The sequence below is a fragment of the Lysinibacillus sp. SGAir0095 genome, from assembly GCF_005491425.1.
Taxonomy (GTDB): domain Bacteria; phylum Bacillota; class Bacilli; order Bacillales_A; family Planococcaceae; genus Ureibacillus.
Window position 1 is genome coordinate 3,497,672 of sequence record NZ_CP028083.1, and the last position, 57,671, is coordinate 3,555,342.

56 protein-coding genes and 1 riboswitch (2 of these 57 running past the window's edge) are annotated in these 57,671 nt (G+C 36.5%); of the genes, 22 read left to right on the forward strand and 34 right to left on the reverse strand.

The annotated features are described in order from the left end of the window. From C1N55_RS17305 to C1N55_RS17370, 14 genes are all read right to left on the reverse strand, one after another. Positions 1 to 233 carry the 5' end (the start) of an exonuclease SbcCD subunit D gene (locus tag C1N55_RS17305; RefSeq protein ID WP_137729956.1) on the reverse strand. It extends 937 nt beyond the left edge of the window, so the window shows 233 of its 1,170 coding nt (coding positions 1–233); its start codon is at positions 231 to 233; its stop codon lies off the left edge, out of view. 147 nt (positions 234 to 380) lie between these two features. Next, the gene (locus C1N55_RS17310; protein WP_137729957.1) at positions 381 to 1,610 is read right to left on the reverse strand and encodes an aminopeptidase; all 1,230 of its coding nucleotides are present in this window, start codon (positions 1,608 to 1,610) and stop codon (positions 381 to 383) included. 1 nt (position 1,611) lies between these two features. Then, positions 1,612 to 2,760: a DEAD/DEAH box helicase gene (locus C1N55_RS17315; RefSeq protein WP_137729958.1), complete on the reverse strand. Its 1,149-nt coding sequence runs from the start codon at positions 2,758 to 2,760 to the stop codon at positions 1,612 to 1,614. A gap of 378 nt (positions 2,761 to 3,138) precedes the next feature. Then, the gene (locus C1N55_RS17320) at positions 3,139 to 3,849 is read right to left on the reverse strand and encodes a cysteate racemase (protein ID WP_137729959.1); all 711 of its coding nucleotides are present in this window, start codon (positions 3,847 to 3,849) and stop codon (positions 3,139 to 3,141) included. Beyond that, positions 3,846 to 5,066, reverse strand: a complete 1,221-nt coding sequence (locus tag C1N55_RS17325; RefSeq protein ID WP_137729960.1) for a carboxylate--amine ligase — start codon at positions 5,064 to 5,066, stop codon at positions 3,846 to 3,848. Before C1N55_RS17325 ends, C1N55_RS17320 begins: the two co-directional genes overlap by 4 nt. Before the next feature lie 392 nt (positions 5,067 to 5,458). Continuing rightward, positions 5,459 to 6,640: an acetyl-CoA C-acetyltransferase gene (locus C1N55_RS17330; RefSeq protein ID WP_137729961.1), complete on the reverse strand. Its 1,182-nt coding sequence runs from the start codon at positions 6,638 to 6,640 to the stop codon at positions 5,459 to 5,461. Between the two features lie 16 nt (positions 6,641 to 6,656). Beyond that, positions 6,657 to 8,159, reverse strand: a complete 1,503-nt coding sequence (locus C1N55_RS17335; RefSeq protein ID WP_137729962.1) for a class I adenylate-forming enzyme family protein — start codon at positions 8,157 to 8,159, stop codon at positions 6,657 to 6,659. 52 nt (positions 8,160 to 8,211) lie between these two features. Continuing rightward, the gene (locus tag C1N55_RS17340; protein ID WP_137729963.1) at positions 8,212 to 9,360 is read right to left on the reverse strand and encodes an acyl-CoA dehydrogenase family protein; all 1,149 of its coding nucleotides are present in this window, start codon (positions 9,358 to 9,360) and stop codon (positions 8,212 to 8,214) included. A gap of 749 nt (positions 9,361 to 10,109) precedes the next feature. Then, a complete protein-coding gene (locus tag C1N55_RS17345) occupies positions 10,110 to 11,276 on the reverse strand; it encodes an IS256 family transposase (RefSeq protein ID WP_137727068.1) in 1,167 nt (388 codons plus the stop codon). Positions 11,277 to 11,941: 665 nt separating this feature from the next. After that, the gene (locus tag C1N55_RS17350) at positions 11,942 to 12,181 is read right to left on the reverse strand and encodes a hypothetical protein (RefSeq protein ID WP_137729964.1); all 240 of its coding nucleotides are present in this window, start codon (positions 12,179 to 12,181) and stop codon (positions 11,942 to 11,944) included. Positions 12,182 to 12,265: 84 nt separating this feature from the next. Then, positions 12,266 to 12,769 (reverse strand): GNAT family N-acetyltransferase, encoded by a 504-nt coding sequence (locus C1N55_RS17355; protein WP_137729965.1) that lies wholly within the window; start codon positions 12,767 to 12,769, stop codon positions 12,266 to 12,268. A gap of 21 nt (positions 12,770 to 12,790) precedes the next feature. Next, positions 12,791 to 13,792: a glutathione S-transferase family protein gene (locus C1N55_RS17360; RefSeq protein WP_137729966.1), complete on the reverse strand. Its 1,002-nt coding sequence runs from the start codon at positions 13,790 to 13,792 to the stop codon at positions 12,791 to 12,793. A 126-nt stretch (positions 13,793 to 13,918) separates the two neighbouring features. Beyond that, entirely contained in the window at positions 13,919 to 14,107 is a 189-nt protein-coding gene (locus tag C1N55_RS17365) for a gamma-type small acid-soluble spore protein (protein WP_137729967.1), read from the reverse strand. A gap of 107 nt (positions 14,108 to 14,214) precedes the next feature. Further along, entirely contained in the window at positions 14,215 to 14,808 is a 594-nt protein-coding gene (locus C1N55_RS17370; protein ID WP_137729968.1) for a gamma-type small acid-soluble spore protein, read from the reverse strand. A 189-nt stretch (positions 14,809 to 14,997) separates the two neighbouring features. On the opposite strand from C1N55_RS17370, the gene C1N55_RS17375 reads away from it, so the two are divergent. Both C1N55_RS17375 and C1N55_RS17380 read left to right on the forward strand, forming a co-directional pair. Beyond that, on the forward strand, positions 14,998 to 15,594 hold the full coding sequence (locus C1N55_RS17375) for a metallophosphoesterase family protein (RefSeq protein WP_137729969.1): 597 nt from the start codon (positions 14,998 to 15,000) through the stop codon (positions 15,592 to 15,594). 201 nt (positions 15,595 to 15,795) lie between these two features. Then, complete coding sequence (locus C1N55_RS17380; protein WP_137729970.1) at positions 15,796 to 16,368, forward strand: YitT family protein; 573 nt, start codon at positions 15,796 to 15,798, stop codon at positions 16,366 to 16,368. A gap of 52 nt (positions 16,369 to 16,420) precedes the next feature. Here the strand turns inward: C1N55_RS17380 and C1N55_RS17385 are convergent, their stop codons facing one another. Then, on the reverse strand, positions 16,421 to 17,302 hold the full coding sequence (locus C1N55_RS17385) for a DMT family transporter (RefSeq protein ID WP_137729971.1): 882 nt from the start codon (positions 17,300 to 17,302) through the stop codon (positions 16,421 to 16,423). A gap of 197 nt (positions 17,303 to 17,499) precedes the next feature. Between C1N55_RS17385 and C1N55_RS17390 the strand changes: the two genes are divergently transcribed. Continuing rightward, positions 17,500 to 17,994, forward strand: coding sequence for a L,D-transpeptidase family protein (locus C1N55_RS17390; protein ID WP_137729972.1), 495 nt, complete (start codon positions 17,500 to 17,502; stop codon positions 17,992 to 17,994). Between the two features lie 49 nt (positions 17,995 to 18,043). Here the strand turns inward: C1N55_RS17390 and C1N55_RS17395 are convergent, their stop codons facing one another. Beyond that, positions 18,044 to 18,760 (reverse strand): MBL fold metallo-hydrolase, encoded by a 717-nt coding sequence (locus C1N55_RS17395; protein WP_137729973.1) that lies wholly within the window; start codon positions 18,758 to 18,760, stop codon positions 18,044 to 18,046. Between the two features lie 101 nt (positions 18,761 to 18,861). Further along, positions 18,862 to 19,557, reverse strand: coding sequence for a hypothetical protein (locus C1N55_RS17400; protein ID WP_137729974.1), 696 nt, complete (start codon positions 19,555 to 19,557; stop codon positions 18,862 to 18,864). Positions 19,558 to 19,763: 206 nt separating this feature from the next. On the opposite strand from C1N55_RS17400, the gene C1N55_RS17405 reads away from it, so the two are divergent. Together C1N55_RS17405 and C1N55_RS17410 are read left to right on the forward strand one after the other, a co-directional pair. Further along, positions 19,764 to 21,428 carry a ribonuclease J gene (locus C1N55_RS17405; RefSeq protein ID WP_137729975.1) on the forward strand — a complete coding sequence of 555 codons (1,665 nt, stop codon included), beginning with the start codon at positions 19,764 to 19,766 and terminating at the stop codon, positions 21,426 to 21,428. 216 nt (positions 21,429 to 21,644) lie between these two features. Then, positions 21,645 to 23,267 (forward strand): catalase, encoded by a 1,623-nt coding sequence (locus tag C1N55_RS17410; protein ID WP_137729976.1) that lies wholly within the window; start codon positions 21,645 to 21,647, stop codon positions 23,265 to 23,267. A 66-nt stretch (positions 23,268 to 23,333) separates the two neighbouring features. Here C1N55_RS17410 and C1N55_RS17415 read toward each other — a convergent pair whose 3' ends face one another. From C1N55_RS17415 to C1N55_RS17425, 3 genes are all read right to left on the reverse strand, one after another. Continuing rightward, positions 23,334 to 24,734, reverse strand: coding sequence for a SpoVR family protein (locus C1N55_RS17415; protein WP_137729977.1), 1,401 nt, complete (start codon positions 24,732 to 24,734; stop codon positions 23,334 to 23,336). Positions 24,735 to 24,840: 106 nt separating this feature from the next. Further along, entirely contained in the window at positions 24,841 to 26,010 is a 1,170-nt protein-coding gene (yhbH, locus tag C1N55_RS17420; RefSeq protein ID WP_137729978.1) for a sporulation protein YhbH, read from the reverse strand. Positions 26,011 to 26,470: 460 nt separating this feature from the next. Further along, positions 26,471 to 28,381 (reverse strand): PrkA family serine protein kinase, encoded by a 1,911-nt coding sequence (locus C1N55_RS17425; protein ID WP_370452543.1) that lies wholly within the window; start codon positions 28,379 to 28,381, stop codon positions 26,471 to 26,473. Positions 28,382 to 28,731: 350 nt separating this feature from the next. Here C1N55_RS17425 and C1N55_RS17430 point away from each other — a divergent pair, with 350 nt between their 5' ends. The 4 genes from C1N55_RS17430 (at position 28,732) to C1N55_RS17445 (ending at position 31,397) form a co-directional block, all read left to right on the forward strand. Continuing rightward, on the forward strand, positions 28,732 to 28,956 hold the full coding sequence (locus C1N55_RS17430; RefSeq protein WP_137729979.1) for a spore coat associated protein CotJA: 225 nt from the start codon (positions 28,732 to 28,734) through the stop codon (positions 28,954 to 28,956). Then, a complete protein-coding gene (locus C1N55_RS17435) occupies positions 28,949 to 29,212 on the forward strand; it encodes a spore coat protein CotJB (RefSeq protein WP_137729980.1) in 264 nt (87 codons plus the stop codon). Before C1N55_RS17430 ends, C1N55_RS17435 begins: the two co-directional genes overlap by 8 nt. A 561-nt stretch (positions 29,213 to 29,773) precedes the next feature. After that, positions 29,774 to 30,343 (forward strand): manganese catalase family protein, encoded by a 570-nt coding sequence (locus C1N55_RS17440; protein WP_137729981.1) that lies wholly within the window; start codon positions 29,774 to 29,776, stop codon positions 30,341 to 30,343. 106 nt (positions 30,344 to 30,449) lie between these two features. Then, the gene (locus C1N55_RS17445) at positions 30,450 to 31,397 is read left to right on the forward strand and encodes a DMT family transporter (RefSeq protein ID WP_370452544.1); all 948 of its coding nucleotides are present in this window, start codon (positions 30,450 to 30,452) and stop codon (positions 31,395 to 31,397) included. A gap of 124 nt (positions 31,398 to 31,521) precedes the next feature. Here C1N55_RS17445 and C1N55_RS17450 read toward each other — a convergent pair whose 3' ends face one another. Next, the gene (locus C1N55_RS17450; protein WP_137729982.1) at positions 31,522 to 33,882 is read right to left on the reverse strand and encodes a polyprenyl synthetase family protein; all 2,361 of its coding nucleotides are present in this window, start codon (positions 33,880 to 33,882) and stop codon (positions 31,522 to 31,524) included. Between the two features lie 224 nt (positions 33,883 to 34,106). Between C1N55_RS17450 and C1N55_RS17455 the strand changes: the two genes are divergently transcribed. Then, positions 34,107 to 34,280: a DUF1540 domain-containing protein gene (locus C1N55_RS17455; RefSeq protein WP_137729983.1), complete on the forward strand. Its 174-nt coding sequence runs from the start codon at positions 34,107 to 34,109 to the stop codon at positions 34,278 to 34,280. A gap of 157 nt (positions 34,281 to 34,437) precedes the next feature. On the opposite strand, the gene C1N55_RS17460 is transcribed toward C1N55_RS17455, so the two are convergent. Beyond that, positions 34,438 to 35,208, reverse strand: a complete 771-nt coding sequence (locus C1N55_RS17460) for a DUF4097 family beta strand repeat-containing protein (RefSeq protein WP_137729984.1) — start codon at positions 35,206 to 35,208, stop codon at positions 34,438 to 34,440. A 201-nt stretch (positions 35,209 to 35,409) separates the two neighbouring features. Between C1N55_RS17460 and C1N55_RS17465 the strand changes: the two genes are divergently transcribed. Beyond that, complete coding sequence (locus C1N55_RS17465; RefSeq protein ID WP_137729985.1) at positions 35,410 to 36,066, forward strand: hypothetical protein; 657 nt, start codon at positions 35,410 to 35,412, stop codon at positions 36,064 to 36,066. Between the two features lie 190 nt (positions 36,067 to 36,256). Here the strand turns inward: C1N55_RS17465 and C1N55_RS17470 are convergent, their stop codons facing one another. The 3 genes from C1N55_RS17470 to C1N55_RS17480 all read right to left on the reverse strand — a co-directional run bounded on the left by C1N55_RS17470 (position 36,257) and on the right by C1N55_RS17480 (position 38,941). Then, positions 36,257 to 37,315: an LLM class flavin-dependent oxidoreductase gene (locus C1N55_RS17470; RefSeq protein ID WP_137729986.1), complete on the reverse strand. Its 1,059-nt coding sequence runs from the start codon at positions 37,313 to 37,315 to the stop codon at positions 36,257 to 36,259. Positions 37,316 to 37,471: 156 nt separating this feature from the next. Then, entirely contained in the window at positions 37,472 to 37,600 is a 129-nt protein-coding gene (locus C1N55_RS21060) for a hypothetical protein (RefSeq protein ID WP_205758485.1), read from the reverse strand. 165 nt (positions 37,601 to 37,765) lie between these two features. Continuing rightward, positions 37,766 to 38,941 (reverse strand): DHH family phosphoesterase, encoded by a 1,176-nt coding sequence (locus C1N55_RS17480; RefSeq protein ID WP_137729988.1) that lies wholly within the window; start codon positions 38,939 to 38,941, stop codon positions 37,766 to 37,768. A 144-nt stretch (positions 38,942 to 39,085) separates the two neighbouring features. Here C1N55_RS17480 and C1N55_RS17485 point away from each other — a divergent pair, with 144 nt between their 5' ends. Together C1N55_RS17485 and C1N55_RS17490 are read left to right on the forward strand one after the other, a co-directional pair. Further along, positions 39,086 to 39,367, forward strand: coding sequence for a hypothetical protein (locus tag C1N55_RS17485; RefSeq protein WP_137729989.1), 282 nt, complete (start codon positions 39,086 to 39,088; stop codon positions 39,365 to 39,367). Between the two features lie 137 nt (positions 39,368 to 39,504). Next, a complete protein-coding gene (locus C1N55_RS17490) occupies positions 39,505 to 39,843 on the forward strand; it encodes a hypothetical protein (protein WP_137729990.1) in 339 nt (112 codons plus the stop codon). A gap of 49 nt (positions 39,844 to 39,892) precedes the next feature. Here C1N55_RS17490 and C1N55_RS17495 read toward each other — a convergent pair whose 3' ends face one another. Together C1N55_RS17495 and C1N55_RS17500 are read right to left on the reverse strand one after the other, a co-directional pair. After that, on the reverse strand, positions 39,893 to 42,235 hold the full coding sequence (locus tag C1N55_RS17495; protein WP_137729991.1) for a bifunctional 2',3'-cyclic-nucleotide 2'-phosphodiesterase/3'-nucleotidase: 2,343 nt from the start codon (positions 42,233 to 42,235) through the stop codon (positions 39,893 to 39,895). Positions 42,236 to 42,446: 211 nt separating this feature from the next. Then, positions 42,447 to 42,653 carry an alpha/beta-type small acid-soluble spore protein gene (locus C1N55_RS17500; RefSeq protein ID WP_137729992.1) on the reverse strand — a complete coding sequence of 69 codons (207 nt, stop codon included), beginning with the start codon at positions 42,651 to 42,653 and terminating at the stop codon, positions 42,447 to 42,449. A 347-nt stretch (positions 42,654 to 43,000) separates the two neighbouring features. Then, a riboswitch (Lysine riboswitch) is annotated at positions 43,001 to 43,181 on the forward strand. Between the two features lie 196 nt (positions 43,182 to 43,377). On the opposite strand from C1N55_RS17500, the gene dapA reads away from it, so the two are divergent. Next, complete coding sequence (dapA, locus tag C1N55_RS17505; protein ID WP_137729993.1) at positions 43,378 to 44,262, forward strand: 4-hydroxy-tetrahydrodipicolinate synthase; 885 nt, start codon at positions 43,378 to 43,380, stop codon at positions 44,260 to 44,262. 183 nt (positions 44,263 to 44,445) lie between these two features. On the opposite strand, the gene C1N55_RS17510 is transcribed toward dapA, so the two are convergent. After that, the gene (locus tag C1N55_RS17510) at positions 44,446 to 45,639 is read right to left on the reverse strand and encodes an aminotransferase-like domain-containing protein (protein ID WP_168193892.1); all 1,194 of its coding nucleotides are present in this window, start codon (positions 45,637 to 45,639) and stop codon (positions 44,446 to 44,448) included. Between the two features lie 144 nt (positions 45,640 to 45,783). Between C1N55_RS17510 and C1N55_RS20630 the strand changes: the two genes are divergently transcribed. Then, positions 45,784 to 45,921 (forward strand): hypothetical protein, encoded by a 138-nt coding sequence (locus C1N55_RS20630; protein WP_168193893.1) that lies wholly within the window; start codon positions 45,784 to 45,786, stop codon positions 45,919 to 45,921. 105 nt (positions 45,922 to 46,026) lie between these two features. Here C1N55_RS20630 and C1N55_RS17515 read toward each other — a convergent pair whose 3' ends face one another. After that, positions 46,027 to 47,034 carry a 2-hydroxyacid dehydrogenase gene (locus C1N55_RS17515; RefSeq protein ID WP_137730682.1) on the reverse strand — a complete coding sequence of 336 codons (1,008 nt, stop codon included), beginning with the start codon at positions 47,032 to 47,034 and terminating at the stop codon, positions 46,027 to 46,029. Between the two features lie 193 nt (positions 47,035 to 47,227). Between C1N55_RS17515 and C1N55_RS17520 the strand changes: the two genes are divergently transcribed. Next, complete coding sequence (locus C1N55_RS17520) at positions 47,228 to 47,824, forward strand: PepSY domain-containing protein (RefSeq protein WP_137729995.1); 597 nt, start codon at positions 47,228 to 47,230, stop codon at positions 47,822 to 47,824. 48 nt (positions 47,825 to 47,872) lie between these two features. On the opposite strand, the gene C1N55_RS17525 is transcribed toward C1N55_RS17520, so the two are convergent. Further along, on the reverse strand, positions 47,873 to 48,118 hold the full coding sequence (locus tag C1N55_RS17525) for a hypothetical protein (protein WP_137729996.1): 246 nt from the start codon (positions 48,116 to 48,118) through the stop codon (positions 47,873 to 47,875). Positions 48,119 to 48,364: 246 nt separating this feature from the next. On the opposite strand from C1N55_RS17525, the gene C1N55_RS17530 reads away from it, so the two are divergent. Then, on the forward strand, positions 48,365 to 49,414 hold the full coding sequence (locus C1N55_RS17530) for a tartrate dehydrogenase (protein WP_137729997.1): 1,050 nt from the start codon (positions 48,365 to 48,367) through the stop codon (positions 49,412 to 49,414). A 229-nt stretch (positions 49,415 to 49,643) separates the two neighbouring features. On the opposite strand, the gene C1N55_RS17540 is transcribed toward C1N55_RS17530, so the two are convergent. After that, a complete protein-coding gene (locus C1N55_RS17540) occupies positions 49,644 to 50,444 on the reverse strand; it encodes a GNAT family N-acetyltransferase (protein ID WP_137729998.1) in 801 nt (266 codons plus the stop codon). A 255-nt stretch (positions 50,445 to 50,699) separates the two neighbouring features. Further along, positions 50,700 to 51,095, reverse strand: a complete 396-nt coding sequence (locus C1N55_RS17545; RefSeq protein ID WP_137729999.1) for a VOC family protein — start codon at positions 51,093 to 51,095, stop codon at positions 50,700 to 50,702. 240 nt (positions 51,096 to 51,335) lie between these two features. Between C1N55_RS17545 and C1N55_RS17550 the strand changes: the two genes are divergently transcribed. The 3 genes from C1N55_RS17550 to sstT all read left to right on the forward strand — a co-directional run bounded on the left by C1N55_RS17550 (position 51,336) and on the right by sstT (position 54,878). After that, positions 51,336 to 51,872 carry a ribonuclease H-like YkuK family protein gene (locus C1N55_RS17550; RefSeq protein WP_137730000.1) on the forward strand — a complete coding sequence of 179 codons (537 nt, stop codon included), beginning with the start codon at positions 51,336 to 51,338 and terminating at the stop codon, positions 51,870 to 51,872. A gap of 131 nt (positions 51,873 to 52,003) precedes the next feature. Further along, a complete protein-coding gene (locus C1N55_RS17555) occupies positions 52,004 to 53,245 on the forward strand; it encodes an aminopeptidase (RefSeq protein WP_137730001.1) in 1,242 nt (413 codons plus the stop codon). 421 nt (positions 53,246 to 53,666) lie between these two features. Then, on the forward strand, positions 53,667 to 54,878 hold the full coding sequence (gene sstT, locus C1N55_RS17560) for a serine/threonine transporter SstT (RefSeq protein WP_137730002.1): 1,212 nt from the start codon (positions 53,667 to 53,669) through the stop codon (positions 54,876 to 54,878). Between the two features lie 49 nt (positions 54,879 to 54,927). Here the strand turns inward: sstT and C1N55_RS17565 are convergent, their stop codons facing one another. After that, complete coding sequence (locus tag C1N55_RS17565) at positions 54,928 to 55,449, reverse strand: YehS family protein (protein ID WP_137730003.1); 522 nt, start codon at positions 55,447 to 55,449, stop codon at positions 54,928 to 54,930. A gap of 270 nt (positions 55,450 to 55,719) precedes the next feature. Between C1N55_RS17565 and C1N55_RS17570 the strand changes: the two genes are divergently transcribed. After that, the gene (locus tag C1N55_RS17570) at positions 55,720 to 56,220 is read left to right on the forward strand and encodes an Lrp/AsnC family transcriptional regulator (RefSeq protein ID WP_137730004.1); all 501 of its coding nucleotides are present in this window, start codon (positions 55,720 to 55,722) and stop codon (positions 56,218 to 56,220) included. Further along, the gene (locus C1N55_RS17575) at positions 56,220 to 57,389 is read left to right on the forward strand and encodes an aminotransferase (protein WP_137730005.1); all 1,170 of its coding nucleotides are present in this window, start codon (positions 56,220 to 56,222) and stop codon (positions 57,387 to 57,389) included. The genes C1N55_RS17570 and C1N55_RS17575 overlap by 1 nt, the downstream gene beginning before the upstream one ends. Before the next feature lie 127 nt (positions 57,390 to 57,516). Here C1N55_RS17575 and C1N55_RS17580 read toward each other — a convergent pair whose 3' ends face one another. Then, positions 57,517 to 57,671, reverse strand: the end of a protein-coding gene (locus tag C1N55_RS17580; protein WP_137730006.1) for an alanine/glycine:cation symporter family protein. The gene runs 1,267 nt beyond the window's last position; the window shows 155 of its 1,422 coding nt (coding positions 1,268–1,422); its start codon lies off the right edge, out of view — the gene reads right to left on this strand; its stop codon occupies positions 57,517 to 57,519.

Genomic DNA, 57,671 nt, shown 5'->3' on the forward strand with positions numbered 1-57,671 from the left:
ACAGGCACTTTACGTTTCAACACGATTTCTGCTAATATCTCGTCCAATAAATCAACAGCTTCCACCGGAGGAAGTGCACGGTCATATAAGTCGCCAGCAATAATTACAGCATCTGGTTGTTCTTCATCAATAGCTTGCAAAAATTGCTCCAATACATAGCGTTGGTCGTCCGTCATATATACACCTTGTACCAGCTTTCCTAAATGCCAATCAGCAGTATGAAATAGTTTCATTACACTAAAACCTCCATTTGAAATGTTTTTTCTATTATAACATCTTTCGATAAAAAAAGACTGATTTCTACGAACAAGCATTCGTAAAAATCAGTCGTATTTTCAATGTAAATTTTGGTTATTACTCAACTTTTCGTTGGGCCACCATTAAAATGCCCAATTCCCTTTTCGGAAGATTGGTTGCTCTGTTCCATCTGGCAATATACCATCAATGTCCATTTCTCCACTACCTATCATGAAGTCAACATGAGTAATTGACACGTTAATCCCTAGAGCTTCTAATTGGCCTTCCTCAAGATCTTGACCACCTTCAAAGCATGTTGGGTATGCTTCACCGATTGCTAGATGGTTTGAGGCATTTTCATCAAATAAAGTGTTGTAATATAAAATTCCTGATTCTGAAATCGGCGACTTGTGTGGAACTAAGGCCACCTCACCTAAGAAGGAAGACCCTTCATCTGAAGTGATTAATTCTTGCAGTAAATCATTTCCTACTTCAGCACGTGCTTCAACAATTTTACCTTTTTCGAACTTTAAAGAGAATTGATCAATAATATTCCCTTGATATGCTAAAGGCTTCGTACTACTTACAACCCCATTTACCCCATATTTAGCAGGTAAAGTAAACACTTCTTCAGTTGGCATATTGGCAATGAATGTTGTTCCTTGCGGAGTATTGCTGCTGCCAGAAATCCATAAATGCTTTTCGGGAAGCTCAATTGTTAAGTCCGTTCCAGGTGCTTTATAATGAAGTTTTGAAATTTTCATCTTGTTAAGTTGAGCTGCACGATCTTGTAATGTCTCAATATGTTGTACCCAATTACTCACAGCATCACCCTCACCAATGCGAACTGTTTTGAAAATTGCTTCCCATAAAGCAGGCATTTGCTCCGATTCAGGTAAATCCGGGAACACCTTTGCAGCCCATTTTTTAGATGGAACTGCAATAATTGACCAAGCAATTTCGTCGTTCATAATGGCTTTGCGATAGCGAACTAATGCTGTACCTGACGCTTTCTCCTGCGCAGATATGCGTGAGGAAGGAATTCCTGCCAGTAAATCCGGGTCCTCCGCATCAATCCATAAAAGTGCACCTTTTCGTTCAATCAATTCGTGTCTTTGAGCAACAGTCCATTTCGGAAACTTGCTAAATTCCTCTTCACCACCGAATTCATAAAATGAACGTGTAATATCAGGGTCTGTCAAGTTGACCTGAACTCTACCTGCCCCAGCTTCATAAGCTTTTTTTACGACGATACGTGTAAATTCGAGTGTATCTGTAGAAGTATTGATTAATAAATATTGCCCCTTTTGAATGTTCACGCCAATTTTTACTGCTAATTCGGCATATTGCTCTAATTTCTCCTCAAAAGTCATCCTAATTCCCTCTCTTTTGTGTAACTGTTTTTGAGTTACCTTCCACGATATTCCCCATATTCCAAACTTTTTGAACTGCTTTTACCTTCATTTCTCGTGTTAGCTTTTTATAGTCCTTTTCATCTTTGTAAGAAAGCAACGTTAGTACTTCACCATCTGCTCCGGCACGTCCAGTTCGGCCAGAACGATGTGTATATTGTTCGATTGTACGTGGAACATCCACATGAATCACATGTGTTAGCCCTTCAATATCTAATCCACGAGCAGCAATATCAGTGGCAATTAGTATACGAGCTTCCCCTTTTCTAAATGCATCTAATGCCTTTTTACGTTCTTCTTTTTTCATATCGGAATGAAGTGTTACAACTTTTGCATCACGATATTTTAATTTCGTTTCTTTCATTAGTACTTGATCGATATTATTTACAAATGCTAATCCATGTAGATCTTCGATATTGGCAAGTCTACGAAGCATATCCGTTTTATCTCGCTCATCTACCTTGATAAAGGAATGTTCTACCTTCCCAACTTGAACCATGTCTTCAGGTTTAATCTCGATATGAATTGGTTCAAACATCAAACGACTTGCGACTAGCTTGATTTCTTCTGTAATCGTTGCAGAAACCACTACCACCTGTCTTCCGTAAGCCGCCCCTTCGATAAAGGATTTAACAGTTACACGGTATTCACGACTTAATAATTGGTCACATTCATCTAGTACAACGATTTGAATTTCTTTTAGCTTTAATTTATTTGCTCTTGCTAGTTCGTTTAAACGTCCTGGTGTTCCAACAACGATTGTTGGTTTTTTCTTTAGTTTTTCAATTTGGCGAGCAGAGTTAGCGCCCCCGATTAGTTGCTGTACTGTTATGTCTGAACCTGCAGTCCATTCACGAATAACCTCAACGATTTGCATTGCCAGCTCTTGTGAGGGAGCAACAATTAGGGCCTGTGTTTGTTTTTTGCTACCATCTACTTTATTTAATATTGGTAGTACATATGCCAATGTTTTGCCTGATCCTGTTGGAGATTCTGCCACAACGTCTTTGCCCTCGAGCATTGCTGGAATCATTTCGTCCTGAACCTTCATTGTTGTTTCATAATTCCATTTGTTTTGTAATGTTTCGTTTAATAAATTGATTACGGACATGATTAGTTTACCTACCTTTAGTTACTTGCGTATAGTGTACCATAATTTGATTACTTTACTCGATATTGGCACGTTTTTTCTATCCTGTGTGAAGGAATTTGAACGCTCTAGGACACAATTCAAAACCTATCTATTAAAACTAAGAGATGTGCTAATAAAAATTCTAATTAATCGATTATTATGTGAGCGCTCTAAGCACACAAGTCGCTCAAGCCAAATTGTTGTTGTCTCTACGACTTGTCTCCCGAGGCCAATTAGATGTTGGTCAGGCTGCGAGTCCTAACACTTTCTGTATATCACTTAAGATTATTTCCTTTATCTATACTACTTACACACAAATTAAAATTCCGAAAAAAAACCTGCCTATAAAAGGCAGGCTTAGATTTTAACCGGCGTATTTAGTTCGTAGCCGCATGCAATGATTGCACTTTCGGCTAGAACCATTAGTGAATCGATGTAACGGTTATCTAACTTTAAATCTTTATTTACAATGGAAAGCTCAGTACATCCCAAAATAATTTTGTCACAGTCTAGTTGAAGCATGGCTTGCTCAATTACATTCCATTGATGTACAGAAACTTCTTTTCCAGCCTTCACGTAATCATAGATGATTGACATCACTTGTTTTTGAATTACCATATCCGGAACGACCGGTTCAATATCTTGCTCGATTAATGCTTGTTGGTAAACACCCGAAGCAAGTGTGCCATCTGTTGCTAAAACACCAACACGTTTTGCACCTGTAGAAGCAGCTCTTATTGCAGTTTCCCGAATCATATGCAGTACAGGGACTGGGGAAGCTGATTGTAATTCTTCATAAAATGTATGTGCCGTATTACAAGGAATACAAATCAAATCTGCACCAGAATTTGCTAATTTAGCAGCATCTTTTATTAAATATGGGACTGGATTTTCATTAGTTTGGTCTAGAATATACGCTGTACGATCTGGAATCGAAGTATCATTATCTATGATTGTATGCACATGCTCCTGATCTTTTGTGGCACTCGTTCGGCGGACAATCATCTCGCCGATAAACATCGTTGCTAACGGACCGACACCACCGATAATACCTAATGTTTTTCTCATTCTTCCAAACCTTTTTTATTGAAATATTTTTTATACTTACGATAGTAGTTTAAATTATTTAAAGTTATTTTAACCCAACGTTTTAAATTCATGTCCTCTTTATAGAATAAAGAGTTTGTCCATTTCCCTTGACGAATTAAGCTTTTTGCTTCAATTTTCATTTTCTCATTCGATGCATATTTAAATAAAACACCTTTTGGAATAATCATCCACAAATGGTTGTTATCAGCATAAGTTAACTCTTGTTTTATGTTCAACATACGATCGTCCGCTACGTACTTCATTAAGTTATAGCCTGCAGCAGTTACGAAATAACTAGAACGGCCGTTACGAAGGTTAATTTCGAATAGCTTGTACTCACCATCACGCGCATCGTACTTCATATCGAAGTTGGCAAAACCAGTGTAGCCGATATCCTCTAAGAAATGACGAACTTTATCCATTAGCTTTTCATCATAAGTTGTAATGATTGCTGCGTAACTTCCGATACCATCTGGTGAATGCTCCTCTAAGATTGGATTACCTAGACACATTAATTTTACTTTACCATCTTTACCTACATAAGCATTCAGAACACGCATATAAGAATCGTCACCCGGTATAAATTCCTGAACGATCATCGTATCTTGATAGCTTGATGCGTAGATAGCTTTTAATATAGCTGTTTTTTCAGCTTCATCATGTGCTACAAACACTTTCTTTTTTCCTGGGAAGCTACAAGCCCAGTAAGCAACAGAGTTAGATGCTTTTAAGATGATTGGATATTCAAATGGTGGCGTGAATTCCTGATAATTTTCAGCAGTAACCGTTGTTGTACCAGGGTATTTGAAGTTATACTTCTCACACATTTTATAGAAGTTTTCTTTTAATAGAATTTGATCCATTAAAGATTCATCTATGTATGGCACTGTAAAGTATTTTTCTAATTCTTGTTTATTTTTAATAATTAGCTTTGCATAGTCATCCCCGCAAGCTAACAATAATAATTTTTTATCTGGATATTGTTTTGCAACTTTTTCCAGTGCAGGCACAAAGACATCCTGTTGGTTTAAATTCGCGATTTCCTGGAAATATAAGATTCGGCTATCTTGAGTCGCCGTTAAATGCGAACGTCCAAGAATAAGGGGCTTTATGCCATACGCTTCGTAAAATGCACGAGCCATACCGTAAGCGTTCATATCAGAGCCTAATAATATTGGTAAAAATGGTTGTTCCATTATCTTTCATCTCACTTTAATTGTTATAGTATTTAAGAGATTAAATGTACACAAAAGCTTATTGGTACATTCTAATTCAGCATGAAAAATTATGTTAATTTTATCAATCTAAATGTTAGTTTAACACATTTTGTTAATATGTTAATATGCATCCTTTACTAAAACATCACTTCTTAATATTCCTGTAAAATATGAAAAAAACGAATCTCCTATTTTAAACTTTCAAAGGTTTCTAAAACCGTTAGCTATAATTAAATGAATGTACTTACAAAAGTAAATCATCTAAATTATACCCTTTTCATTAACTTTTCAACTTAAATTCATATAACTCTATACGTAAAAAAGGACTTAAAAGTTCCGATTGAAACTTCTAAGTCCATTAAGTACTAGATTTAAATTGATTCAATTACAAGGGCAATTCCTTGGCCACCGCCAATACATAGGCTTACTACTGCATATTTTCCACCACGGCGTTTTAATTCATAGCTACTTGCCAAGGCAATTCGTGTACCACTAGCACCAACAGGATGTCCCAGAGCAATTGCTCCCCCGTTTACATTTGTAATTTCACGGTTTAACCCAAGCTCTTTTTCAACAGCTAGATATTGAGCAGCAAAGGCTTCATTTACTTCTACTAAATCCATATCATCAATCGTTAAATTGGCTTTTTGTAATGCTTGATTGATAGCAGGAACAGGGCCTATCCCCATAATTGTTGGATCAACTCCGGCTACTCCCCATGAAATGATTCGCGCTATTGGCTGTAAATTATTTTCTTTTACCGCCTTTTCACTCGCAACTATTACTGAAGCAGCGCCATCATTAATACCTGATGCATTTCCAGCAGTAACAGATCCATCTTTTTTAAATGCTGGACGAAGTTTAGAGAGGCTTTCAACATTGGTTGCTTCCTTTATATGCTCATCCACTTCAATTGTCATTTCCCCTTTTCGCGTTTTTACCGAAACAGGGACAATTTCTTCTTTAAAGTAACCAGCTTCTCGTGCCTGCGCAGCTCTTTGATGTGATTGTACTGCAAACTCATCTTGTTCTTGACGAGAAATATCATAAATTTCAGCTAATTTCTCGGCTGTCATTCCCATTCCAGAACCCGTATATTGATCTGTTAAAGTAGCTTGCAACATATCAATGAATTGTAGGTTACCCAGTTTAGCTCCACTAAATCGTTGCTCAAAATTAGAGTATGGTGATTGCGACATGTTTTCAGTACCACCCGCCAGCACGATATCTGCTTCTCCAAGTAAAATATGTTGAGCGGCTGTGACAATCGATTGTAGCCCTGAACCACAAAGTCGATTTAATGTTAAGGCCGGCACTTCCTTTGGAACACCCGCTTTCAAACCAATATGGCGAGCTAAATACGCTGCATTAACATTGGTCGCAATAACACCGCCATATACAACATGATCCACTTGTCCGGGTTGTACATTTGCTCTTTTTAAGGCTTCAATTGCTGTTTGTGTACCAAGTTCGACTGCATCTATAGTGGCAAATGATCCACCAAAGGCTGTAAACGCAGTTCGTGCCCCCTCTACTAGATATACATTCTCCATTTGTATCCCCCTCGCTTTATTGTGCTGGTTCACTTACCTTAGGTCTTAACGTATGTTTTAACACTTTACCAGATGCATTGCGTGGTAACTCCGTCAAAAACTCTACTTCCATAGGGACCTTATATTTGGCTAACTGCGTTTCACAGTATGTTATTACTTCTTCTATAGTCAGGGATTGTTCTCCTTTTACTACAACGAAGGCTTTCGGCACTTCTCCGTATACTTCGTGTGGAATGCCTACAACTGCAGCCTCCAACACTTGCGGAACCTGATATAATACTTCCTCAACTTCGATTGGATAAATATTTTCGCCGCCTCGAATGATCATATCTTTCTTCCGGTCAACGATATATAAAAATCCTTCTTCGTCAAAACGCCCTAAATCTCCTGAATACAACCACCCATTTTGAATGGTCCTTGAAGTTTCTTCAGGATTGCGAAGATACCCTTTCATCACTTGAGGACCCTTCACACAAATTTCTCCTACTTCACCTAGAGCTACTTCCTCGCCTAAAGCATCTACTAGTTTAATTTCAGTGCGTGGTAAAGGTCTACCAACTGACCCAATTTTCTTTAATGCGTCTTGGTCTATTAAGGAAGACGCAGCAGGTGAATTCTCTGTTTGGCCGTAGCAATTTTGAACATTTACTTTTGGGAACGTATCCTTTAAACGCTTTACCAATTCGTATGGCATCGGTGCTGCACCATAAACAAACATTCTTAAATGTTCAAAACTATACCTTTGAAGCTCTGGTTTGTTTAGTAAAATAGTGTACATCGCCGGTACACCAAAGAAAATAGTAGCCTTTGTTTCGACTAAATTTTTTAATGTTCGATCTGGTGAAAATGCTTCTTCAATGATGACTGCTCCTCCACGATACATTGTTGGCACGGCAAATACATGACTTCCTGCACAATGGAAGAGCGGCGTACAAATATACATGCGATCCATGCTTGTCATTTTCATAGATTCGGACCAAATTTCAGCAGTCTCATAAACGTTTCTATGGGATAACTGCACCCCTTTTGGTTTTCCAGTTGTACCTGATGTATACATCACTACTGCAGTATCATCTGGTGCTAATGAGACAGAGTTAATATCGGTTGAATCCGCTTTTAATATTTCGCGAATTTTTGCTACATTGATTTTCTCTTTAAAGCTGTGAGTAGACGTGGCAATTGTTTGTTCAATTTTTTCATCAAAGAATAATAGCTTTGCCTCCGAATGTGAGAATATATATTCCACTTCAGGTGTGGCAAGCTTTGTGTTCACTGGCATAACCGTAAGTCCGGCTAATTGTACACCATAATAAACAGCCATAAATAAATCGGAATTCAGCATAAATTGAGCAACGATATCCCCCTTTTGATAACCTTGCTGTTGTAGATATCCCGCAATTTTTTGAGCATTCCTATATAGCTCGCTATATGTCCACTCATTCTCTTCAAAAGCAATTGCTAGTGTGTCAGGTGTACTTGTTGCATGCTGTTTTAAAACATTTAATATAAACATACACATCCCCCTTTTTTATGGTGAACAACAATGTCCCATTAAAAATTAAGCCCGTACATTATTTTAAAATCTCTTTTGCAATAATCCCCTTCATAATTTCTGTTGTTCCTGCGTAAATCGCAGCTACTGGAATATCTCTAAAGCGTCTTGCAATCTCGTATTCTTCCATATAGCCATATCCTCCATGCAGCTGAAGGCAATCCGCTGCTACGCGTTTTGCCATTTCGCTAATCCACCACTTGGCCATGGATACTTCTTTAACGATTTTTTTACCAGCTATATGTTTAGCAACAAGATTGTTCACATAATTACGCCCAATATCAATTTCAGTAGCCATCTCAGCTAATTTAAATTGTGTATTTTGGAAGTCTGCTATGGTTTGATTAAATGCTTTTCTGGTTTTGACATATTCTTTTGTAATACGAAACATTTCCTCTGCTTCAATCTGCACCTCAATTGCAACTAACAGCCTTTCTTGCTGCAATTTATCCATTAAATAATAAAAGCCCTTCCCTTCCTCACCGAGCAAGTTTGCGACTGGTACTTTCGCATCTTCAAAGATTAGCTCACCAGTATCGGAAGAATGCATCCCAATTTTATTTAGCTTTTTACCCCTTTTAAAACCAGGAGTGCCATTCTCAACAACAATTAGACTAATTCCTCTATGAGCGGGCTCTGCTGATGGATCGGTTTTACAAACGACTACAACATAATCTGCATTAATGCCATTCGTGATGAAGGTTTTTTCCCCGTTTATAATATAATAATCATCATCTTTACGAGCTGTAGTTCGAATACCCGCTAGATCTGACCCAGCACCTGGCTCGGTCATCGCGATGGCTGATATATACTCACCACTCACACTTTTAGGTAGCCACTTCCTTTTTTGCTCCTCTGTACCATAGTCCTCTATATATGGGACAACGATATCAGAATGTAGAACAATTCCACTTGCTGGACCAGCTCCCACACGCTCTAATTCTTCGCCCAGAATCATAGAGTAACCAAAATCAAGTCCTAACCCGCCATAAGACTCACTTACCATTGGACATAAAAATCCGTTTTCTCCTAACGTCCTCCAAAAGGATCTAGGCACTTCCCTATGTAATTCCCACTCATCGAAGAAAGGATAGGCATCCTTTTCCAACATTTTTCGTAAAGCAACTCGAAACATTTCGTGCTCTTCCGTAAAGATATCCCCCAACATTGTAAACCCCCATCCAGAACTTAGAATTTTCTGAAAATACAATTAAATTTTAACAATTGCTTATAGAATTATCAATCAATCACCGTTGAAATAATTGTAATTTCTTAGAATATTTTAGCTTCAAGCAGAAATTTCAATAGATTCGTTGGTTTAGCTAAATGAAGTATTGATGACCAGTTAATCCATTTATAGCTTACGATTGTGCTGCTCGTGGACTATTAACACCGAGCTTCTCTCTTTATTGTCCACGACAACCTTTCTCATGGACTATTAACACCGAGATTCTCTCTTTATTGTCCACGACAACCTTTCTCGTGGACTATTAACACCGAGGTTCGCCTTTTATTGTCCACGACTGCCTTTCTCGTGGACTATTAACACCGAGATTCTCTCCTTATTTTCCATGATGGCCTTTCTCGTGGACTATTAACACCGAGATTCTCTCTTTATTGTCCACGACAACCTTTCTCGTGGACTATTAACACCGAGATTCTCTCTTTATTGTCCACGACAAAGTCAAGTCCAAGTTATTGTGTAAAATTCAATACGAATGTTTTCAACTAAATTTTAATTGTAAAAATTGGGGGTAATAAATTATCCACCCACTACATTTTTCTCCCTTAACTCCCATGGGTTAATCACTCATATTCCGTAAAGGCTGTCAAAGGCTCTTTTCACTTTGATAGCCTTTACGGAATGTGAGATACTCCCTGGGCGGGAGTTAAGGTTGACAAGATAAATCAGAAATACTATCTAGAAAGTCCTGTTCTTTTTGAATAATCGTTTTCTTGATAGTGCATTAACACAGCACCAACTAATCTAAAGGCAGATTGGGTATTAGGGAAGATACGGATTACGTTCTCTCTTCTACGTACTTCTTGATTTAGTCGTTCCAGAGAATTCGTACTTCGAATATTGACACGTATACCTTTCGGAAAATTCATATATTGAATGGTATCTTCGAAACCTTCATCTAGTACTGTAAGTGCTTTTTCATATCTGCGATCTTCTGCATACTGATTCATTAATTCATCTTTAAATTTGCGCATATCATCAAGGGTAACTGCATCAAAGATACGTCTAATCATGAGACGGAAATCTCCTGAATCCTTTTTCGGCAGCTTTTCAATAATATTACGTTTAAAATGTACGTTGCATCTTTGCCATGTAGTTCCGATGAATTCGCGTTGGATGGCTTTTCGTAAACCTTGGTGAGCATCAGATATAACTAACTTGGGTGATTGAGTTCCTCGGGATTTTAAGTGTTGAAGAAAACGACTCCAGCTATCATAGCTCTCCACATGGTCTACACTTAAACCCAAAATTTCACGTTTATTCTCTTCTGTAATAGCCGTTGCAATATAGACAGCCTTCGATACAACTTGGTGATGTTCACGCACTTTAATATACATTGCGTCCAGAAAAATATAAGGATAGTAAGTCGTGTTTAAAGGTCTGTTTGCCCAAGTGTTAATAATGGGATCTAGTTTTTGAGTCAGTGAAGACACGAGTGATTTTGATACAGTTTCACCACAAAGCTGTTCCACAATTTGAGTTACCTTTCTTGTGGAGACACCATTTACAACCATTTCTATCATCGATAGAATCAACGCTTGATCATGTCTAGCATATTTTTCAAACACACTAGTAGAAAATTCACCGTTGCGAGTTCTAGGAACTTTTAAAGTTAGTTTTCCAACACTCATAACGATTTCACGCTCGTAGTAGCCATTTCGGTAATCGATTCGATCATTCGAACGCTCATAAGCCGCTGCATTTAAATATTCGTCTCTTTCTTTTTCCATAAACTCATTTAAAACTAATACTAAAGCAGATTTAACCACTGTATTTAAGTCAGAATTTAGTACAGAATCTTTTAAAAAGTCCATATCTAAGTTAAACTGTAATTGAGTCATTATTATTCCCTCTTTCATGTTTATCGTCGCTGAAAACATTGTATCCAAGAGAGAATAAAATGACTCTTTTTCTTTTTACACAATTATATGGACTTAATCCACGACAACCTTTCTCGTGGACTATTAGCACCGAGGTTCTCTCTTTATTGTCCACGATGGCCTTTCTCGGGGACTATTAACACCGAGATTCTCACTATATTGTCCTCGACTGCCTTTCTCGTGGACTATTAACACCGAAACTCTCACTTTATTGTCCACGACAACCTTTCTCATGGACTATTAACACCGAAACTCTCACTTTATTGTCCTCGACAGCCTTTCTCGTGGACTATTATTCTCTCTTTATTGTCCATGATGGCCTTTCTCGTGGACTATTAGCACCGAAACTCTCACTTTATTGTCCACGACAACCTTTCTCGTGGACTATTAACACCGAGGTTCGCCTATTATTGTCCACGACAACCTTTCTCATGGACTATTAACAACAATCTATTCTATATTTCGTCTATGATAGGGCTTCATTGCCGCAATGAGTAAACTGTGTCTTTATTATCTAGAACATTTTTTTGTATATTTGGCTAATTTCTCACTCATTAATTAAAAATAAAAAAGCTATCCAAGCTTAAAAATACTTGGATAGCACTATTATTATATTTGGCTTTAGCCTAATTATGTCTTTTTTCATCCGGTGATTCTTTTCTAAATACTTCTGTGAGTAGCTCGTCATCTTCTGCCTTAACTCGCTTATTTAACTCTGCAATCGGAATTATATCAACTGTTTGCATATCCTCGTGAAGATCAAACAAACTAATACTATCCGAATCCACCATATCTGGTTTTTCCTTAGCGGGTAAATCTGCAAATTCTTTTTTCGATTCCGCGATTGAGTCCCAATCTTTATTCATCGTTCACACGCTCCTTCCTCTCTAGTGTGTGAATCGATTATCAAATTATACTTCGTTTTATAAATCAATAGTTTCGCTATTCCATCAAAACTTAATGTTAAAAGCTTTGACAACAATTCCATCATCTAATGGAATAAAATCATTTTCTGGTACTCGTATAAATCCAAGACTTGTATAAAGTCTCACTGCTGATTCCATAAAATCTGCAGTATGTAATCCCATTGATTTGTAGCCTTTTTCCTTAGAGCGATCAATGCATTCTGATACCAACGTTTTGGCTACACCTTTTCCTCTAGCATTTGGAGAAACTGCTAACATCCTTAGTTCTGGATGGTTTAATTGCCCTTCTAAAAGACCTTTATATGCTTCAATTTCTGGTGAAAATAACGCAACTGTCCCAACAATTTCACCGTCAATTTCAGCTACAATCCGTTCAATTCCTTCTTGTGTTTCTTCATCAGAAAGGATGGATTGTTTTAATGCTTCCCAATGGGTTCTTGGAATTTTTTTTGCATGCTCTATATAAGACTGTAATCGTAATTCTTTAATATGTTGAAATTCTCCCTTTACTGCATCCCTAATTATCATTTCATTCTCCTTTTTATGGACTTAATCGTGACCAATAAGGAATTTCTCCTCTATTCCACTGATAGCTTCACGATGATGTGGTGCATGAATGCTCGATAGATCTGGACCCTTAGGCAAAATATTTAAGCTCTTTTGGTCATCACTAGCGATGTGATTTGATAAATGATAATGAATTTTTATCGCTTCGAAGTCTGTCGTGTCACCAAATCCTGGAGTTTGATATAAATCTCTTAAATAGCCCCATAGATTTGGAAAATCAACAATACGATTACGATTTGCCTTAAAGGCAGAATAATAGGCTACATCAAATCTAACTAATGTGGCAAAAAGACGTACATCTGAATCTGTTATATAATCTCCCAAAAGGAAACGACGAGTTGCTAAACGATTCTCTAACACATCAAGTTGATTGAATAATGTATCATAGGCCTCTTCATAAGCTTCTTGAGAACGTGCAAACCCACATTTGTACACCCCATTATTCACTTCATGAAAGATGACATCATTTAGTGCATCAATTTCCTGTCGCAGACTTTCTGGATAGAGATTAGGTGCATTTTCTTTATGCAATGGTGACCATACTGTTTCGAAATAATTTGTCAATCGGAAGTAATCGTTATTCACGACCTTTTTTTCTTTCACATCTATAATTGCAGGAACTGTAGGTCGCCCTTCGTAGTTGGGATCTGCATTTAAATACACTTCACTTAGATATTGAATTCCCAAGACAGGGTCTTTATTTCCTTCATCTAAAGAAAACTCCCAGTCAACACGCGGAATATTGGGACGCATTGGACTAGCTGTTCCTAAGCTTATAGACTCCTCTAATCCTAGTACTCTACGAACAATAACGGAGCGATGAGCCCAAGGGCATACAGGGGACCATAACAATCGGTAACGCCCCGCCTCAACTGGTAATTCCCCTGGCTTATCCCCAAACGGAGCTGTGAAACGATTTTTTTGACGATTAAACTTACCGTTTTTATCTACTTCTAATGGCTTATCTTTTTTATGATTTTCCATAAAGTACTCACCTTTTCCTTATTCTTGGTCTCTAAATTTTAATATGTAAATTTTCTGATTACAATTTATTTGATTATGTAAAAAAAATTGGTGACCAATATTTGTCCTATGGTCACCTTCTTGTTTTTAATTGGGATGAATATGTCTTTTGACTTCTTCTACTTCTGTATCACTAAACATTTTTGTATTTTTCCCACCTGTTTTAGCAAGATACGCCATTACTTCTTTATAGGATAGTCCTGATTCTGCATTTTTTCTTTTTACCTCTTCAATATTTGTTCCAGTAATCGTGTATTGATGATGGTCATTTTGCATAAATCGTTTTCCTTTCCATGTATAAGATTAACCAAGCTGCACATATTAGAGAAAATCTAAATGAAATAAAAACGCCCCTTAATAGAGGCGCTTTTACTTAACTTGGGTTAAAATTTATTCTTCCCTTGTTCTGCTTGTTGGTTTTGGCTTTTTACTTCGGCAATATCAGTACCAGTAACCGTTTTACCAGCTTGAGGCTCCTGTGTAGGGACATTAAATGGTCCTGATTCCTGTGCGATTTCTTCTCTTACTTTTTGGATGTCCGTACCAGACGCTGTTTTCCCACCGTAAGATTGTGGTGATGGGCTTGAAGAGAATGACTTACCAAAAGGACCTGCCTCCTGTGCGATTTCTTCTCTCACTTTTTGAATGTCCGTACCAGACGCTGTTTTCCCACCGTAAGATTGTGGTGATGGGCTTGAAGAGAATGATTTACCAAAAGGACCTGCCTCCTGTGCGATCTCTTCTCTCACCTTCTGGATATCTGTACCTGATGCTGTTTTCCCGCCAAAAGACTGGGGGGCTTGTGTAGAAGAATATGACTTACCAAAAGGACCTGCCTCTTGTGCGATTTCTTCTCTTACCTTTTGTGGGTTAGTCCCAAATGATTGTGCACCAGAAGATCCTTGTGCATTTTGGCTCTTTACTTCCTCAATATCTGTACCTGTTTGTGTGAAACGTTTACCATTTTTGTTTTGCATGTCAAAAACACCTCCAAAATGTTATGCCTTTATCTTGTCAAAGTAACAAACATATTATGAGCACAATAATTTAATTTCTTTGGTATAATTTCATTTTTCCCGGCAAACTCACTATTTACTTCGTATTTTCTTTTTAATTAAACTACAGTAAACTAAAAGCAATATATTACCATGTGTGAAGGTGAAGAAATGAGATATGCTCTGTTGGGAGATTTACATTCAAGCATTGATGATACAAAAGCAGTTATACAACAGATTGAAGAAGTTGCTCCTGATTCCATTTTGATTGGGTTAGGCGATTTATACGAATGTACGATTGGCAAGAAGAAAGCAATAAACCTTTCAAATGTTCCATTAAAAGCAGCAGCAATTATTGAAGAAGATTTTGAAAAAATATTAACGTTTCCATCAATTCGTGGGAATCAGGAAGAAAGGATATCAAGTGTTACCGGAATCCAACGATTTGCTGCGTTACCGGAAAAATTAGTGATTGAAGGTGCCACTTTAATACATGGTCACCAGATTGAATGGGACAAAAAATGGGAACCCGTAAACACATCCGTTCTAGAAATCGATACCTCACTTGTCTTCTTTGGTCATAGCCATAGGAGCGGCATTTATCTTGAATCCAAAAAGATAACTGAGCCCATTGATTTTGGCAAAGAAATACACTTGCCAAGTAATAATTATTGGATTAACGTCGGTTCCGTGGTAGACAATCGAGAATGGTGTTTATATGATAGCGAAAAACGCTCAATTTGTTTTATGAAGGTGTCGCATATATAAGTGTGTTTCTCTTACATTTACTGAATTTTCTTTTTTAGGAACTCTTCAATTGGACAATTTTGCAATCAGTCTTGCCAATATCCAGCTCTCTAAGTTTCACAGACCTACTTTCATTTTTATTTATACTGCCTATTAACTCGTTCATTTTCGCATTCGCCATTTCATAAAATAATGCATGTCCAGTAATGTGAGGAGAGTTGCATGCTTATTATTAAGAAAGGCTTGGCAATCATTGTAGGTAGTATTTTTTTATCCTTGGGAATTAATGTTTTCTTAACGCCTTATGAGATTTTAGATGGTGGGATTATTGGACTTTCATTAATCATCTATTATTTGTTTAACCTAAAAATAGGTTTGATGATTATTGTGCTAAGTATTCCAATTTTTGTACTTGCCTGGTTCAAATATAAGCCTTATTTCTTTAACAGTTTACATGGATTGCTTATTTCTTCGGTAGTAATAGACCTTTTTAAACCGTTACGTTCGCTGATTCGACTTGACCCCATGATGAGTTCAATTCTTGGGGGAATATTTGTGGGAATTGGTATAGGTCTGATGTTAAGGTTTGAGACAAGTACTGGCGGGACAGACCTTTTGGCTCAGTTTATTTCGGATCGAACACTTATTAATGTAGGGGTTATCATTTTTATCATTGACGCTGCTGTAGTATGTTTAGGCGGGATTTTCATTTCACCGAATACTTTACTCCTATCAATTGTAACTATTCTTTGTGTAGGAATAACGACAAGTACTTTAACTAAGCGTCATACATAAGAGTCCCATATACACAGAAAAAAACCGCCTTACTCTTCAAGGCGGCTCTTGCTTATATTAATTTTTCCATACTCTTTCTTTTTAAGAAGGATAGTTTAGTTTCTGAAATCATAATAGCCAATAGGATTAAAATCGCTCCAATAACCATTCTTGTTGTTAATACTTCACTCAATAGAATTACTGAGAAAAGCATTCCCCAGAATGATTCGGTTGAAAGGATGATCGCTGCCTTCGTTTCGTTTGTAAACTTTTGTGCAATAGTTTGTAATAGATAGGCTAACGTTGTAGAGAAAATAGCTAAATATACAATTGACGATACAGCTTCCATTTCATATGAAAAGCTTGTTTCCCCTTTGAAAACAACAATAACCCATGCAAACACCGCAGCAAAAAACATTTGCACGATTGTTAACGTAATCGGATCTTCGTCCTTCACATATTTGGCTGTATAAAAAATTTGGTATGCAAACGCTACTGCACAGGCAAGAGTTAAAATATCACCTACATTTATATCAGTTGAAAATTGAAGGGATAAAAAGCCAATACCAATGATTGCTAAAATGGCTCCAGTTAATTCGAATTTATCAATTTTTCTTTTATAGGCGAAGTATGCAATAAATGGAACAATCACCACGTTTACTGCTGTTAAAAATGCATTTTTCGAAGGTGTTGTATACTGTAATCCAACTGTCTGTAACACAAAGGCTAAATATAGAAAGAAGCCTAACACTAATCCTTTTATAATAATTCCCTTATTTAGTTGTTTTAACTTCTTATAAAAAATGATAACTAGAACTAGTAATCCAATTAAAAATCTTCCTGCCAAAACTTGATAGGGAGTATAATGTTCCAAAGCAATGCTACTCACAACAAAGCCGCTTCCCCAAATAATTGCTGTTATACACAGCATAATCTCACCAATATACTTTCGCATTGTGCCCTCCAGTTTATGTATAAATTCAATATTCAATTGTATCATTATACAACAGTTGAACTATATATATAAGGCTAGTTGACTCAATATTCAAAATTCCTCATGAATCTGGATGGAATGTATTATCCCTGTCACCGTACTTGTTGCATACCTCTCATAAACTATTAGGTACAAATATTCGAACGGAGTTGACCTTAATGCTTCATACTGTAAAGCCAGGAGAAACCCTTTATCAAATTTCCGTTGACTATCGAACACCGCTTTCCACAATCATTCGAGCAAATCCATCCATCAATCCAAACGTCATTCATGTTGGACAGTTAATCGAGATACCTGGATTTCCTGATCCCAATACATTATCTTATCAGATTGAAGTTTCGATTAATGGACGCTGGTTAAAGCTGTTTCACAATGGAGCACTTCAAAAACAATATCCAATTGCTGTAGGAAGGATACTCTATGATACACCCGTTGGCAATTATATTATTATTAATAAAGCCCCTAATCCCGGTGGCCCTATTGGAACTATGTGGATGAGTTTATCGAAACAAAGCTACGGAATTCATGGAACAAATGATCCTAGCTCAATCGGGAAGGCTGTGTCGAGAGGTTGCATTCGCATGCAAAACAAAGATGTTGAAGAATTATCCAGAATCATCCCAATAGGTACACCGGTAAACATCCATCTTTAACATGCTATTTGCAAATAAGAGACACTATATTTTTTGAAGGCAATTATCCTTATAAATATTTATTGATTTTCCTTTCTGCATCAACAATTGCATGATTAATATTTTCCTTAGGACTTACTAATATTTTTCCATGTCCAACTGCAAGGATTTGAGGAGATAAAAGCTGTATTTTCTTAGCACTTTCAAGCGATAATTCCTTATTCCATGTAGCAAATGCGGGGAAAGGAAACAATGGTACTAATTGTCCGCACACAGCAACTTTCCCTTGCGTTTGAAAAGCATCGCCTACTATGATTGCCCTATTCTTTCGTTCAAATAAGGAAATTGAGCCTGGTGTATGGCCAGGTGTTCCAACTACTTCAAGTGTTCCGACTTGATCCCCTTCTTTCAATAATCGTTCAGGAACGATATCCAGATTTTTGGGTATACCTCCTTTAATAGGCGATTGTGGTTCAGTTTCATCTAACGTTGTATCCCCTTTTAACAACCGGCTATCACGATTGGAAATGGACACACAAGTTTCAGGATATGCTTTCTTTAACTTCATTAACGAACCAACATGATCACCATGTCCATGCGTTAAAACAATATTGGTCAATGGTTTTTCCAATTCATTTATTAAACTTACAATGCCTTTAAAACTTGCAGCCATTCCTGTATCTATTAAAATCAGCTCATCTTGTTCTTCGACAATATAACAATTTACAGGAAAGAAATTTGGCCAAAGTGTTAACTGAAACAAATTGTTTGTTTTTGTAATTCTCAAGCGTACTCCCCCCTTCACTTCCTTATACAGTAATTATAAAGAAAAGGACTACAAATAATTGTAAATTATTTGTAATCCTTCTAAATTTGCTATTACTTGTTCTATGTCCAACCCTTAATGGCAACTTCTTGAATTTTACGTTCATGTTCATGTCTTTTAATAATAACGCTAATTTTTTGATACCACTTAGTACATTCCTTAAAAATGTCCTTGTATTCATCCAGTTCTTTTGGAATCTCCTGTTCATTGTCTAAAAAGACATACTCAACTATTGGCTCTGCTAAATCATCTACTACAATTTTTAGGATTAATTTTTTAACTTCATTTGTTTTTTCTTTCTTTTCTGATGATTCTTCCATTTCATTTATATGGATATCTACTTTTGCTCCCCCGTCAATCAAGGACCAACCATGGACACCGCCTTTTGATGTTAGGGCAACATTATTGTCATCTTCCACAATAGCTATTTCATAGAGTTCATCAAAGTCAAACTCTTTTTTGTCGAAATCATTCTCAATTTCTTCTCTCTCTAAGATTCTTAAAGTATTAGAATATTCATCAAGCATTAATACACTTAGATAATCAGAGGAAATGATATAGCGAGTATGAGGGTGCTGTTCAACTTTTTGAATAGTATCAGTTAATAATGCTTCACTACGTTTTTTCACATCTTTGTTTAACTCATAAAGCCACCAAGCACCTAATCCTATTGCAACTATTAAGTATAGAGTACCTCCTGTTTTAAAGGCTAAAAAAAGATAGACGACTTCTAATAATAATAAAAATAATTGGAACAACCTACTCACCCCTTTAGAAATTTTTTTTCTATTAGTTATAAAATATTATTCGAGAACTTCTCTTTTCATTCTCATTTTTAATAGTTTTTTCTTATTGAAGTTATTATTTTTCAATTTCGAATTTGTCCTTACCGACTTTCCGTATAGTTCAACTTCCATCTACCTATACTTAGATTTAGTAAAAGTAGTTGAAAAGAGGGGTCATTTTGTCTGATAGAAAAAGTACACTTTCTATTTTTGCTCTAGGTGGCATTAATGAAATCGGCAAAAATATGTATGTTATTGAATATGGAGACGATTTAGTAATCGTTGATTGTGGTGCAAAATTTGCAGATGAGTCGTTATTAGGAATCAATTTAATCATTCCTGATGTCTCATATTTACAAGAAAACAAACATAAAATCCGCGGACTAGTAGTGACGCACGGCCATGAGGATCATATTGGCGGGATACCTTATTTTCTAAAAAAATTAAATATCCCCATCTATGCAACTAGATTTACACTCGGTTTAATCGAATTAAAGCTAAGAGAACATAAAATCTTAAGGGAATCTACTTTAATTGAAATTAACTCGGAATCCAAATTAGATTTGGGTGAGATTAAAGCTAGTTTCTTCAGAACAAGTCATAGTATTCCGGACTGTCTAGGAATAGTATTTGATACTCCTGAAGGAAAAGTAGTTCATACTGGTGACTTTAAATTTGATCTTACACCTGTAAATGACCAATACTCCGATATTCATAAAATGGCGAAGATTGGTGAAGAAGGCGTCCTTGCTCTTATTTCTGAAAGTACTAATGCTGAACGACCAGGTTCAACACCTTCGGAAAGCAAGGTTGGTTCTCATATTGAGGAAGCCTTTTTAAATGCGACAGGTAAAATTATTATTTCTACTTTTGCTTCCAACGTGAATCGTGTACAGCAAATCGTTCATGCAACTATTAAAACAAACCGCAAATTAGCCTTATTAGGTCGTAGTATGGTAAACGTTGTAAAAGTCGCGAAGGAACGGGGCTATGTTGAAATTCCTGATTGGATGCTAATTGATGCACGGGATGTGAAACAATACCCCCCCGAACGTGTTGTTGTTTTATGTACAGGTAGCCAAGGTGAACCATTAGCAGCTCTATCCAAATTATCAACAAACAATAATCGAGATGTCCGAGTATTGCCTGATGACACAGTTATTTTTGCTGCTTCTCCAATACCTGGCAATGAAAAAGGCGTTTCGAAAATTGTTGATAACCTGTTCCAATTAGGAGCAAAGGTTATTTATGGCTCTTCAAGCATTACTGGTATGCATGTTTCGGGGCATGGTTATCAAGAAGATTTAAAGCTGATGCTTACACTTATGAAGCCGAAATACTTTATTCCAATTCATGGTGAATATCGTATGCTTCACCTGCATCGTTTACTAGCGGAAGCAGTTGGGGTTGAACGTAATAATACCTTTATTATTCGTAATGGCGATGTAGTTGATATTGCGAATAATGAAGCTCGACAAACTCGTAAAGTAACAGCTGGAGACACTTATGTTGACAATGTGGGAGACGACGAAATTGTTGAAATTGTACTCCGCGATCGTAAACATCTTTCTGAAGAAGGAATGCTTGTAGTTGTCGTAACGATTAGTAAAGAGGACGGCAAGCGAATTTCGGATCCGGATTGTATCTCTAGAGGATTTGTCTATGCAAGAGATTCAGAAGGATTGTTACAGGATATTACTGAGGTTGTTAAAAGAACTGTAGATCCATTTAAGGATCCTAATATTATGGGTATGAAGCGGGCGATTAAAAAAGAAGTAGGAATTTTCTTATTTGAAAAAACAAAGAAAAAGCCAATGATCCTCCCTATTATTATTGCATTTTAAGAGAATGGCGAATTGTTACTGTTTAAACTCTTGTAACAATCCGCCTTTTTTTGCATTGGATCTATCACCTAGATTCGACTTTAAACACAAAAAACATTCCTAGTTAAGAATACTTTTAATTTAGGTAGGGAATTATAGTATCGGTTATTTCTAAATTATCAATGCTTTAGGGATAAATCTAATTTAATCCAGAAAATGAAAGAAAGGATGTTAGTCATGGAAAAAGACCCTTCAAACCAAGGAGAGTTTCAAACAAACTACGAAGATGATGCAACACTAACCAACAGACAAGGCCATCCGATTACTAATAATCAGAATATCCGTACAGTAGGAAATCGCGGACCTGCTACATTAGAAAACTACGATTTTATTGAAAAAATTAGTCATTTTGATCGTGAAAAAGTACCTGAACGTATCGTACATGCTCGTGGCGCAGGTGCTCATGGATATTTTGAAGCTTATGGTAAGGTGGGGAATGACCCTGCTTCGAAATATACTCGTGCGAAATTGTTCCAAGAAAAAGGAAAACAAACACCAGTTTTTGTACGCTTTTCAACAGTAGTACATGGACTGCACTCACCTGAAACATTACGTGATCCACGTGGTTTCGCAGTAAAGTTCTACACTGAGGATGGAAACTGGGACTTAGTGGGGAACAATCTAAAAATCTTCTTTATCCGTGATGCGATGAAATTCCCAGATATGATTCATGCATTCCGTCCAGATCCAGTGACGAATATTCAAGACGCTCGTCGCTTCTTTGATTTCTGTGCAAATTCACCTGAATCTTTCCATATGGTAACATTCGTCTATTCACCATGGGGAATTCCCGCAAACTATCGCATGATGCAAGGTTCCGGTGTCAACACTTATAAATGGGTAAACCAGGAAGGAAAAGCTGTGCTAGTAAAATATCACTGGGAACCAAAACAAGGGATCAAGAATTTAACAGTTAAAGAAGCTGAGGAAATTCAAGGGAAAAACTTCAACCACGCAACACAGGATTTATATGAAGCCATTGAAAAAGGTGATTACCCTGAATGGGAGCTATTGGTTCAAATAATGGAGGATGGCCCTCATCCTGAGCTTGATTTTGACCCACTAGATGATACAAAGCTTTGGCCAAATGATCAATTCCCGTGGTTGCCTGTTGGACGAATGGTATTGAATAAAAATCCTGAAAACTTCTTTAACGAAGTAGAGCAAGCTGCTTTCGGTACAGGTGTACTTGTTGATGGATTAGATTTCTCAGATGATAAAATGCTACAAGGACGCACATTCTCTTATTCCGATACCCAGCGTTACCGTGTAGGAGCTAACTATTTACAATTACCGATTAACGCTGCGAAGAAACGTGTTGCTACAAATCAGGAAGGCGGCCAATTACGTTATTATAATGATAAAGCACCTGGTCAAAACCCACATATTAACTATGAGCCTTCTAGCATGGGCGGTTTAAAGGAAGCTGAGCAAGCTGGTGTAGAACACACTCCTGAAATTGAGGGCCACCTTGTTCGCGAATCGATTGATCGAAACGATAATACGAAACAAGCTGGCGAAACATATCGCAACTTTGAGCAATGGGAAAAAGACGAGCTAATCACTAATTTAGTAAATGACTTAGTAATTTGTCCAAAAGATATTCAGGATAAAATGATTGCCCTTGCACAACAAGCAGATGAGGAATATGGCCGTCGTTTACGTGAAGGCTTGCTTGAAAAAACAGAATCGATGTTAAAAGAAAACCCGGATTTTAGCCCTCATCCACTAGGCGCTAAAAATGCAGATCATGCCGTAGAGGATGCCGTAAATAAAGGCCACGAAGCAGATCCCTATTAATGCACATATTAAAGCCCGTGAAGACAATTTCACGGGCTTTTATTCTTTTAATTGTAGCAGCATCCACTATAAAGCCTTTCTATAATTACGCTTTCCATCGTACGTATAGAGTACTGGCTTGTTTTCAACATACGTTTCGATATGAACTGGGCGTCCCCATAATTGATAGATGTATGGTAATACATGTTCTAAGTAATGTGGATCTAACTCCATTCCCTCAAAACCATGCTTTAAATACATTTCTCCATTTCGTAGATAGTCGCCATTATCAACGACAATATATGGAAAGCCTCCGTTCACACGCATGGAAACAAGCTGGTCACGGACATTTTGATAATCCTTATCGGTAATTTTATAATCTGTGCCTTTCTTCTCAAACAAGTACATATCTTCTTGTTCCACTAGCTCTTTAGTTAAATAATTTCGGATAAAGGAAATATCAGACTCAATTTCACGAACTTCAAATATTTTTTCTCTTCCTGAGCCTGGTTTCACACCCATCTTAATCATTTCTGGTGTTGGATTATCGTAACGCCTTTCAATATCCTCAAAGATTTTCAGCCCTAAATAATATGGATTGATGGATGTTTTGGATGGCTGAACAACACCGGCATTTAATTTAGCATATTCGATGGTTTCATCTGTCGTTAGATTAAGTTCTCTCATAATACGTTGATGCCAATAAGATGCCCAGCCCTCATTCATTATTTTGGTTTCTAGCTGTGGCCAGAAATACAACATTTCTTCCCGCATCATTGTTAATATATCTCGTTGCCACTCTTCAAGCTCGCGACTATGCATTTCAATAAAAAGAAGTAAATCCTTTTCCGGCTTCGGCGGGAACTTTTTCTTCTTATATCGAACCGGCAATTTCGGTTCCTCTTTTTTATCTAGTTCCCACAAATCATCATATGGCGTTTTGGAAACATAGCTTTCATCATCATCTAATTCATCTTCATATTCTAATAATTTCGGCCTAACTAATGATGGATCAATATGCTCTTGAATTGCTAAAATCGCATCTAAAAATTGTTCAACTTCCTCTTTTCCATAGAGTCGCTCATAGCTCGCAATTCGATCTGCTGTTGCAGTCATACTTTCCACCATATCACGTCTTGTATTTGAGAACCGAACATTATTTTTGAAAAAATCACAATGTGCTAATACATGGGCGATAATGAGTTTATTTTGAGTTAGAGTATTTGTGTCCAGTAAAAATGCATAGCAAGGATTCGAGTTAATAACTAATTCATAAATTTGGCTTAAGCCTAAATCATATTGCAGCTTCATTTTATGGAATTGTTTTCCAAAGCTCCAATGTGAAAAACGTGTCGGCATTCCGTATGCGCCAATTGTATAAATAATTTCCGCCGGACAAATTTCATAGTGCATTGGAAAGAAATCTAAGCCAAATTCTATTGCAATGTCAGTTATATCCTCAATCGCTTTATGAAGCTCTTTTTCCACCTTATTCCCCTCCAATAGAAAAACACGATTTCCACGTTAAAAAGTGAATATCGATGTTTTTCTCATACTGATTTTAGTGTCAAACTAGCTATTAATACATTATTCGTTAAACAGCCGTTTCATCATGTTTTTGGAAGAAACTTTTCAAAGTATCATAAACATCTTTTTTCTGTCTTAGCACGTAGTGACGGAACTTAGGATTTTCAATTTTTTTAAAGGTCGACATCAAGGAGGAATAACGATTATTTGGGTTTACCTCTCCATAGCCAAACATACTAGAGACCTCAATTAACTCATTTACTAGTCTTAAACATTTTTCATTGTCTGTTGAAAAATTTTCACCGTCTGAGAAATGGACAGGGTAGATATTGTAACGAACCGGATTATATTTTTGCTCGATTAGTTCTAAAGCCTTCGAATAGGCTGATGAGCAAATCGTCCCTCCACTTTCTCCTTTAGTAAAGAACTCTTCCTCTGTCACAACTTTTGCTTCTGTATGATGTGCGATAAATTCAATTTCAACGGTTTTGTACTTTGTTCGTAAAAACCTCGTCATCCAGAAGAAAAAGCTCCTTGCACAAAACTTCTCAAAATTCCCCATCGAACCACTCGTATCCATCATGGCAAGTACGACTGCTTTTGTTTCAGGCTTTGTTACTTCATCCCATGTTTTAAAACGTAAATCGTCATTATGGATAGGCGTAATTTCAGCCTTCCCTTTCATCGCGTTTCTCTTTATAGCAGTTAAAATTGTTCTTTTCTTATCGATATTACCCATTAGCCCTTTTTTACGGATATCATTGAACTCAATCTTTTCTGTTGTTATGTCTGCCGTTTCTTTCCTTTGTAAATTAGGAAGCTCCAATTCTTTGAATAACATATTTTGTACATCATCCAAACTTACCTCTGCTTCATAGTAATCATTACCAGGCTGATCTCCAGCTTTCTTTCCTTGGCCCGGCGCTTGTTGATTTCCTGGTTTTCCATCACGGGCAACTACATCTCCAACTTGGCTATCGCCTTGTCCTTGACCGACATGCTTTGATTTACCATAGTTATATCGTATTTTATACTCATCTAATGAACGGATTGGTATTTTTATAACCTCTTTGCCATTTGACATGATTATACTTTCTTCGCTAATCAGGTCTGGTAAATTATTCTTAATTGCATCTTTTACCTTATCCATATGTCGTTGTTGATCTTGGTACCCTTTACGATGGAGTGACCAATTTTCCTGAGAGACGACAAAGTTTCGATTCTGATTTTCACTCATGTTATCCTCACCCATCTTTGTTAAAGTTTCGTGTATCAAATACGCCTTGACGTATTTTTGCGTCCAGATTTTTTTCATCTTAAGCCTGCACAATGTAGGTCACTTAGCCTTTGTCGCAGGACGCGAAGCTCTTAGTCTACTTACATACTTAACTTCCTTTGAAAATCTGTGATATCTGCCGGGGGGCTTGTTGTAGAATTTCCACTCAACAGATGTATCATTTGAATTCGCCTCACAACTTATAGCAGTGGGAAACTTCTGATTGAAGTTGAAAAATCACTTTTCTTATGATATGCGAATTTTCTGACAAATTGCACTGCTTTATCCACTAAATTACCCTTGATAAAAAATATTCCAATTACTCAATATTTATCCTTAGTCTTCTTATACGCCCGTCGAGATAAAAAAATGAGTGTCCTAAATTTTATGGACACTCCTTTCAATATATTCCTTCTATTAACTATCTATTTAATAAACTTCCTACATATCTTAATAATTCGTTGGCTGAGTTGGAGTCGTACCCATGCTCATCAATCAATCTTGCTACAACCTCATTAATCTTTTTAAGCTGCGATTCATCAGGAGTTTTTGAGGAAGTTGTAATTTTCACCACATCTTTTAAATCCGCAAACAGTTTTTTCTGAATGGCTTCTCGAAGTCTTTCATGAGAATTATAGTCAAATCGTTTTCCTTTACGCGCAAATGCAGATAATCTAATTAGAATCTCTTCACGGAATGCCCGTTTCGCATTTTCCGAAATACCAATTTGCTCTTCAATCGAACGCATCAGTTTTTCATCTGGATTCATTTCTTCTCCTGTAATTGGATCACGGAGCTTGTTTTTATTACAGAAGGCTTCTACATTATCAAGATAGTTATTCATTAAATGTTTTGCTGACTCTTCATAAGAGTAAACAAACGCCTTTTGCACTTCATTCTTCGCAATTTCATCGTATTCTTTTCTTGCAATCGCGATGTAATTCATATATTTTTCACGATCTTCTGCTGAAATGGACGCGTGCTGATCAAGTCCATCCTTTAATGATCGTAAAACATCCAATGCATTGATCGAAGGCACTTCTTTACGAATGATCGCAGAAGAAATTCGATTGATAATATAACGAGGGTCAATTCCATTCATACCTTCGTTTGGATATTCTTTTTTCAATTCCTCAACGTCTACTGAATTAAAGCCTTCAACACTTTCGCCATCATACAGTCGCATTTTCTTAACCAGGTCAATGCCTTGTTTTTTGGGTATTTCTAATCTTGTTAAAACAGAGAAAATCGCAGCAGCTCGAAGTGCATGCGGCGCAATATGAACATGTGCCATATCACTTTCACTAATCATTTTCGCATAAATACGCTCTTCCTCACTTACTTTTAGATTGTAAGGAATCGGCATAACGATAATACGTGAATGTAACGCTTCATTCTTTTTGTTCGAAATGAATGTACGATACTCGGTTTCGTTGGTATGGGCAACGATGAGCTCGTCTGCACTAATGAGTGCAAAACGGCCAGCTTTGAAGTTTCCTTCTTGGGTTAATGATAAAAGATGCCATAAAAACTTCTCATCTAGCTTTAGCATTTCCTGGAACTCCATCATTCCTCGGTTTGCTTTATTTAGCTCTCCGTCAAAGCGATACGCTCTAGGATCAGATTCTGAACCAAACTCAGCAATTGTCGAGAAATCGATACTGCCAGTTAAATCTGCAATATCCTGGGACTTTGGATCTGAAGGTGTAAATGTACCAATACCCACACGTCTATCTTCAGAGAAAAAGATTCGCTCAATCAGCACCTCTTCAATTTGACCGCCATACTCTTGTTCAAGCCGCATTGTATTTAATGGAGATAAGCTTCCCTCAATTCGAATTCCGAATTCTTTATAGAAGTCTTCTCTTAGATGCTGGGGAATTAAATGAAGGGGGTCCTCATGCATTGGACAGCCCTTAATAGCGTAAACTGCACCTTCGTCTGTCCGTGAATACTGCTCTAATCCCCGCTTAAGCAGTGTAACAATTGTTGATTTACCACCACTTACAGGTCCCATTAACAATAGAATTCTCTTGCGTACGTCTAATCGTCTAGCTGCTGGGTGGAAATATTCCTCCACTAGTCTTTCTAATGCTGTTTCAAGGCCGAAAATTTCCTTTCCAAAGAACTGGTACATTTTCTTGCCATCTCTCTCTTTTACGCCAGAGCTTTTAATCATATTGTAGACACGTGAATGAGCTGTTTGAGCAACTTCTGGTCTTTCCTTAAGAATACTTAAATATTCTGCAAATGTACCTTCCCATTTCAGGCGATCCTCTTCTTCTTTAAAACGTCTAACCCTGTTTAAAATATCGATGACTACTACCTCCATTCAGGGTGGGTTTTTATCAATGTATGAAGCGAGCGTCTTAATGATACCGAATACTTTTTAATATAATTTTATTCGTTTTTAAATATTAAATAAGAAACATCTTTCGTAGCTTCAGAGTACAAGCACTTCACCTCACAAAAAATGTAGAAGTGCCCAATAATAAAATTCAATTTACTCAGCTAAATTAAATGAATTTAAGAATATATCGTTCCTATAGGTCATATACATGGGTTGTTAGAAAGCTAGGCTTATCGTTAAGTAACCATAGAGGACAATAAGTCTTAGTTGCACCTATGTAGATAAGAAAGGGATATCCCTTTTCCTTATCTGTCAAACGAAAGGAGGATCTTATGTTTTCTCAGTATAAGTATTGGAAACCATTTGTCGGTCCGTTTGATCCATGCAAACCAATACGAGTTAAAAGTTACAGCACCCCTCCACAACTGTATATTAATTTTCAGCCAGCAGGACTTCCACAATTCACTCCTCGAGAAGCACTAATGTCCGGAACACTTTGGCCTCAACTATATAGCCCGTATCCAGATCCGCAAAAAGGAGGGAAACCTCATGGCTAAGCAAATGCCACCAGAGTATTATCAATGTCTCGAAGAAATTCAAGCCTTGGACTTCGTGTTGGTGGAGTTAAACCTTTATTTAGATACTCACCCTCATGATTTTGATGCCATCCAACAGTTCAATGAAACTGCCCAAATGAGCATGCAGTTAAAAGTAGAATTTGAAAAGAAATTCCACCCATTAATGAACTTTGGAAGAAGCTACTCCAATTACCCATGGAATATCGACGACTCACCATGGCCATGGCAAGTCTAGAAAAGTGGAGTGGGCTCGCCCAGCTCCGACAACAACTGCAGGGGCTGGCTACAAGGACGCTTTTTGTCCTTGAAGACAGCACCGAAGTTGTCGAGGAGCTAGCCCGTGAAACTAGATATAAAGAAAAGTGGAGTGGGCTCGTTCAGCCGTGAAAGAAACTGGAGGAGGTGGCTGGAAGGACGCTCTTTGTCCTTGCAGACAGCACCGAAGTTTCCGAACGGCTAGCCCACGCAACTAGACAATAAGAAAAGTGGAGTGGGCTCATTCAGCCGTGAAAGAAACTGGAGGGGGTGGCTGGAAGGACGCTCTTTGTCCTTGCAGACAGCACCGAAGTTTCCGAACGGCTAGCCCACGCAACTAGACAATAAGAAAAGTGGAGTGGGCTCGTTCAGCCGTGAAAGAAACTGGAGGAGGTGGCTGGAAGGACGCTCTTTGTCCTTGCAGACAGCGCCGAAGTTTCCGAACGGCTAGCCCACGTAACTAGACAACACGAATTGCAGAGAACACTTGCCCATCTAGCTTCAACTAATAACTTGAGGATCGTGAGGGGAGGAAGCAAGAATGTTTTATTACGAAAAGAAACTCCAATATCCTGTTAGAGTTAGTACATGCAACCCGATGCTTGCGAAGTTTTTGATTGAACAATATGGTGGTGCAGATGGAGAATTAGCTGCTGCTCTGCGGTATATGAACCAGCGCTATACAATTCCAGATAAGGTTATTGGCTTACTTAATGATATTTCGATGGAAGAATTCTCCCATCTGGAAATGATTGCTACAATGATTTATAAACTTACTAAAGACGCCACACCGGAACAAATGGTGGCTGCCGGACTTGGTGATCACTATGTAAATCATGATAGAGCACTATTCTATCAGAATGCTTCAGGTGTTCCATGGACGGCTTCATACATCCAAGCAAAAGGTGATCCAATTGCAGATCTTTATGAAGATATTGCTGCCGAAGAAAAAGCCCGCGCTACTTATCAATGGATTATCGATGTTTCTGATGACCCAGATTTAAATGATGGTTTAAAATTCTTACGAGAAAGAGAAATTGTCCATTCCATGCGTTTTAGAGAAGCCGTTGAAATCTTAAAAGACGAACAAGGCCAAAAGAAATTCTTCTAATTCCATACCCCATCTTGCAAAATGCAAGATGGGATTATTTTTGGAAATGAACGCCTATAAATTTGTACTTGCTAATCTATCTATTATCATGAGAAGATAGTTTCTATTGATTCCAATAGAAAGATTGGTGAACACGTTGAATACAAAAGCTTTATTATTAGGGCTACTTACTGTTCTGATCTGGGGTTCAACCTTTGCAGCCAATAGCTATAGTCTGCAAGGTGGCTTTTCGGCAGGACACTTACTACTATTTCGATTTATAGTTGCTTCTATTATTTTTGCTATTATCGCCCTTATTCCAAGTCTGAATTTCCGTTTACCTGAAAAACAAGATATTTGGAAAATTGTGCTTTTAGGTATTGTTGGGATTAATGGCTATCATATTTGTGCTACCTTTGGACAGCTAACAATTAGTGCGGGTACTGCCGGAATGTTAATTGGCTCAGGACCAATTTTCACAACGATATTTGCCATTTTAATTTTAAAAGAACGCCTTAGTAAAATTGGTTGGATTGGACTAGCCTTCGGATTTGCTGGGATTTCTTTGATTGCTATAGGATCTGGGGATACAGCTTTTGGCATCGCTCCTGGTGTTTTCTTAACAATTTTAGCTGCCATCGCTACCTCGATTTTTTTCGTTTACCAAAAACCTTTATTTAAAAAATATTCGGCTATCGAGTTAACTGCTTATTTTACATGGGTAGGAACAATACCTTTTCTTATTTTCGCTCCTGGTTTGATTGAAGCCGTTCAAACCGTACCAGTTGAAGTCAATATCACAGCAATTTATATTGGCGTTTTCCCGACAGCTATAGCATACTTAACTTGGGCTTATGCATTATCTCAATCAAATGCAAGCTCTATCTCTACGGTTCTTTACTTAGAGCCAGTAATTGCTATAATTGTTGCCTGGATTTGGTTAAGCGAACTCCCTAAATCGATTTCGATTATAGGTGGGATTATCGCCATTTCAAGTGTTATCCTTGTAAACTTCTATGGTAAAAATCAGAATACCATTAAAAAAATACAACTCGACCCAAAGAAGTCAAGTTGAAGAGCGCATTTTTGCAGGGATTCCTATAAACTTTTATTTCCTTCCCGCATAACAAGCGTAATCAAGACACAAAAAGGCTTCCTTCAAAAACGGAAGCCTTTTTCAACCTTTACACCGGCGTTCTTTATCGATCACGATGTACAATATTATTTAAAAACAACTTCAAAAACGACACGTTTTTAGGAATCGATTCTAATGCTTCAATTGCAAAGCAATAGTGCTCCCATAATTCATTCTTTGCTCCATCTATTCCTAGAATTGTTACAAAAGTTGAGGTTTCATTTTCTAGATCCATTCCAGCTGATTTACCTAGATTTTCAAAATCCCCTTCCCTATCTAATAAATCATCCTTTATTTGAAAAGCAATCCCTGCATGACGAGAAAATTTCTTTAGAGCTTCCATTTCCCTTTCAGTTGCTTTCCCTAAAATGGCAGGCATCAGAAGGGCTGCTTCAAAGCCCAAAGCTGTTTTGTAAAAGCACATCGTTTCAAGCTCTGATTTCGTAAGCTTTTTCCTCTTCGATTCCAAATCCAGTACTTGCCCTTTACATATGTCTGCTGTAACTTGAGCCGAGTAACGAACTAATTCAAGAACCGTTTTTGAATCAAATTTATCAAGAAAAGTCTGTTGTTCTATTGCTTTTTGCGTAAGGAACAGACCTGTTAGTTCCGCAATAGCTTCATTATATATTTCATGAACAGTTTGACGTCCACGTCTATACGAAGCATTATCCTGTGAAGGTAAGTCATCAAAAACTAAAGAAGCTGTATGCATGTACTCCAACGACTTAAACAAAGGAACAAGACCAGCCTCGTCTAAATCGTACATCTCTACCCCTACAAACCAGGCCATAATTGGTCTTAGCCGTTTTCCTTCACCTGTTAAACTATAATTTGCTGCTTCTAGAACAAGGTCCTGTTCAAACGCTGCCTCCAAATCTGGCGAAATTAAAAGAGCTTGGTTTACTCTTTCCTTTACATTTTGTATTTTTTCTCTGAACGCTTCTTTTTCTTCTTGTTGTTGTTTTAAATGGTCAATCATATGATCACGTAATAACTTATCAAAAAAGTCTACATCATCGCCTTTTTCCACCATTTTTTGTAATACGGCATTAAAACCCGGGAAACCCGAAGCAAAACGCTTCATGACCTCTTCATACTTCTCCTTGCCATGCTTTTCCTTAAATCGTTTTAATCCATTAATCGCTCTATTTAATATCACTTCGAGAGTTTGGCTATGTGAATGATAGACGTTATGAATCAAGTTTGAAATTACCGCCCAATACATTTCAAATGGATTTATCAGATCTTTTCGATGATGCTGATGCTGAATGTAATACGTATACGGCGTAACCGCACCCACTTTCAAATCATCAAACATATCCGCAAAGTCATCTGCTAATTGATTGTAGATCCCATATAAAAATGTTCGCTGTTCAAATCCATTGTCCGTATCTTGTATGACAGAACGAGCAACCAACCTAGAAGATGAAGACTTTAAAATAATCGGAACATAAAGCTCCTCGTTAGTATAGGTTTCATTGGATAGTTCCTTTTGTCTATCGATTTCTTGTGAATGAAAGAAAACATAAGCTTGCTCGAAAAACTTATTTGAGGATTGTTGTGTTTGAATATATTCAAATGCTTCTTTTAACTCTGCATGAATGAAATGTAGAAATTGTAGGGTCTCCTCTTTCCATTCACTCCCTAAAGGTGGAACCTTTCCAGTTAAAAGAGCTGTACGAATAAGCTGAGAAAACTGTTCCTTCTCTTTTTGTGTCAATAGATTGGAATCCAGAAGGTCATCAATAAAGGGATAAGTTAAACCATAACAGTATCCTAGTCGAATTGCTTTATCGAGTTTCTTCCTTCTTTCACTTGCAGAAATCCCATCATCTAGCCCATCGATCGTATGCATCAGAACACCTGCAATAATTTTAATGAGCTTACGCTGGGCATTCGCCGCATCTAACGCTTTTGGTATATTAGTGGACACCGTATTTAACTTGTTTAAAAGCCAATCTACCGTTAAAAGAATTTGTTCTTTCTTCCCCTTTTGAATGATCCAGTCAACGCTAAACAATTCCTTTTTTTCATTCTTTGCCGAATCAATAAGATTTGATTTTAAATCCTGAACAACACGATTTATTTTTGACTGTGTTTCTAAATCTTCTAGTGACTTACCTAAATCACGCAAATAGATATAAGAAATACTTCGTTTTAGATAATCCTCTAACTTATTTGTATATTCGAGCCATCTAATATAATGAGTTGTTTCTTTGGAACTCGGCTTTTTTTGTTTCGATGAAAAAAATGAAAAAAAGGAAGGATGATGGATGTGATTTACTTTCCACTTTTGAAAATCCTCGATTAGATGAGGGATATAACTTTTTTTAGTCACCTGCTCATTCAGCAGTTGAAAATAGTCTCTTGCCAATTCTTCCACCTGTTGATAACTTTGACCAGCATTTATGACTTCTTTCATTTTTTCACCCTTGCCTTTTACTCATTTTTCGGTAGAAGTGGAGCACTTCTTACCCATACTTCAAACTTTCGTGGATATACTATATGTAGTTAAATACTATTCTTTTTACAACTTCTAAATACCATATGGTTAAATATCTGACAAAATAGTCTGATGAAATTCCAATATCATTGTTTCAAATTATGATAATTGGTAAATATTAGATTAAAAGGAGGTGTTTTTTTATGGCTACAGATGTTCTTTGTGAAGTGGATAGCTGTTCCTATTGGGCTACAGGCAATCGTTGTGATGCAACACGAATCTATGTTGTTACTAGTCGCAACACCGATGAAGCATCCAAAAGTGAAGAAACAGATTGCAAAACCTTTGAGAAAAAAGAAGATGATATTATTTCTTAATAGAAAAATAAGTAGAGGCTCAAACCATCCACTTGAGCCTCTTTATCATCGTTCTTTTCAAACATTCAATAATTTTTTTCTCCATATCATATGATGGCTATTTTCTTATTTCCATTTTACCCAATTGGTGTTCCCCCTGCATCAAATAAATGCCTGATTATTCGACTGTAATATTCCCATTATCGGATTTTAACTTAATTATAATATCGCCACTACCAATCACTTTCTCTGTAGTTGAAACTCCATAGATATCAATATTTCCATTATCGGTCTTCACATCAAATTGAACATTTTTAGATTTACCTTTTGTTTTCACAAGAATTTGACCATTATCTGTTTCCAAATCCATTGGCTCATCTAGACTGTCGGTTATAACTGTCACTTTACCGTTATTGGATTGGCCATAGATTGCCCCTACACTGTCTTCAATTACTACATCCCCATTGTCTGTATCTACATTCATCTCTTTACTTTCCACTTCTTTAATAATGATTTCCCCATTATCCGCATCTGCCACTAATTCGTTTAGCTGAAGCTGAGAAACAAGTATTGTTCCATTATCGGATTCAACTTTGATTTCACCATATTCATTTTTCGGTAAACCAACAGTTACTAGAGGTGATTTTGAAAAGAAATTAAAAGAAAACCATCTAATGCCTTTACGCTCAACGTCAATCTCCAACGTATTCCCCTTCACCTTTACATCTAACTTATAACGATTATTTTCATTATTATCTAATTCAATTAAGGCTTCGTCACCTTCTATAGGCATTAAACGAACTTCTGCATTGTCACTTTCTACTTCAACATTCGAGAAATCTTTGTCGATTGTAATATCTTCTTCTTTCCCATTTGTTAAAAGTTGAAAGACAATTACTGCTATAATAGCAACCAAAGCTACCCAGATAAAAATTTTCTTTTTTTCCACTCTAACACTTTCCTCTCCCTAATAGTCACTTTAATATCATGATACATGGTAATTAAATGCAACATAACGACCCTTTAATGTAATTTTCTCTAAGTCTCAAGACGTAGATTCTCTACACACTAAACGAATTAATCAATTATATTTTAAATAATTTTGAACATGCTAAAAGAAAATCTTGATTACTTTTAAGGAGAGTTGTTCATGAAACTCTTTCAAGTTAGAAAGGGACAGTTTGTTTATTTTGAAAACGAGTTACATAAAGTTTATGCAGTGAAACCGATGTACAAAAAATCAATCCATCTCATAAGGCTACGCGATTTAACTCAAGTGTTATCAAAAGCAGCAGAAATTGAGAAATACCAGCCAAAAGAACGGGATAGCTTTATTTTCAACAAAAAAGTTTATACATTGTCTAGAGAACGAAAGGCTGAGGTTGGTGATTATGTATTAATTACAAATCCTAATCCAGATATATTAGATTATTACACATTAAATGCTATCGAAATCGTATCGTCTGTAGAAAACAAAGGTGTCATCACTAACGATTCAAACGGAATTCGGCATAATGAGTACCTACTAATGGTACCAGGACGAAATGAAAATAGTAATGCCATTGAATATCGGGAGAGACCAACTAATGACGATCGTGATTTAACTGACGAAACAAGTATTTATAATGATTTACTCCCTATAATTGGCGACGTTTATAAGAAAAGCAACAAAGATTCCGAATTGGAAGTTATGGTTGTCGGCGTCAATGATACCACAGTCTTTCTAGGAAACGGCAGCCAAGTTCCCCAGGAGGAACTTATGGATACAGAAAAGTGGTTATTTCAGTATAATCTTGTGGAGAAATGATAGAGGTGGGATACTATTTCCATTTTCCCTATTGGAATACATTTTGAGCTGAAATTGTTCAAAGAACTGCTCATCCCATTAATGAAATGCATCATTTCTTACAGTAATTGTAAAATGCAGTTCGTCTGCTTTATGGTTCAAAATATATTAAACTGCTTGCGGGTTCTAGCCTGCAAGCAGTTTTTTCTATTTATTGTGGTTCGCCGGCAGCTTCCCAGCGTTTGATTTCTTCTCGAACGATTGGTGCAACTTCTTTTCCTAATAGTTCGATGGATTTCATTACATCTTCATGTGGCATTGAGCCGACTGGGCAGTGTAGCATGAAGCGGGTAATTCCAACCTTTTTACGAAGCATAATAATTTTCTCTGCAACAGTTTTTACATCTCCTGTATAAAGAGCTCCCTCTAAGCTACGCGCATAATCAAAGGATTCACGTGTATATTGTCCCCAACCGCGCTCTCTACCCAATACGTTCATAGCGTACTGTGTTGGTGGGAAGAATTTGTCGATTGCTTCATCAGCTGTCTCTGCTATAAATCCATGAGAATGGGATGCAACAGTTAGATTAGATGGGTCATGACCCGCTTCTTGTGCTGCTCTATAGTACAGCTTTACAAGAGAAGAAAATTGAAATGGGCTACCACCAATAATCGCTAATGCAAGTGGTAATCCAAGATAGCCTGCACGAGCTACAGATTGAGGTGTACCCCCACTAGCGATCCAAACAGGTAAAGTATCCTGGACAGGTCGAGGATACACTCCGCGATTTGGGATGTCTGCTCGGTGCTTGCCTTTCCAATTAACGATTTCATTTTTTGTTAATTGTAATAGCAACTCCAGCTTTTCTTCATAGAGCTCATCATAATCTTTTAGGTCATAGCCAAATAACGGGAAAGATTCGATAAATGATCCACGTCCGGCCATAATTTCTGCACGACCATTTGAAATAGCATCAACAGTTGAAAATTCTTGGAAGACTCTAACAGGATCATCAGAAGACAAGACTGTAACAGCACTCGTCAATCGAATGTTTTTTGTTCGTGCTGCAGCAGCAGCAAGTATTACTGCTGGAGCAGAGCTGGCATAGTCTTTACGATGATGCTCCCCTACTCCATAGACATCCAATCCTACTTTATCAGCTAACACTATTTCCTCAATAACTTCGCGAATACGTTGTGCATGACTTATCGTTTTACCTGTTTTTACGTCGGGTGTTGTCTCTACAAAGGTTGTTAGACCAATTTCCATGTTCTACTCTCCACTTCTTATTTCCTATAGATATTCAGTTTGCTATGGAAATACAATATTCTATAAATTTAATGATACATGAATATTGGAAGGTGTTTCAATTTTGCTGTTTATAGTTTGCAAAGAACGGGCGACTTCTACTTTATTGGTAAGTTGTTAAAAACTTCTTTTCAAATTCTTCAGTAGCACACGGTCTACCAAAATAAAAATGGAATGGCAATTTTGCGTTTTTAAGTAATTAAAGGAAGAGTAGCCTGTACCAAAATCGTCGATAAAGATTTTCACTCCCAAATCCTTTTATTCATGAAGTGTTTTAAAGACATTCTCTTCATTTTTCATATCCAACTTTCACTAACTCGAGATTTTTACCATATTCGGTTTAGATTTTCCAAATACAAAAGTCCTATATAAAAAGAAGGAGAAATTTTCTCCTTCATCTAGTTCGTAAGCTTATTTTTTCTTAACTTCTTGAATTAAATAGTCTACAAATAAGTCATCTTTGACTAGCCACGCTTCATATTTCCTTTTTATGAAATTTTCCGCATCCTCAAATTGGGAAAAGTTCTGATCAAGTACCTTTTTATTTTTTTCAATTATCCACAAATCTTTTTTAGGATAGATGAACAAAATATCATCTTTTCTATTTTTATAGAGTGATCCAAATGTAGAATTCTTTATGTTATAGCGGTTTCTTTTGGCATCCTCTTGTATTGGCTCAAGGTGAAATGTATCTAATACAAAATGTTTGTATGCTTCGTCAGTTAACATACTTCCAGATGCCTTCTGATGACCTCCGCCACCATAATGCCCCGCTACTTCAGATACATCTATATGATCATGAATTGTTCTGTAGGAGATTCTTTTTCCACCCATATTCAAAATGACAATATAATCTATATGAGCATATTCTTTCCCTAACTCATTCCCTAATTCAGAATGATAAGATTCTGCATAAACAACACCTGCATAGAAATCCCTAACTTTCTTTTGCACAATTTCCCTTTTCTTTCGACGAATATACCGTTCAATTTTATCTTCTTCCATGTTGAGCAATCTTTTTTCAAACTCATCAAAATCAAAATGATTGTTAGATGATAGACGCTCAATCATTGTTTCTTCAAAATCATCAATTGAGACTAGATAAAAGAGGGAATTTAATGAATGTGCTTTTTGATTTTCGTTCTTCTCCCATTCCCACGTATCATATTGCCTGACAAGCTCTACAAATTCAGATATGGAATCCTTTGCTTCTAAATAGTTCATTGCTAAGAGATACTCATAAAACAATGAAGTAGCTGATGTTAATTTCCCGGCGGTATCTTCAACTGCTACACAGCCCCATTTATAATCATCTAGATGCAAAGCTGATTTATGGTGATCAATCAACTGGAAATTACCATGCTCTTCGTAAAAATTATTTAATTTCGTTACATTTTCTTCATTTGGCGATAAGTCTGTAATAAATAAAAAAGTTTCAGCACCATCATTTTCTAAGAAAAATTCAATTTCACGATTTAATGAAGCAACCGAATTATATCGCACTTTTACATCTTGTCCAAAAGCCAGTTTGGCTAAAATACCGCAGCCAACTCCATCTAAATCATTGTGAGTCAATAGTTTGTACATATTCTTCACCTCAACTCGTAGTATGGTTTTTATTAAATAAATTCATGTCTATTCAAAATACTCATCTTAAAAACTTTTTAAAGTATATATTTCTATCTTTAGGTCAAAAATTATATTGATAAAATTCATTAAAGGGATGACACCATGAGTAAACATCAGTCAAGATTAAAGGAAAATAAAGTCACACAGATAATTCTGCTAGAAATAGTTTGTTTTTCTATTGTAGTTGCCATATTGGATTCTGTATCAATTCAACCTAGTGTAACGTCGATTTATTTTTATCTATTATTATTAATAGTAACTGCAACTATCTATAAACCTGTTCGTTTATTTTTAGTTCGAAGTGTTTCTTTCGTTTTCAAAGCACTATTTTTAAGCATCAAATCCCTATGCACAACAGCCATTTCATTTATTTCACATAAATAAATGATATTCCAATATGAAATACTGAAAAATCAATTAATTATTCTATTTAATACATTTTGATAGACCAATTGTCACTTCCCCTTTTTCCTTTTTTTCATACTATACAAGGAGAAACTAAGGAAAAGGAGGAGCATTGCGTGGCAAATAGAAGAACTCAAAATGGAAATAGAAATGGCAATCTAATGCCACCTCAGAATAGAATACAAAATATGGATAATTCAAATGTAATTAACGAAGAAGAGTTCATTGCTAAGCTGAGCGCCATGGGTGGAGTAATCTCGACAATTGGTGGGATCATGTCTACAGCAGCCTCCTTCCTAGCCTTGCAAAAATTTCAACGCGATATAATTATTGAAGAAGAACCAACAGGCAACGGTAACCGTAACGCACCAAAAGATGATCGCATAAGCGAGTTAGAAAAACAAATACAATATTTAATAAAAGAAATCGATGAATTAAAAGATCGGAAATCATAGCATAAAAAAACTCCACATAAGATTTCTCTAATGTGGCGTTTTAAAAGTATTATTTTATTGAATATTTTCCAAATCCGTCAGTACCATCACCTAGATATTTAATAGTGCTGCCTTCTGGAATTGAATTAACTGCCTTTTTCGATGATTCGAAAACAACATTTGCAGCTGCAGGAAGTGGCGCAAATTTCCAGTTATTATCTGCAGATGGGTCGATTGTTTCGTTTGCAATAATATAATCGATAATCGCTTGACGATTTTCATCTGGATATATTTCTACATGTGTTGCATTACGTACTCCCGGGAATGAACCATTTGCACGATAGTTGTTTGTTGCAACAATAAATTCTTGTTTTAAATCAATTGGTTTACCGTTATATTGTAAGTTTACAATACGAGAAGAACCTTCATTTACTAAGTTACCACTCGCATCGTATTTAGCAGGTTTTGTAACATCGATTTCATATGTTACACCATCAATAACATCGTAGTTATATGAACGGAAATCAGAATTGATTAATTGTTGTTCTTTAGTGCTCTTTGCATCAATTTGATTGAATTGACCTGCCGACATTTCTAGCCATTCTTTTACATCAGCTCCAGTTACCTTTAAAGTCGCTAATGTATTATCGTATAGATAAAGGTCAGCCACGTTCTTAATCGCTAATTCACCTGTTGGAACATACGTGTAGTACTCAGGGTCGCTACGTGTACCTGCTTTAAATGGTGCACCTGCAGAAAGTACTGGTAGATTTTCGAATGCCGTGCCTTTGATTTTATCTTTTACATAATTAGATTGTGCGTTAGTTACAATTTGAATAGATGGATCATCTAAAACTTGTGAGAAATAACTATGAATATCTGCACTCGTTTTCCCTACAGGTTGACGAACGTATTTAATTGTTCCTTCATGTGCTTCTTTTACCACATCAACAAGTCCTTGGTCTACATCAGATGCATCTTTCGCAATTGCGCGTACTTCACCAGTACCAGTTACTACTTCCCACTCTTCCCCTTTTTGTTCAAGAGTTAAGTCAATAACTCCTAAATGGCTGCCATATTTACCAGGCATAACGACCGGTACGCCGTTCATAGTACCATTTTCAACATCAACATTTGTTAAGGATGCGTCTACTGTACCAGGGAAAACTCCATGAGCATGCCCAGTAATAATTGCATCTACTCCATCAACTTTTGTTAGAAGATATGAAACATCTTCTTCACCATCAGTGTGTGTCGCATCCCCTAAACCAGAGTGAGATAGGACAACAATTACATCTGCTCCGTCTTTTTGCATCTGGGGAATAAGTTTTTCAACTGCTTCTACAGAATCATCAACAGTTACTTTACCTTCTAAGTGAGACTTGTCCCAATTCAAAATCTGCGGTGGAACAATTCCTGTTACCCCAACTTTAACTGTTGTGGCATTCCCTTTTGAATCTACAACTTCTTTTTCAATAATTACATATGGCTCATACATGTAGTTGCCATTTGAGGCATTACGAATGTTTGCATTTACATATGGGAAGTCAGCATCATCTTCCACTTCAGCAAAATAATCTAAACCATAGTTAAATTCATGGTTACCCAGTGTTGCCGCATCATAATCTAAATACTCCATTGCTGCAACAGAAGGATGATCTTCTCCATCCTCCAGTACATCTACAGCTTGTTTATACGAACCTAGTGGAGTACCTTGAATTGCATCACCATTATCAAATAATAATGTATTGCTATTTTCTTCACGTGCATTCTTAATTAATGTTGCTACTTTTACAAGCCCTAAGCTATTAGACTCTGTATCTTTATAGTAGTCATAATTCATAATGTTTGTATGAATATCCGATGTTCCTAAAATACGTAAAGATACCGTTGTTTTATATTCCTTTAAGAAGCGTTTTAAGATTAAATCCAAGTGAGTGTCAGCTAAAACATTTTTAAGCTTTAAAGTTTGGTCAGTATAGCCACTTAAAAAGCCCAATGAAATTGCTTTTGCCAACTCGTCAAGATTCTCTTTCTTGGCCGAATTGATATCTTTATATTTTTTTAGGATATCTTCTGAATAAGTTTTGTTATCTTCAATAACGTTCGCAAGGCCAACAACCGCCTCTTCACGTGTGATGTTGGCATTTGGCGCAAATCTTTTTGCTGTTTTACCATCGATGAGTTTTAGTTCAATTGCTTTTTCAACATAAGGTTTTAGTGATGCAGGGACATCATTAAATTTAACTGTCTTTCCTGAGCCTAACTCAACACCCATTGAATCAAGTACAGCTTTTACGTACTCTCCTCTTGTTACTTGATCAACTTTTGCAGCGTCTGCTTCATTAACATTTGCAAATCCAGTGACTGCAAGTGACAAAGCTAAAGCAGAGGCGGAAACTTTCTTCCACATTAAAAACTCATCTCCTATTAATAATATTCTAAATCAATAGAATTTTATCAAAAAACAAAATATAAATATAGCAATTTTTCTATTTTTTTGAAAAAAGATAACATTTTAGTAATATATGATATAATCTCCACAATGATTATGTACAATTTTAAAGGCTGACACAAAAAATGATTTTTTGTATCAGCCCTTAGTCACTAGTAGTTATTTAAAATTATTGACCTGAGCGTCCTTTTAATTGTGCTTCGGCCATTTGAACAAGGCGTTTCGTAATTTCGCCACCAACAGAACCATTGGCGCGTGCTGCATCTTCCGGTCCAAGGTTTACTCCAAACTCTTGTGCAATTTCATATTTCATTTGGTCCATTGCAGCTTGAGCACCTGGGAAGAGCAATTTATTTGAACTTCTTTCAGAAGCCATTTCTCTCACCTCCTTGTGAGTTTAGAATGGTCAAAGAGGTGGTTTTCATACGTTGTTATACATTCCTGTACAGTATCATTTTCCCTTATATTAAAATTTCTAAGCAAGTTAACATTTTTTACACTACAAAAACAATATTGTGTTAAGAAAGAAAAAGTTTTGTACATATCGTATACATATTTTGTTAATAATATTGTTTATTATTGATATTATCTATTGAATTTTTGGAATCGGGTAGTAGTATAGGCTAAAAATTCTAAAAAATTACACAAAAGTTGTTGCATTTAAATTTAGAAAAAGGTATTATTTTAGTTAATTAAATAATCACTTATTTCAAGAACTTTTGAAGTAAGGATAGAGGAGCAAAAACCATTAGTACACAGTAAGAGGATTATGAGATCCAAAGACGATTGTGGAAAGGGGAATTTGCCGAAGCTTTTGAGAAACTCATAATCTCATGAGCTGGTTCTGTTGTTGAACAAATGCAGAACTGTCATATAGGTTTCTATATGGAGGGCTATCTTACGCAAGGAAATGAATTTTATTTCTACGTAGCAACGATCCCTCGTTGTTGCTTTTTTGCGTTTACTTAACATAACGCCCTTCTCCCTCTATTTTCTTAGAGGCTATAGGTTATCGAGACGAAAACCTTAGCTGGTCCGAAAGGAGAAAAGAAGCTTTATCCTTCTTTTCTGCTAAAAAAATAAAAGGATGTGGAGAAGTAATGAATTTCGGAAAAATTTTAACTGCTATGGTGACACCATTTGATGCGTTTGGTGAAATCGATTGGAATGCTACTCATAACTTAATTAATTATTTAATCGCCAATGGAACTGATGGACTTGTGGTTTCCGGTACTACTGGAGAATCCCCAACTTTAAGTGAACAAGAAAAACTTGATTTATTTAGATTTACTGTAAAAGTTGTAGACGGTCGCGTTCCAGTAATCGCAGGTACAGGCACTTACAACACAAGAGATTCGATTATATTAACAAAACAAGCAGAAAATGCGGGTGTTGATGGGATCATGCTTGTAACGCCATATTATAACAAGCCTTCACAAGAAGGAATGTACCAGCATTTTAAAGCTATTGCAGAAAGCACTAATTTACCTATTATTCTTTATAATATCCCTGGTCGAAGTGTTGTAAATTTATCTGTTGAAACGGTAATTCGCCTCTCAGCTATTCACAATATCGTTGCGATTAAAGAAGCAAGTGGAAATCTCGATGCTATGGCTGAAATTATAGAAAAAACACCAGAACGCTTTTCATTATATAGTGGTGATGACGGCTTGACATTACCTACCTTATCAATCGGCGGAACTGGCGTTATTTCTGTTGCAGCACATATCATTGGTAAGGAAATGCAGGAGATGATTCGTAAATTCCAAAGCGGCAACTTAGCTGGTGCTGCAAAAGATCATCGTAAGCTGTTACCTATCATGAAAGCATTATTTGCAACACCAAATCCAACATCTGTAAAAGCGGCTTTAAATTCTAATGGAATTCCTGTTGGCGGTGTACGTCTACCAATGGTTCCATTAACTGCTGAAGAATTAGCTTCATTACAGGCAGTTTTGAATACTTTAGAAGAAGCAAGAATCTAATCAATTCATTTTGAACAGGATCATTCATGGTCCTGTTTTTCTTTTTGGTTATAATTACTTTGGATCTAGGGGTACCTTTCATTAAATTTGAGTATATAAAAAATCAGGTGGAATAATGATGTAATTATTCCACCTGTCTCTATAATTAGGATTACTAGTCCTTTAATTTAGATACATTTTTACTTATCTTTCCTCTAAATCGTTCTTAAATAATTCCCCTAGCTTTTTTATTCCTTCCTCAATTTTTTCAGGGGTGCTCGAGGAGAAATTTAAGCGTAAATGTTTGATACCATCCTCTGAATTTTTACAAAAATGGATTCCTGGAACAAAAGCAACTTTGTAATCTGTTGTTGCTCTTTCAAATAAAGCAAGTACATCTGGTTCTCCTGGGAGTTCGACCCAAATAAAAAGCCCCCCTTCCGGCTTCGTAAACTTTGTACCTTCAGGGAAATACTCTTCAATGCTAGTAATCATTGTATGTAATTTTCCAGCATAAAGCTCATTAATTTTTTTCAAATGGTCCGGCAATAATCCTTGTTCTAGAAATTCTGCACAAATGGCTTGTGTTAAATTAGCAGTATGAGTATCCGAACCTTGTTTTGCTACAGTTAACTTTTGAATAATTTCCTCTTCAGCTAATACTGTACCGACACGTAACCCAGGAGATATGATTTTGGCAAAACTATTTAATAATACAACATGCCCCGTTTTATCAAATGTTTTGATTGATGGTAAGGTATCTCCAGAATATCTTAAATCACAATAAGGATCATCTTCTAAAACGATCACATTGTACTCCGACGCCAACTCTGCAACTTTTTGACGACGATTCAATGGTAAAGTACGTCCAGTAGGGTTTTGGAACGTAGGAATTGTATAAATCATTTTGGGGTTATACTCTTTTATCTTCGCTTCTAAGTCTTCCATGATTAACCCATGCTCATCCATCGCCACAGGAACAGATTTTACAAAGTACTTATTGAACGTGGAGAACACCCCTAAAAATGTAGGGGATTCTACTAATACTACGTCTCCTGGTTCTAGAAAAGCATCTGCCAATAAGTGTATTCCTTGAGAAGCCCCAGTTGTCACAATCACGTTTTCAGTTGATCCTTTTATCCCTTTTGGATGTGCTATATGCTTTAAGTAAGCTTCTTTTAAAGGTTTCCATCCTTCTGTGATTCCATATTGAAGAATTTGGTGCCCTTTATCAGATAGCACTTTATCTGTAATTCTTTTAATTTCATCGATTGGGAAGGACTCATTTGCAGGACTCCCTCCACCAAATGAAATCATTTCAGGATCAGCCATCGCTTTAAAAATTTCACGCACAGCACTGGATGATACTTCCTCCATACGATTTGCGTATTTGTACATGTTATCTCTCCTTCTAAAATTATTTGATACTATTGCACTTGAAAAACAGTGCCCGAATCCTCTTCGCTTAATACTGCAATAATTCAAATACATCACGTCTATTCTTTTGCTAATTAGTACAGACTAGTGGCGGAGGTGATTCCTATGGCAAAGCGGAACAAACCATTGAAAAAAGGAAAAAAAGATAAGAAAGTAAATAATCGTGAAGAAATCGCAGTAGAGCAAGATGTAAATGCAGCTGTTGCTCAAAAGAATGCTCAACAAAAAACAAAGAAAAAATAATTTAATCTATATAGAAAATAACATTATCTTAAGGTCTCTTTTGTGGAAGAGTCCTTTCTTTTTGTTGAATAATTCTCTCCTCTTCTTTTCTTCACATAAATTTGTTTAACCTCTTCGAATTTTCAAGACACCATTTACAACATAGTTTGGTCTCTGATCATTCATAACAGCTTCAACATTCGACCATATATTTTCATGTGCTCTAAAAAAAGTACTAGATGTAATTCCACCTATATGAGGTGAAAATAATACTTTGTCTGCCGCCTCATCAGGAAGATTAACTAAAATGTTGTCCTTTGTGGTAGGTTCTGGATAAACCGTATCAAAGCCAGCTCCTTGAATTTCACCGTCGATTAATGCTTGTCTTACTGCTTCATTATCCACAATCTCTCCACGAGCAGTGTTAACAAGATAAGCTGTCCTCTTCATCTTCTTTAAAAACTCTTGATTGATCATTCCTGTTGTCTCTTCGGTTACTGGCACATGAATACTAATAATATCGCAAGTAGTCGCTAGTTCATGCAATTCCATATATGTCACACGGAACTCGTCTTCTATTTCCTTTGGAAGACGTGTTCTACTATAATAGTAGATTTCACATTCGAATGGATTGAGTCGTTTTGCCGTTGCTTTTGCGATATCTCCAAACCCGATTAACCCTATTTTACAATCTGCGAGTTCAGTTATTCCTTCAATCATTGCCTTTTCCTTTGTTTTTAACTGATTGCCTTCACGCACACTCATATCACCAGTTGCAACCTTCCTTAATAACCCTAGCATTAGTAAAATCGTCTGTTCGGCAACCGCACCGGCATTTACTCCTTTATTATTGCAAACATAAATACCACGCTCTTTCGCAGTATGAATATCAATCGCGTTATATCCCACCCCTTCCGAATGGATAAGCTGCAAGTTTGGTAAATTCTCTATTAAGTTTTTACTTACTGGTGCAATCGCATCAACTAACAATACTTGAGCTGTCTTTCCCTGCCTAATTAACTCTTCTTCACTTGTACCAATAGTACAGAACGTTATATCGGCTTCCTTTATTATTTCAACGTCAGGCATATATTTTTTATATCGATTTTCATTTCCTATAACCAATACTTTCATCGTGTCACCCATTCCCAACTTTTGATTTTAAATTTTATGAATTTTCTTATTGTTCCATTTTATAACTTTCTCTTTATCTTTTGTAGATGGCTAATCAATTTTTAATTTGACTCTCAGTATTTTTTAATGTTTATGTTTTGCTATAAACCAGGTAAAGATAATAATAAAACCATACACATAAGGAGATATAGTTATGTTTAAAAAATTATTAATTTCAGGAAGTACACTATTGTTATTAGCAGCATGTAACAATACAGACGAATCAACAAAAAATACAGCCACTACAACCCCATCAACAGAAGTCAATGTAGGTTCAGGCAATGTCGAACAGACAACTAGTGAAATATCAACAAATATTACTGAGGTTACTGTATCACTTCAAGATGCGGTAGCAATTTTCCAAGAATCTCATCCGGAGGCAAAGATTCATTCTGTTGATCTAGATACAAGTTTTGGGAAGTATGAATATGATGTAACTGGACAAGAAGCATCTACTGAATACGAAATGACGATTGATGCTGAAACAAAAGAAGTCTTAAAAGAAGAAACTGAAACAGAGGTTGATCGCGAAGGTACTTTAGACTTTTCAAAAATTATAGAACCTTCTGCTGCAATTGAATTCGCTTCATCTGTCCCTGAAACAAATGAACTGATACCTGAAAGTTGGTCTTTAGAGGCAGACAATGGAATTCAAAGCTATACTGTAAATTTTGAAAAGGGAAGATCTGAAGTAGAAGTTGAGGTAAATGCTGAGACAGGTGAAATTCTGCACGTAGAAATCGGTGGGTAGTTTTAATTTATAAAGAGGCTCGGTTCTAACAATTATAGAACCGAGCCTCTATTCTTCTTTTATAAATCTTACTTCGTCATGTCCGCAATTTTTGCAAACCATTAAATGGGGACAAATTTGATCTTTTGCCGTATTGGGATAACCGTCCCCCATCTTCGCTGTTTCCTCATCATTATAATGACTATATGGATCTAAATAATCCGATACCTTCCCTGAATCTTCTAGACGATTATTACATATTGGACAATCGACTTGTAATACTTTCAGGGAGTTACATAAAGGACACATTGCCATCACTATCACTCCTTCATTGTTAGTATCATTGTAAGGAAACTTCATGAATACTAAACATCCCTTTATCAAATTCAACTAGGTGAAATACTTTCATTAAGAATTTATAGTTTTATCTAAGCAACATCCCCTTTATTTGGGATTCTTGCTTTTTTGTTTACTTGGCATTTCAATCTCATACTTACTTTTTACGATTTTCTATTTATGCTATATTTTAGGAGAAATATAAAACTTAAAGGGGTGTTGTTATTGCAAACATATAAAATTGCAGTTATAGCAGGCGACGGCATAGGAAAAGAAGTAGTTCCAGCAGCAATAGAAGTGTTAGATAAAGTTGCAAATCTTGATGGAAGCTTCCAATTTGAATGGACATACTTTCCCTGGGGCTGCGATTACTACCTCGAGCATGGCGAAATGATGCCTGAAGACGGGCTTGAAACACTAAAACAATTCGACCAAATTTTTCTAGGTGCTGTCGGGATGCCCGAGCTTGTCCCTGATCACATCTCACTATGGGGTTTACTGATCAAAATACGTCGAGGATTAAAGCAGTCTATCAACGTTCGACCTGCTAAGCTTTTAGCTGGACTGGAATCTCCTTTAAAATCTCCTCAAAATTTTGATATTACAGTGGTACGTGAAAATTCAGAAGGCGAGTATTCAGATAGTGGTGGCCGAATGCACAGCGGAGCAGATGAAATCGCAATTCAAAATGCAGTTTTCACACGCAAAGGTACAGAACGAGCAATGCGTTACGCATTTGTACTTGCGAAAAACTCTCGCAAGCATGTAACTAGTGCAACAAAATCAAACGGTCTTACATACTCGATGCCATTTTGGGATCAAGTGTTTAATGAAGTGAAAGAAGATTATCCTGAGATAGATAGTTCAGTAAATCACATTGATGCTTTAGCTGCATTTTTTGTAATGAAACCCGAAGCATTTGATGTTATTGTTGCTTCTAATTTGTTCGGTGATATTTTAACAGATTTAGGTGGCGCAATTATGGGCAGTATCGGTATTGCCCCAGCTGGAAACCTAAATATAGAACGTGAATATCCTTCTATGTTTGAACCTGTGCACGGTTCAGCACCTGATATTGCAGGAAAAGGGATCGCCAACCCAATCGGTCAAATTTGGACTGGTAAAATGATGCTCGATTTCCTGGGCCACCATGAAGCTGGAACTCGCATATTGAATGCTATAGAAAAAACATTGGCATCCGGTGTAAAAACTGGTGATTTAGGTGGCACCTCTTTGCTGGTTGAAGTGAAAGAGACAATCATTCATTATTTATAAAAGAGTACAAGCCCAAAAATCACTTCTTGATTTTGGGCTTGTCATTTATCTATAAAAGTTTTTTATCGCATCCATACCAATTTTATAGCTACAGTCTTCACAGATACATAAGGTTACTATTTTCTTTGAACAACTGATACTGTCTTGACCCTTCTAGTAGTTTGAACTTTCTTTATAACTACAGCAAGTTGCTTCATAAGAAAACATGTTAAACCTCCTATTGCTCTTTCTATTTAACTTTCATCCAAAAAGAATTGATATAGACCGTTTCAAATCCTAATTTTCTCATATTATTATGACTGATCGATCCAAATTCGACATCAGTGAATAATTTGGTTATTCCCAATTCATTCGCTTTGTTCACCCGATACTTTAACAATTCTTTTTGAACACCTTTGTATCGATATTGTTCAAAGGTAAAACCATTCCCGATATATCCTTTTTCGTCCTTTATAAAAAGAGAGCCAATACCAGCTACACTGTCTCCCATATAAGCAATAAAGTTCCGGAAATCAGGTCTAAAAAAATACTCTTTTTTACTAGCTATAACAGAATGATTGACACTCATTCCAGGATTAGATTGAATCACAATTTTAACGAATTCTTCAGCGTTTTTCTCGGTAACTTCAACAATCGTAACTTCATCATTGAACACTTCATAAGCCTGAGGAATTTTCTCCATAAATGTTAGTTGTCCAACTACAGAAAACCCGTGATTAGTTAATGCCAATGTAACTTCTTCCTCTATGTTATTCGGTGTCATATCGAAACTAGGGTTTATGTTTTGTTCATAGTATAGATTCAACATTTCATCTAATTTATCTAAGTCGTTCTTGCCAAACCCTTTTATTCGATTATAGTAAATGGAGTTGGCGCTATTGGCGTCGCAAAGTAATGAACAATTACCGATTTTTGATACCTGTAGCTGTTTTTCAATATTAGAAAGTGCTCTTTTCGAATTGAATATAGTGAGTTGAAGCTCTAACTCTTCTATATTATTTATTTGTTCTAAGATTAAATTGTTTGTCAAAATGTTTCCTCCTAAAGTCTAAGCTTTGTTTATAGCGCTTATGAGAGGTTTATACATCAAGTTACTTAGTACTCTCCTCCCCCTTTAAAGCAATTTTTGTAGTTATTCTCATGATCATACTGCTCATCTCCTTATTCTATTTATCTTTTTCACTTGTCTATAATTTATCATACATCTTGTTACGTAAATATGATGAAATTAAAAAATCCAGCTTAGAAGTTTATTCAAAGCTGGATTATCTATTAATTATATTATTTATTTGGCATTTTCATCTGCTTGGTGAATTCCAATGATATTTCCTTCAGTATCAAGATAATATCCCTGCCACGCCATCCCTGGCAACGCATATTTTGGTAATGCCACTACACCATCGTTTTCAAGGATTATCTTCTCTGTTGCATCATAATCATCGACACCCAATGTACAAACAAAACCATTTACACTCTGGTTTGGTTCAGGAGAAGGTCCTTGACGTTTTATTAATGCGCCATTGATTCCTAGTTGCCCTTCATCTCCAGTCACTGCACCAAAGTAAGGCATTCCTGCATAGTCACTCCAATCTTCAAATGACCAACCAAATACCTCACCATAAAATTTCTTTGCTCTCTCCATATCTTCTACATGAATTTCAAAATGAACTACTCTTCCCATCGTTACCTCCAAAGTTTGGTATTTTCTAAAAGCTTATAGTTATTATTCTCTATCCTAAACCATCATACCTTTCAATTATGGAAAAGTTTACATAAATTAATTCATGATGATTAATACAATTTAATTGAATACGCATTTGTTCAATTCCGAATCCCCTCATTTGATTCACGATATTTATCTTATTTCTTGAATTTGTTGAATAAGCTATAGTAATCGACTAAGAAGAGAAAGGTAGGAAGAATGGTAAAGGACTATGTATCGAATATTACCTTTCAAAATTTGAGTCAAAAAAATATGACTTTTGAAATGGTTTTTCGTAATATTGAACAGTTTATGGAGAAAGATCCCACCGGAAACTTTAGGTTAATGTTTGGAACCGATTCACAAGCGTTTAGTCGAGAAACAAGGTTTATAACTGGAATTGTAATCCAGCAAGAAAGAAAGGGCGTTTGGGCATGCTTTCGAAAAGTCATTATTCCAAGAAAGATGACCAATCTCTACGAACGAATTTCCTATGAAACAACCTTAACAGAAGAAGTGGTAGCACTTTTTACTGATCAGAAAAAAAATGCTTTAATCGACATTGTACTCCCCCATATCTATAAAGGAGCAAGTTTCTCAATCGAAGGTCATATTGATATCGGTTCAGGTACAAGAAATAAAACAAGCATTTTTGTAAAAGAAATGATTTCTAGAATGAACACCCTTGGCATAAAAGCAAAAATCAAGCCTGATTCCTTTGTGGCCAGCAGCTATGCAAACCGTTTCACAAAGTAGGAATAGTTATTCTTAAATCACTCACTCGAATTGAATACTTCATTTTTCGTAAAAATGATTCCTATAATTATTAAGTTTTCAATCTATTGTGATAATATAAAAATGAAAGAATAATATTGGGGGAATTAAATATGTTAGCTAATTTTGAAGAAAACTTACAAAAATACGCGAAGCTATTAGTTGCGAAAGGTATAAATGTTCAGCCTGGTGACTGGGTTAAAATGACCATTACAATCGACCAAGCTCCTCTTGCACGTCTAGTGACAAAAGAAGCTTATGCATTAGGTGCCGAAAAGGTCATTATTAAATGGTCTGATGATGAAATTACAAAATTGCACTACTTACACCAGCCAACAGAAGTGTTAACAGACATACCTCAATATGAAATCGATGAGTCTGAAGATCATGTACTAAATCATCATGTGAGCAGACTTTCAATTGTATCCAGTGATCCAGGTTTACTAAATGAAGCAGACCCTGCAAAGGTAGCTGCTTATCAAAGCATTGCAGGTAAAGCGTTTCATGCACAACGTAAAGCAACTCAAAATGATGACTTAAAATGGACAGTGGCTGCTGCTGCTGGTGCAGGCTGGGCAGCAAAAGTATTCCCTGATCTAGCAACTAGCGAAGAGCAAGTGGATGCATTATGGGATCAAATCTTTAAAACTTGCCGCGTATATGAAGAAGATCCAATTGCAGCTTGGGATAATCATAAAAAAACGTTAAATGAAAAAGCAGCAATGTTAAACGAAATCCAGTTTGACGCACTTCACTACACTGCTCCTGGTACTGATTTGACATTAGGATTACCAAAAAACCATATTTGGGCTTGTGCAGAAAGCTACAATCCAAAGGGTGATGAATTTATCGCCAACATGCCAACAGAGGAAGTGTTTACTGCACCAGATACGCGTCGTATGGACGGTGTTGTTCGAAGCACTAAACCACTTAGCTATGCTGGGACGTTAATCGAAGGAATTGAAGTTCATTTCAAAGAAGGTAAAATTGTAGATATCTCTGCAGAAAAAGGCGATGAAGCCATCAATAAATTAGTATTTGATAATGATGGCGGCACTGGTTTAGGCGAAGTTGCACTTGTTCCGGATCCATCACCTATCTCCCAATCCGGCATCACATTCTTTAACACATTGTTTGATGAAAATGCTTCAAATCATTTAGCAATCGGATCGGCGTATCCTACAACAATACAAGGCGGGACAAAAATGAGCCCTGAAGAGTTACGTGCAAACGGTATGAATACTTCAACAGTACACGTAGACTTCATGATTGGTTCTGCCAATATGGATATCGACGGCATTAAAGAAGACGGCACAATCGTTCCAATCTTCCGAAATGGCGACTGGGCAATCTAATAACAATAGCAAAAGGCGTAGAATGATATTTCATTTTGCGCTTTTTTTATATCCAGATCTTGCAGAGGATTGTCGATTTATTTCCCGAGAAATGTTACTTCTTGCGATATAAATCGAAATAAGTACTTGCAGCATAACTCTATTATCCTATTTACCTCGCATCAATTATTACATGGATAATTCCCACAGTTCTAAAAAACGAACAATAATTAAAGTAAATATAATAAAGTTCGTTTTTTGTTCAATTTGTATAAATTCCAGCTTAAACTATCCTCCATTATTCGTAAGTTGTGCTTTTTCAAATAATTTCTTGTTTCCTTAATTACATTTCTATGTTACACTTTATCCTAACGGTGTCCTCTTGGAGGAAACAGTTGTACATACTAACAACATAATCTACTATCATCAGCGGAGGGTCATCATGAAAAACATTGTACATAAGTGGCAACAAATTAGTTTAGTTAAGAGAATTATAGTTGGGATGATTATTGGAATTTTATTGGCGCTTACAATTCCTGAGGCGACAAGCTGGATTACAATTTTCGGTTCTTTATTTGTAGGGGCGTTAAAAGCTGTAGCACCAATTTTAGTTCTATTCTTAGTCATGAATGCAATCTCAAGCCACAAAAGTGGTAAAAAGACGAATATGAAGACGATTATTGGACTTTATGCAATTGGCACCTTTTTAGCTGGAGTTGTAGGGGTAGTTGCTAGCTTCTTATTCCCGGTTTCTCTAACATTGACAACTGGTGCCACTGAAGTAGCTCCTCCTGAAGGTATACTTCAAGTACTGCAAACTTTACTTTTTAATATTGTGGCCAACCCAATCGATGCTATATTAAACGCGAATTACTTAGGAATCTTAACTTGGGCAATTTTACTGGGATTTGCATTGAAAAAGTCCGCAGATCATACGAAAACAATGATTGCTAACTTTTCTGATGCCATCACAAACATTGTTAAATGGGTTATTGAATTAGCTCCATTCGGAATTATGGGTCTTGTTTTCGATGCAATCTATACAAACGGTCTAAAATCATTAGCTGAATACGGACAACTATTAGCTTTACTACTTGGCTGTATGGTTTTTGTCGCTGTAGTAGTAAATCCGTTTATTTCATTTATTTTTACTCGTAAAAATCCTTATCCATTAGTATTTAGAACATTAAAAGAGAGTGGATTAACAGCCTTCTTCACACGTAGTTCAGCTGCGAACATTCCAGTGAATATGACGTTATGTGAAAAATTAGGTTTAGACGAGGATACTTACTCTGTTTCAATTCCATTAGGAGCAACAATTAATATGGCCGGGGCTGCTGTGACAATCTCTGTGCTAACACTCGCGGCTGCTCACACACTTGGTATTGAAGTAGATATTTGGACAGCCATAATCCTGATGGTTTTATCTGCTATATCTGCATCTGGTGCTTCAGGTGTTGCAGGGGGTTCACTATTACTTATCCCACTTGCTTGTAGCCTGTTCGGTATATCCAATGATATCGCTATGCAAGTTGTTGGTGTTGGTTTCATTATAGGTGTTTTACAAGATTCTTGTGAAACTGCCCTTAACTCTTCATCTGACGTATTATTTACAGCAACTGCTGACATAGCTAATAAACGCAAAGAAATCTGATCAAATACAAAAAGGAGCCCTTCACTCTCTCGTGAAGCAGCTCCTTTTTTTACTGTTGTTGTGGTTCGCGATATCGCATTGTTAACCCTTTTATGAAGTTTCGAGTGAAGTTGTCGCCGCACTCTTTATAATTTCTGTGATCTGCTTTACGTAAAATCGCACCAATTTCTCCTTTAGATACATTTAATCCTGCATCATAAAAGACATCAATCATGTCTTCAGTCGTTAAACTTAAAGCAACCTTTACCCTTTTAATAAATAAATTATTTGCGGTATCCCTTTTCCCTGTTAGTTCAGGAGCTTTTGTATGACCTGGCTTTTGCTCTTGTTTGCCTCGCTTAAATGTAACAAAACCATTTAAGAACGCCTCCAAAGTTTCATAATCACAAAGCATAAAATCATTATTGCTTAAGTCAATTTCACCATCTTCATCAAATTGTGGCTTTGTCAGGATTTTCAGCACATCATCCTTTGACAACTCCATCCCGCCCAATTTGAATATCTCTACCATATCACTATTTTTAATATCTAACGCATACCGTAATCGAATTAGTAAATCATTATTTGTCATGCTGCTTCTCCTTTATATTCCCAGATGAAAATTTATGTATTCCTTAATTTATCACATCAGGCACTTTCCATCCATTAAATACTATTTACCGACTTCAACTTACTTTACTTATCCATGTCACTTTTTACAATTAGCTCTCTTCATTTCAGCTTAAATGTTCTCGCTTTCTTTCACAAATAAATGAAGTATATCAAAATCAGCTTATACACTATACTATCATCAGAATTTTGCTATAATATAAAATATTTAATAACATATGGAGGTCTTTTCATGAGACTAAATGAAAAAGAACTAGAAATCGTAGAAATTCTAGAAAAGGATGCGCGTATCGCAACTGAAGATATCGCAAAAATGATTGGCTTAAGTGTTGAAGAAACGGAGCTATCCATTAAAAGACTAGAGGAAAATAAGGTAATTGTTCGATATATTTCGATAGTGGATTGGACAAAGGTTGAAGAACACCCTGGCGTTAGGGCTATGATTGATGTAAAAGTGACACCAAAGCGCGGGGTTGGTTTTGATGAAATCGCAGAAAGAATTTATCGTTTTGATGAAGTAAACTCTGTTTACTTAATGTCCGGTACGTATGATTTATCAATCATTGTGGAAGGAAAATCGATGAATGAGGTGGCGAACTTTGTCTCTCAAAAGCTCTCTACTCTAGATTCAGTAATCTCAACAACTACTCATTTCATCTTGAAGAAATATAAGCATGATGGAATCATTTTTGAACCAGATAACAAAGATAAAAGAATTGTGGTGTCACCGTAATGGAATCAACAAAACGTACGTATGTATCGAAATTGGTACATGATTTAAAACCATCAGGTATTCGTCGCTTTTTCGATTTAGCAGCGGGAATGGAAGGCGTAATCTCTTTAGGCGTCGGCGAACCTGATTTTGTAACGCCTTGGCATATCAGAGAAGCTGCAATTACTTCCCTTGAACAGGGCTATACTTCTTATACACCGAATGCGGGATTATTGGAGTTACGCGAAGAAATTGCCTATTATATGAAAGGTCAATTTAATGTAGCTTATTCTCCAGCAGACCAAATCATAGTAACGGTTGGTGCAAGTTCTGCCATTGATATTGCATTAAGAACCATTTTAGATCCAGGGGATGAAGTCATCGTTGTGGAACCATGCTTCGTTTCATATGTACCAATGGTCGAATTGGCAGGTGGAGTGGCTGTCCAAGTACAAGCATTAAAAGAAAATGATTTTAAAATTTTACCTGATCAAATCGAAGCAGTGATAACAGAAAAAACAAAAGCTATCATGATATGCTCACCTAATAATCCTACCGGTACTATGCTAAGTAAAAGTGAATTAGAAGGTTTAGCGAACTTAGCGAATAAATATGACTTATTAGTAATTGCCGATGAAATCTATGCTGAGCTTGCCTATGATGAAGAGTATACAAGTATGGCTGCTATTGATGGAATGATTGAAAGAACAATTTTAGTTTCTGGATTCTCAAAGGGGTTTGCCATGACAGGCTGGCGTTTAGGATTTGTTTGTGCTCCTGTTGAGATATCAAATGCAATGCTAAAGGTTCACCAATATGGATTGATGTGCGCTTCTACTATGTCTCAATACGCTGCCATTGAAGCTCTTAAAAACGGTCGCGTAGATGTAGAAGAAATGGTAAAAAGCTACCGTCGACGCAGAAATTATATCGTACAGTCCTTTAATGAGATTGGATTAGAATGCCATGAGCCAGGAGGAGCCTTCTATGCCTTCCCTTCCATTCAATCAACAGGACTAACTTCACAGGAATTTGCTGAAAAACTATTATTGCAAGAAGGCGTAGCGGTTGTGCCAGGTGATGTATTTGGAGCAAGTGGAGAAGGCCATATTCGTTGCTCTTACGCCTCTTCACTAGAGCAGTTGCAAGAAGCCGTTAAACGAATTAAAAGATTTATTGATTCACTTTAGCTCTTGAAATTGCGTTGTTAAGGACTTCTTGTGTACTTAGACAATCTACGGTAAATGCACTAACAATTATTAGCATCTATAAAAAAACGAATTCCCGAAAATTTTCGGGAATTCGTTTTTATTTATACTAACGTTTTTCTTCTTCGTCTCCCCAGCATTCTACCTCCCCAATATTAGGAACATTTTTCTTGTAGAATACTGGATTTTTCCCTTGTTTACGTTGGGCAATATAGTCTTGGATAACTGGTTTTGCCACTTTCCAAAGCATTAAGATTGCAAGTA

Excerpts from the sequence above, each read along its gene's own strand:
- C1N55_RS17310 (WP_137729957.1), bottom strand. The coding sequence starts at position 1,610 with ATGACTTTTGAGGAGAAATTAGAGCAATATGCCGAATTAGCAGTAAAA.
- C1N55_RS17315 (WP_137729958.1), bottom strand. The coding sequence starts at position 2,760 with ATGTCCGTAATCAATTTATTAAACGAAACATTACAAAACAAATGGAAT.
- C1N55_RS17320 (WP_137729959.1), bottom strand. The coding sequence starts at position 3,849 with ATGAGAAAAACATTAGGTATTATCGGTGGTGTCGGTCCGTTAGCAACG.
- C1N55_RS17325 (WP_137729960.1), bottom strand. The coding sequence starts at position 5,066 with ATGGAACAACCATTTTTACCAATATTATTAGGCTCTGATATGAACGCT.
- C1N55_RS17330 (WP_137729961.1), bottom strand. The coding sequence starts at position 6,640 with ATGGAGAATGTATATCTAGTAGAGGGGGCACGAACTGCGTTTACAGCC.
- C1N55_RS17335 (WP_137729962.1), bottom strand. The coding sequence starts at position 8,159 with ATGTGTATGTTTATATTAAATGTTTTAAAACAGCATGCAACAAGTACA.
- C1N55_RS17340 (WP_137729963.1), bottom strand. The coding sequence starts at position 9,360 with ATGTTGGGGGATATCTTTACGGAAGAGCACGAAATGTTTCGAGTTGCT.
- C1N55_RS17345 (WP_137727068.1), bottom strand. The coding sequence starts at position 11,276 with ATGACTCAATTACAGTTTAACTTAGATATGGACTTTTTAAAAGATTCT.
- C1N55_RS17350 (WP_137729964.1), bottom strand. The coding sequence starts at position 12,181 with ATGAATAAAGATTGGGACTCAATCGCGGAATCGAAAAAAGAATTTGCA.
- C1N55_RS17355 (WP_137729965.1), bottom strand. The coding sequence starts at position 12,769 with ATGATAATTAGGGATGCAGTAAAGGGAGAATTTCAACATATTAAAGAA.
- C1N55_RS17360 (WP_137729966.1), bottom strand. The coding sequence starts at position 13,792 with ATGGAAAATCATAAAAAAGATAAGCCATTAGAAGTAGATAAAAACGGT.
- C1N55_RS17365 (WP_137729967.1), bottom strand. The coding sequence starts at position 14,107 with ATGCAAAATGACCATCATCAATACACGATTACTGGAACAAATATTGAA.
- C1N55_RS17370 (WP_137729968.1), bottom strand. The coding sequence starts at position 14,808 with ATGCAAAACAAAAATGGTAAACGTTTCACACAAACAGGTACAGATATT.
- C1N55_RS17375 (WP_137729969.1), top strand. The coding sequence starts at position 14,998 with ATGAGATATGCTCTGTTGGGAGATTTACATTCAAGCATTGATGATACA.
- C1N55_RS17380 (WP_137729970.1), top strand. The coding sequence starts at position 15,796 with ATGCTTATTATTAAGAAAGGCTTGGCAATCATTGTAGGTAGTATTTTT.
- C1N55_RS17385 (WP_137729971.1), bottom strand. The coding sequence starts at position 17,302 with ATGCGAAAGTATATTGGTGAGATTATGCTGTGTATAACAGCAATTATT.
- C1N55_RS17390 (WP_137729972.1), top strand. The coding sequence starts at position 17,500 with ATGCTTCATACTGTAAAGCCAGGAGAAACCCTTTATCAAATTTCCGTT.
- C1N55_RS17410 (WP_137729976.1), top strand. The coding sequence starts at position 21,645 with ATGGAAAAAGACCCTTCAAACCAAGGAGAGTTTCAAACAAACTACGAA.
- yhbH (WP_137729978.1), bottom strand. The coding sequence starts at position 26,010 with ATGAGTGAAAATCAGAATCGAAACTTTGTCGTCTCTCAGGAAAATTGG.
- C1N55_RS17425 (WP_370452543.1), bottom strand. The coding sequence starts at position 28,381 with ATGGAGGTAGTAGTCATCGATATTTTAAACAGGGTTAGACGTTTTAAA.
- C1N55_RS17430 (WP_137729979.1), top strand. The coding sequence starts at position 28,732 with ATGTTTTCTCAGTATAAGTATTGGAAACCATTTGTCGGTCCGTTTGAT.
- C1N55_RS17435 (WP_137729980.1), top strand. The coding sequence starts at position 28,949 with ATGGCTAAGCAAATGCCACCAGAGTATTATCAATGTCTCGAAGAAATT.
- C1N55_RS17440 (WP_137729981.1), top strand. The coding sequence starts at position 29,774 with ATGTTTTATTACGAAAAGAAACTCCAATATCCTGTTAGAGTTAGTACA.
- C1N55_RS17450 (WP_137729982.1), bottom strand. The coding sequence starts at position 33,882 with ATGAAAGAAGTCATAAATGCTGGTCAAAGTTATCAACAGGTGGAAGAA.
- C1N55_RS17455 (WP_137729983.1), top strand. The coding sequence starts at position 34,107 with ATGGCTACAGATGTTCTTTGTGAAGTGGATAGCTGTTCCTATTGGGCT.
- C1N55_RS17465 (WP_137729985.1), top strand. The coding sequence starts at position 35,410 with ATGAAACTCTTTCAAGTTAGAAAGGGACAGTTTGTTTATTTTGAAAAC.
- C1N55_RS17470 (WP_137729986.1), bottom strand. The coding sequence starts at position 37,315 with ATGGAAATTGGTCTAACAACCTTTGTAGAGACAACACCCGACGTAAAA.
- C1N55_RS17480 (WP_137729988.1), bottom strand. The coding sequence starts at position 38,941 with ATGTACAAACTATTGACTCACAATGATTTAGATGGAGTTGGCTGCGGT.
- C1N55_RS17485 (WP_137729989.1), top strand. The coding sequence starts at position 39,086 with ATGAGTAAACATCAGTCAAGATTAAAGGAAAATAAAGTCACACAGATA.
- C1N55_RS17495 (WP_137729991.1), bottom strand. The coding sequence starts at position 42,235 with ATGTGGAAGAAAGTTTCCGCCTCTGCTTTAGCTTTGTCACTTGCAGTC.
- C1N55_RS17500 (WP_137729992.1), bottom strand. The coding sequence starts at position 42,653 with ATGGCTTCTGAAAGAAGTTCAAATAAATTGCTCTTCCCAGGTGCTCAA.
- dapA (WP_137729993.1), top strand. The coding sequence starts at position 43,378 with ATGAATTTCGGAAAAATTTTAACTGCTATGGTGACACCATTTGATGCG.
- C1N55_RS17510 (WP_168193892.1), bottom strand. The coding sequence starts at position 45,639 with ATGTACAAATACGCAAATCGTATGGAGGAAGTATCATCCAGTGCTGTG.
- C1N55_RS20630 (WP_168193893.1), top strand. The coding sequence starts at position 45,784 with ATGGCAAAGCGGAACAAACCATTGAAAAAAGGAAAAAAAGATAAGAAA.
- C1N55_RS17515 (WP_137730682.1), bottom strand. The coding sequence starts at position 47,034 with ATGAAAGTATTGGTTATAGGAAATGAAAATCGATATAAAAAATATATG.
- C1N55_RS17520 (WP_137729995.1), top strand. The coding sequence starts at position 47,228 with ATGTTTAAAAAATTATTAATTTCAGGAAGTACACTATTGTTATTAGCA.
- C1N55_RS17525 (WP_137729996.1), bottom strand. The coding sequence starts at position 48,118 with ATGGCAATGTGTCCTTTATGTAACTCCCTGAAAGTATTACAAGTCGAT.
- C1N55_RS17545 (WP_137729999.1), bottom strand. The coding sequence starts at position 51,095 with ATGGGAAGAGTAGTTCATTTTGAAATTCATGTAGAAGATATGGAGAGA.
- C1N55_RS17550 (WP_137730000.1), top strand. The coding sequence starts at position 51,336 with ATGGTAAAGGACTATGTATCGAATATTACCTTTCAAAATTTGAGTCAA.
- C1N55_RS17555 (WP_137730001.1), top strand. The coding sequence starts at position 52,004 with ATGTTAGCTAATTTTGAAGAAAACTTACAAAAATACGCGAAGCTATTA.
- sstT (WP_137730002.1), top strand. The coding sequence starts at position 53,667 with ATGAAAAACATTGTACATAAGTGGCAACAAATTAGTTTAGTTAAGAGA.
- C1N55_RS17565 (WP_137730003.1), bottom strand. The coding sequence starts at position 55,449 with ATGACAAATAATGATTTACTAATTCGATTACGGTATGCGTTAGATATT.
- C1N55_RS17570 (WP_137730004.1), top strand. The coding sequence starts at position 55,720 with ATGAGACTAAATGAAAAAGAACTAGAAATCGTAGAAATTCTAGAAAAG.
- C1N55_RS17575 (WP_137730005.1), top strand. The coding sequence starts at position 56,220 with ATGGAATCAACAAAACGTACGTATGTATCGAAATTGGTACATGATTTA.